General features: G+C 54.3%; 58 protein-coding genes, 3 pseudogenes and 1 riboswitch (1 of these 62 only partly in view). Of the genes and pseudogenes, 7 read left to right on the top strand and 54 right to left on the bottom strand.

Annotated elements, in window-relative coordinates; all coding sequences use genetic code 11:
- The 10 genes from JOE29_RS17310 to JOE29_RS17265 form a co-directional block, all read right to left on the bottom strand.
- Positions 1-602 carry the 5' portion of a DUF3275 family protein gene (locus tag JOE29_RS17310; protein ID WP_058444024.1) on the bottom strand. The gene continues 10 nt to the left of window position 1, outside the view, so the window shows 602 of its 612 coding nt (coding positions 1-602); its start codon is at positions 600-602; the stop codon falls past the left edge of the window.
- Between the two features lie 96 nt (positions 603-698).
- Positions 699-1,031, bottom strand: a complete 333-nt coding sequence (locus JOE29_RS17305) for a hypothetical protein (RefSeq protein WP_054994224.1) — start codon at positions 1,029-1,031, stop codon at positions 699-701.
- Positions 1,032-1,507: 476 nt separating this feature from the next.
- On the bottom strand, positions 1,508-1,663 hold the full coding sequence (locus JOE29_RS17300; RefSeq protein WP_005895444.1) for a hypothetical protein: 156 nt from the start codon (positions 1,661-1,663) through the stop codon (positions 1,508-1,510).
- 69 nt (positions 1,664-1,732) lie between these two features.
- Positions 1,733-2,305, bottom strand: a complete 573-nt coding sequence (locus tag JOE29_RS17295; RefSeq protein ID WP_004409789.1) for an STY4534 family ICE replication protein — start codon at positions 2,303-2,305, stop codon at positions 1,733-1,735.
- Positions 2,306-2,401: 96 nt separating this feature from the next.
- On the bottom strand, positions 2,402-2,632 hold the full coding sequence (locus JOE29_RS17290) for a hypothetical protein (RefSeq protein ID WP_003425076.1): 231 nt from the start codon (positions 2,630-2,632) through the stop codon (positions 2,402-2,404).
- Between the two features lie 304 nt (positions 2,633-2,936).
- A complete protein-coding gene (locus tag JOE29_RS17285) occupies positions 2,937-3,302 on the bottom strand; it encodes a hypothetical protein (protein WP_074294742.1) in 366 nt (121 codons plus the stop codon).
- 184 nt (positions 3,303-3,486) lie between these two features.
- Positions 3,487-4,035 (bottom strand): regulator, encoded by a 549-nt coding sequence (locus JOE29_RS17280; RefSeq protein ID WP_074996487.1) that lies wholly within the window; start codon positions 4,033-4,035, stop codon positions 3,487-3,489.
- 348 nt (positions 4,036-4,383) lie between these two features.
- A complete protein-coding gene (locus JOE29_RS17275) occupies positions 4,384-4,650 on the bottom strand; it encodes a hypothetical protein (protein ID WP_017699420.1) in 267 nt (88 codons plus the stop codon).
- A gap of 819 nt (positions 4,651-5,469) precedes the next feature.
- The gene (locus JOE29_RS17270; protein ID WP_058444028.1) at positions 5,470-7,491 is read right to left on the bottom strand and encodes a DNA topoisomerase III; all 2,022 of its coding nucleotides are present in this window, start codon (positions 7,489-7,491) and stop codon (positions 5,470-5,472) included.
- A gap of 132 nt (positions 7,492-7,623) precedes the next feature.
- A complete protein-coding gene (locus JOE29_RS17265; RefSeq protein ID WP_058444030.1) occupies positions 7,624-8,109 on the bottom strand; it encodes a hypothetical protein in 486 nt (161 codons plus the stop codon).
- A gap of 280 nt (positions 8,110-8,389) precedes the next feature.
- Between JOE29_RS17265 and JOE29_RS17260 the strand changes: the two genes are divergently transcribed.
- Positions 8,390-9,352, top strand: a complete 963-nt coding sequence (locus JOE29_RS17260) for a tyrosine-type recombinase/integrase (RefSeq protein WP_003425065.1) — start codon at positions 8,390-8,392, stop codon at positions 9,350-9,352.
- A 714-nt stretch (positions 9,353-10,066) separates the two neighbouring features.
- Here the strand turns inward: JOE29_RS17260 and JOE29_RS17255 are convergent.
- The 3 genes from JOE29_RS17255 to JOE29_RS17245 all read right to left on the bottom strand — a co-directional run bounded on the left by JOE29_RS17255 (position 10,067) and on the right by JOE29_RS17245 (position 12,823).
- The gene (locus tag JOE29_RS17255; protein ID WP_003317528.1) at positions 10,067-10,447 is read right to left on the bottom strand and encodes a hypothetical protein; all 381 of its coding nucleotides are present in this window, start codon (positions 10,445-10,447) and stop codon (positions 10,067-10,069) included.
- 329 nt (positions 10,448-10,776) lie between these two features.
- Complete coding sequence (locus tag JOE29_RS17250) at positions 10,777-11,769, bottom strand: YncE family protein (RefSeq protein ID WP_003317529.1); 993 nt, start codon at positions 11,767-11,769, stop codon at positions 10,777-10,779.
- 157 nt (positions 11,770-11,926) lie between these two features.
- Positions 11,927-12,823 (bottom strand): LysR family transcriptional regulator, encoded by an 897-nt coding sequence (locus JOE29_RS17245; protein ID WP_003317531.1) that lies wholly within the window; start codon positions 12,821-12,823, stop codon positions 11,927-11,929.
- Positions 12,824-12,940: 117 nt separating this feature from the next.
- Between JOE29_RS17245 and JOE29_RS17240 the strand changes: the two genes are divergently transcribed.
- Positions 12,941-14,110, top strand: coding sequence for a TDT family transporter (locus tag JOE29_RS17240; protein ID WP_010428856.1), 1,170 nt, complete (start codon positions 12,941-12,943; stop codon positions 14,108-14,110).
- An 8-nt stretch (positions 14,111-14,118) separates the two neighbouring features.
- Here JOE29_RS17240 and JOE29_RS17235 read toward each other — a convergent pair whose 3' ends face one another.
- From JOE29_RS17235 to JOE29_RS17190, 10 genes and pseudogenes are all read right to left on the bottom strand, one after another.
- Positions 14,119-14,721 (bottom strand): uracil-DNA glycosylase, encoded by a 603-nt coding sequence (locus tag JOE29_RS17235; RefSeq protein ID WP_003317532.1) that lies wholly within the window; start codon positions 14,719-14,721, stop codon positions 14,119-14,121.
- Positions 14,721-15,266 (bottom strand): inorganic diphosphatase, encoded by a 546-nt coding sequence (gene ppa / locus JOE29_RS17230; protein ID WP_003317533.1) that lies wholly within the window; start codon positions 15,264-15,266, stop codon positions 14,721-14,723. The genes JOE29_RS17235 and ppa overlap by 1 nt, the downstream gene beginning before the upstream one ends.
- A gap of 115 nt (positions 15,267-15,381) precedes the next feature.
- Positions 15,382-16,665, bottom strand: coding sequence for a phosphopyruvate hydratase (gene eno / locus JOE29_RS17225; RefSeq protein ID WP_003317534.1), 1,284 nt, complete (start codon positions 16,663-16,665; stop codon positions 15,382-15,384).
- Between the two features lie 73 nt (positions 16,666-16,738).
- Entirely contained in the window at positions 16,739-17,080 is a 342-nt protein-coding gene (locus tag JOE29_RS17220; RefSeq protein ID WP_003317535.1) for a hypothetical protein, read from the bottom strand.
- A 94-nt stretch (positions 17,081-17,174) separates the two neighbouring features.
- Entirely contained in the window at positions 17,175-17,441 is a 267-nt protein-coding gene (locus JOE29_RS17215) for a hypothetical protein (RefSeq protein WP_003317536.1), read from the bottom strand.
- Between the two features lie 42 nt (positions 17,442-17,483).
- A complete protein-coding gene (locus tag JOE29_RS17210; RefSeq protein ID WP_003425060.1) occupies positions 17,484-17,807 on the bottom strand; it encodes a DUF190 domain-containing protein in 324 nt (107 codons plus the stop codon).
- A gap of 80 nt (positions 17,808-17,887) precedes the next feature.
- Positions 17,888-18,253, bottom strand: a complete 366-nt coding sequence (locus tag JOE29_RS17205; RefSeq protein WP_003317538.1) for a hypothetical protein — start codon at positions 18,251-18,253, stop codon at positions 17,888-17,890.
- Complete coding sequence (locus JOE29_RS17200) at positions 18,250-19,596, bottom strand: voltage-gated chloride channel family protein (RefSeq protein ID WP_011267047.1); 1,347 nt, start codon at positions 19,594-19,596, stop codon at positions 18,250-18,252. The genes JOE29_RS17205 and JOE29_RS17200 overlap by 4 nt, the downstream gene beginning before the upstream one ends.
- Positions 19,597-19,676: 80 nt before the next feature.
- A riboswitch (Fluoride riboswitch) is annotated at positions 19,677-19,749 on the bottom strand.
- Positions 19,750-19,844: 95 nt separating this feature from the next.
- Positions 19,845-20,168 carry a DUF190 domain-containing protein gene (locus JOE29_RS17195; RefSeq protein WP_003425054.1) on the bottom strand — a complete coding sequence of 108 codons (324 nt, stop codon included), beginning with the start codon at positions 20,166-20,168 and terminating at the stop codon, positions 19,845-19,847.
- Positions 20,169-20,283: 115 nt separating this feature from the next.
- A pseudogene (locus tag JOE29_RS17190) lies at positions 20,284-20,922 on the bottom strand (arsenic resistance protein); the annotation flags it as partial.
- 663 nt (positions 20,923-21,585) lie between these two features.
- Here JOE29_RS17190 and JOE29_RS25500 point away from each other — a divergent pair.
- Positions 21,586-21,794, top strand: a pseudogene (locus JOE29_RS25500) (hybrid sensor histidine kinase/response regulator); the annotation flags it as partial.
- 87 nt (positions 21,795-21,881) lie between these two features.
- Here JOE29_RS25500 and JOE29_RS17180 read toward each other — a convergent pair.
- On the bottom strand, positions 21,882-22,106 hold the full coding sequence (locus tag JOE29_RS17180) for a DUF6555 family protein (protein WP_003425025.1): 225 nt from the start codon (positions 22,104-22,106) through the stop codon (positions 21,882-21,884).
- Between the two features lie 222 nt (positions 22,107-22,328).
- Here JOE29_RS17180 and JOE29_RS17175 point away from each other — a divergent pair.
- Positions 22,329-22,664 (top strand): annotated as a pseudogene (locus tag JOE29_RS17175) (DUF1264 domain-containing protein); the annotation flags it as partial.
- 125 nt (positions 22,665-22,789) lie between these two features.
- Here JOE29_RS17175 and JOE29_RS17170 read toward each other — a convergent pair.
- Positions 22,790-24,409, bottom strand: coding sequence for a methyl-accepting chemotaxis protein (locus JOE29_RS17170; protein ID WP_003425021.1), 1,620 nt, complete (start codon positions 24,407-24,409; stop codon positions 22,790-22,792).
- 192 nt (positions 24,410-24,601) lie between these two features.
- Between JOE29_RS17170 and JOE29_RS17165 the strand changes: the two genes are divergently transcribed.
- Complete coding sequence (locus JOE29_RS17165) at positions 24,602-25,162, top strand: GNAT family N-acetyltransferase (RefSeq protein ID WP_003425019.1); 561 nt, start codon at positions 24,602-24,604, stop codon at positions 25,160-25,162.
- Entirely contained in the window at positions 25,147-26,106 is a 960-nt protein-coding gene (locus tag JOE29_RS17160) for a tyrosine-type recombinase/integrase (RefSeq protein WP_003425017.1), read from the top strand. Before JOE29_RS17165 ends, JOE29_RS17160 begins: the two co-directional genes overlap by 16 nt.
- Positions 26,107-26,664: 558 nt before the next feature.
- Here the strand turns inward: JOE29_RS17160 and JOE29_RS17155 are convergent.
- The 18 genes from JOE29_RS17155 to JOE29_RS17070 all read right to left on the bottom strand — a co-directional run bounded on the left by JOE29_RS17155 (position 26,665) and on the right by JOE29_RS17070 (position 45,785).
- A complete protein-coding gene (locus JOE29_RS17155) occupies positions 26,665-27,105 on the bottom strand; it encodes a type IV pilus biogenesis protein PilM (protein WP_003425016.1) in 441 nt (146 codons plus the stop codon).
- Between the two features lie 31 nt (positions 27,106-27,136).
- Complete coding sequence (gene pilV / locus JOE29_RS17150) at positions 27,137-28,543, bottom strand: shufflon system plasmid conjugative transfer pilus tip adhesin PilV (protein WP_003425014.1); 1,407 nt, start codon at positions 28,541-28,543, stop codon at positions 27,137-27,139.
- The gene (locus JOE29_RS17145) at positions 28,540-29,472 is read right to left on the bottom strand and encodes an ATPase, T2SS/T4P/T4SS family (protein ID WP_003425013.1); all 933 of its coding nucleotides are present in this window, start codon (positions 29,470-29,472) and stop codon (positions 28,540-28,542) included. The genes pilV and JOE29_RS17145 overlap by 4 nt, the downstream gene beginning before the upstream one ends.
- A gap of 2 nt (positions 29,473-29,474) precedes the next feature.
- Complete coding sequence (locus JOE29_RS17140; RefSeq protein ID WP_003317566.1) at positions 29,475-29,999, bottom strand: type 4 pilus major pilin; 525 nt, start codon at positions 29,997-29,999, stop codon at positions 29,475-29,477.
- 38 nt (positions 30,000-30,037) lie between these two features.
- Positions 30,038-31,129, bottom strand: a complete 1,092-nt coding sequence (locus JOE29_RS17135; RefSeq protein ID WP_003425010.1) for a type II secretion system F family protein — start codon at positions 31,127-31,129, stop codon at positions 30,038-30,040.
- Positions 31,119-32,750, bottom strand: a complete 1,632-nt coding sequence (locus JOE29_RS17130) for an ATPase, T2SS/T4P/T4SS family (protein WP_003425008.1) — start codon at positions 32,748-32,750, stop codon at positions 31,119-31,121. The genes JOE29_RS17135 and JOE29_RS17130 overlap by 11 nt, the downstream gene beginning before the upstream one ends.
- A complete protein-coding gene (gene pilP / locus JOE29_RS17125; protein WP_003425006.1) occupies positions 32,747-33,349 on the bottom strand; it encodes a type IV pilus biogenesis protein PilP in 603 nt (200 codons plus the stop codon). Before pilP ends, JOE29_RS17130 begins: the two co-directional genes overlap by 4 nt.
- Entirely contained in the window at positions 33,339-34,697 is a 1,359-nt protein-coding gene (gene pilO2, locus JOE29_RS17120; protein WP_003425003.1) for a type 4b pilus protein PilO2, read from the bottom strand. Before pilO2 ends, pilP begins: the two co-directional genes overlap by 11 nt.
- Position 34,698: 1 nt before the next feature.
- The gene (locus JOE29_RS17115; protein ID WP_016567500.1) at positions 34,699-36,435 is read right to left on the bottom strand and encodes a PilN family type IVB pilus formation outer membrane protein; all 1,737 of its coding nucleotides are present in this window, start codon (positions 36,433-36,435) and stop codon (positions 34,699-34,701) included.
- Positions 36,432-37,565 carry a TcpQ domain-containing protein gene (locus JOE29_RS17110; RefSeq protein ID WP_004409808.1) on the bottom strand — a complete coding sequence of 378 codons (1,134 nt, stop codon included), beginning with the start codon at positions 37,563-37,565 and terminating at the stop codon, positions 36,432-36,434. Before JOE29_RS17110 ends, JOE29_RS17115 begins: the two co-directional genes overlap by 4 nt.
- A 151-nt stretch (positions 37,566-37,716) precedes the next feature.
- Entirely contained in the window at positions 37,717-39,183 is a 1,467-nt protein-coding gene (locus JOE29_RS17105; protein ID WP_058444035.1) for an SEC-C domain-containing protein, read from the bottom strand.
- Positions 39,184-39,293: 110 nt separating this feature from the next.
- Positions 39,294-41,246 carry a DEAD/DEAH box helicase gene (locus JOE29_RS17100; RefSeq protein ID WP_099266530.1) on the bottom strand — a complete coding sequence of 651 codons (1,953 nt, stop codon included), beginning with the start codon at positions 41,244-41,246 and terminating at the stop codon, positions 39,294-39,296.
- Between the two features lie 2 nt (positions 41,247-41,248).
- Positions 41,249-43,135 carry a hypothetical protein gene (locus JOE29_RS17095; RefSeq protein ID WP_058444039.1) on the bottom strand — a complete coding sequence of 629 codons (1,887 nt, stop codon included), beginning with the start codon at positions 43,133-43,135 and terminating at the stop codon, positions 41,249-41,251.
- 104 nt (positions 43,136-43,239) lie between these two features.
- Complete coding sequence (locus JOE29_RS17090; protein ID WP_080231810.1) at positions 43,240-43,440, bottom strand: CrpP family ICE-associated protein; 201 nt, start codon at positions 43,438-43,440, stop codon at positions 43,240-43,242.
- Between the two features lie 62 nt (positions 43,441-43,502).
- Entirely contained in the window at positions 43,503-43,748 is a 246-nt protein-coding gene (locus JOE29_RS17085) for a hypothetical protein (protein WP_016567505.1), read from the bottom strand.
- Positions 43,749-43,952: 204 nt separating this feature from the next.
- Positions 43,953-44,423, bottom strand: a complete 471-nt coding sequence (locus JOE29_RS17080; protein ID WP_003317579.1) for a single-stranded DNA-binding protein — start codon at positions 44,421-44,423, stop codon at positions 43,953-43,955.
- Between the two features lie 13 nt (positions 44,424-44,436).
- Complete coding sequence (locus JOE29_RS17075; RefSeq protein ID WP_003317580.1) at positions 44,437-45,009, bottom strand: DUF3158 family protein; 573 nt, start codon at positions 45,007-45,009, stop codon at positions 44,437-44,439.
- Positions 45,006-45,785: a PFL_4669 family integrating conjugative element protein gene (locus JOE29_RS17070; protein ID WP_003424989.1), complete on the bottom strand. Its 780-nt coding sequence runs from the start codon at positions 45,783-45,785 to the stop codon at positions 45,006-45,008. The genes JOE29_RS17075 and JOE29_RS17070 overlap by 4 nt, the downstream gene beginning before the upstream one ends.
- A gap of 142 nt (positions 45,786-45,927) precedes the next feature.
- Between JOE29_RS17070 and JOE29_RS17065 the strand changes: the two genes are divergently transcribed.
- Positions 45,928-46,323, top strand: a complete 396-nt coding sequence (locus tag JOE29_RS17065; protein ID WP_210078029.1) for a mucin 17-like protein — start codon at positions 45,928-45,930, stop codon at positions 46,321-46,323.
- A 5-nt stretch (positions 46,324-46,328) separates the two neighbouring features.
- Here JOE29_RS17065 and JOE29_RS17060 read toward each other — a convergent pair whose 3' ends face one another.
- From JOE29_RS17060 to JOE29_RS17015, 11 genes are read right to left on the bottom strand one after another with little or no spacing between them, the layout of a single operon-like run.
- Positions 46,329-47,693 (bottom strand): STY4528 family pathogenicity island replication protein, encoded by a 1,365-nt coding sequence (locus tag JOE29_RS17060; RefSeq protein ID WP_161937021.1) that lies wholly within the window; start codon positions 47,691-47,693, stop codon positions 46,329-46,331.
- A gap of 5 nt (positions 47,694-47,698) precedes the next feature.
- A complete protein-coding gene (locus tag JOE29_RS17055; RefSeq protein WP_003317582.1) occupies positions 47,699-48,436 on the bottom strand; it encodes a DUF2857 domain-containing protein in 738 nt (245 codons plus the stop codon).
- Between the two features lie 36 nt (positions 48,437-48,472).
- Positions 48,473-50,224 carry a ParB family protein gene (locus JOE29_RS17050; protein ID WP_003317583.1) on the bottom strand — a complete coding sequence of 584 codons (1,752 nt, stop codon included), beginning with the start codon at positions 50,222-50,224 and terminating at the stop codon, positions 48,473-48,475.
- 2 nt (positions 50,225-50,226) lie between these two features.
- Entirely contained in the window at positions 50,227-50,544 is a 318-nt protein-coding gene (locus JOE29_RS17045; protein ID WP_003317584.1) for an Arc family DNA-binding protein, read from the bottom strand.
- Complete coding sequence (locus JOE29_RS25495; protein ID WP_024661822.1) at positions 50,480-50,725, bottom strand: hypothetical protein; 246 nt, start codon at positions 50,723-50,725, stop codon at positions 50,480-50,482. The genes JOE29_RS17045 and JOE29_RS25495 overlap by 65 nt, the downstream gene beginning before the upstream one ends.
- Positions 50,722-51,129, bottom strand: coding sequence for a hypothetical protein (locus tag JOE29_RS17040; protein WP_003424983.1), 408 nt, complete (start codon positions 51,127-51,129; stop codon positions 50,722-50,724). The genes JOE29_RS25495 and JOE29_RS17040 overlap by 4 nt, the downstream gene beginning before the upstream one ends.
- 1 nt (position 51,130) lies before the next feature.
- Entirely contained in the window at positions 51,131-51,472 is a 342-nt protein-coding gene (locus tag JOE29_RS17035; protein WP_003424982.1) for a hypothetical protein, read from the bottom strand.
- Positions 51,469-52,815 carry a replicative DNA helicase gene (gene dnaB, locus JOE29_RS17030; protein WP_024666891.1) on the bottom strand — a complete coding sequence of 449 codons (1,347 nt, stop codon included), beginning with the start codon at positions 52,813-52,815 and terminating at the stop codon, positions 51,469-51,471. Before dnaB ends, JOE29_RS17035 begins: the two co-directional genes overlap by 4 nt.
- Positions 52,815-53,516 (bottom strand): DUF2786 domain-containing protein, encoded by a 702-nt coding sequence (locus JOE29_RS17025; RefSeq protein ID WP_004409822.1) that lies wholly within the window; start codon positions 53,514-53,516, stop codon positions 52,815-52,817. The genes dnaB and JOE29_RS17025 overlap by 1 nt, the downstream gene beginning before the upstream one ends.
- Entirely contained in the window at positions 53,513-54,268 is a 756-nt protein-coding gene (locus tag JOE29_RS17020; protein WP_017699424.1) for a hypothetical protein, read from the bottom strand. Before JOE29_RS17020 ends, JOE29_RS17025 begins: the two co-directional genes overlap by 4 nt.
- A 1-nt stretch (position 54,269) precedes the next feature.
- Positions 54,270-55,130: a ParA family protein gene (locus JOE29_RS17015; protein ID WP_005895559.1), complete on the bottom strand. Its 861-nt coding sequence runs from the start codon at positions 55,128-55,130 to the stop codon at positions 54,270-54,272.
- Positions 55,131-55,813 lie beyond the last annotated feature (683 nt).

Below are 55,813 nucleotides of genomic sequence, written 5' to 3'. Positions count from 1 at the left end.
CTGAGATTCCAAATCTGCAGCTTGAAGTCAAGCTCATACCCGAGCTCGCCAAGGCGAACACATTGTTGCCGCAGACGCTTACGGTCTACAGTTGTGTCCAGCTTGACTGAAGGTCCAATCTGCCAGATCGTGCCGAACAGCTCTGCATCAGCCTCATGTGCGGTGACCTGTTTCTCAGGCTCGGATCTCGTCATCCCGAACGGTGCGTCACTTCCAGCAGAAACTGATCTTCTCGGAGTTGTTTGAATAGTCGGGCGAGGTTTGGTTGACGACGAGCCTCCCGAGGCTTCTTCGTCGAGTGGGTCAGTTTCGTTGTTGGACAGCCTCTCAGCCTCGTCTGCGCTCAGGTTGGCCACATCGTCCAAAGACATGCTGTCCAGCCTGGCGCGGACTTCGACCACCAATCTGCCGCCGTTTGTGTAGTAGGAGGGACGAATTTCGGTGATAACAAAATCACCTCGATATTTGCCCTCGTGGTACTGGTCCAGCAGCGCGTCCTTGATAACGAACTCACCGATGGACGTCGAAAGTCGCCCAACGTTGAAAGCGCCGTTGCGACCGCTGATGGTGCGTATGGCCAAATAGCCGGGCAGGTTGATCATGACTACTCCGGATTATCGGGCAGGCCACTAATATGGGAGCCCGAAAAAAAAGCCCGAATATTCGGGCTTGTTCGTGGTTGCAGGTTGCTAACTGGGTCAGCAAAGATAGAGCGGCTTTTCATCCCTCAGCGAAATACACAGGTACGAATTACCGTGTGCATCAATGCGATGGAGTTTTAGCTCCAGCCATTCACGCCCTGAGCGGTCACCGTTAGGTGGGAAACGATAGATACCGAAGTCTATCTGGGTTTCATCGGGTTGCAGGTGGAGTTCGCGATACGCTTCGAGTACGACGTCGCCTAGGCGAGTGCCGACTTCTGCAATATGTGATGGGGCTTCCAGGTGAACAGATTCATTCCATGCGGAAGGCGTCAGCACAACTGGCAATTTCAGCAAAGTGGATGGCAAGTGGTTTATGGCGGTGGACATAGTAGTTCTCCAGGTGCGGGTAACCACCTGGCCCGACCGGGTGGTGAATTACCCGGTCAGGTTGGTTTTCGTTCTTGAGAACGTTTGGTTAGAGTCTTTCTGTTACAGCGGATGGGCTATCAGGATATATATCTATCCCGCACCATTCCCGAAGAGTCCAGTAAGACCTGAGGAGTGCAGCATCTTCAATATACGAGCTGTGGTCCGGTGTGAAATTCTCAACGTGGTCCAATAGGGCCAAGTCTTCGAGCTTGTCCAGGACATCCTCCCAATACAAACTGGAAAAGCGATCCGGCGGCGTATCTTTGTTCAAAACCTGTTGATAGATACTATCTTGAGTGTGTGCTTTTGAGATCAGCAAAGCGAGCTCAAGTCGCAAGGTAAGTCTATTAGTATTACTGTCCATAGGAGCTCCAATATAAGGGCCCCGGTCCCTTAAGGGTGGGGGCCTTAAGGGTAAAGTAGAAGGTTTAGTGTCAAGAAGTGATCACCATACCTGCCATTGCAAGAAAAGTGGCGACCAGTCCTCCTGCGCCGATCTGTGTCAGTAGTTGAGCGGAGAGCTGTTGTCCAAATTCCAGAAAAAATATGCTTAGCACTGTAAGCACGAGTGTAGCGATAGCGAATTTCATGAAGTCGTTACCTACTTTGTGGAGAAAAGAAAAGGCGCCTGCAGGGCGCCTTGAGGTTGTAAAAATCTATCAAGCGGCTTGTTTCTCTCCTCGTCCTGCGCGAGCTGGTTTTGCTCGTGTTGGCTTAGGGGGAGTAGCAGCTGGAGTAGCCACGTCAGTTGGTTCGCTGGAGGCAGACGCCTCGGATTGAACGACTGGGGTAGCTTCGGACTCTGAACTTTCAGAAGAGGCAGGTGCTTCTTCTTTCTGCGGAGCCTGATAGACGTATTCACCTTCAACTTTGATCCAGGCAAGGTACAAGAGACGGCCTTTGAGGCTGACACCTGCTTGGCCCTGCTTAGCACCACTGCTGTAAGTAAAAACATCAGCCCAGATATCGCCGATCCGGAAAGAGACAAGAACCTTCTTCTCGGCAGCAACAGCTTCCTGGCAACGGCGAATCAGCTTGTCAGCTTCAGCACCAACCACGTTGCAGTCGATGTAGGCGTACTCAGGTTTCTCAGATGTGCCTTTGAGGGCAGCTACTGTCACAGCCATGAAAGGAGCGCCCTTACGAGGCTTCACTTCACGAATGCGGTTGAGATAGCCAATGCCGACGGTGTGCAGGTCGAAGTATTTGGTTTCGTTGGTAGAATTGCTCATGATGTATCTCCAGTTTTGAGTGTTCAAAGCGGAGATACACTTCGCCCAGGGGGAAGGTATTCCCCGCATGGGTGGTAAAGCGAAATTTTACGACAATCAATGCATGAATCTGAACGCAGTAAGCATAACGCCTACAGCAGCAGTCAGCATGACGGCCATACGAATGGTGAGTTTCAGTTCGAGTCTAGACTCGAGAGTGTCGATGTCGGCTTTTGTCGCGAGTTGCGTTTGCATATCCGACTCCAGAGCATCGACGACTGCAGCGGCGCGGTCTTCCGGAACATCGATTGAAATCAATGCTTGGTACAGCGCAATACTGCTTTTCATGAAGGTCTCCTGCTGGGCACGAGACCAACCCTACGGGAAAGGTCCCGATGGGGTGAGAGAATCATTGTGCATCCATCAACCAGATAAACTGGTCAACCGTTCGCGCTTCCGAATGCTTTGCGAACTGGGGGTTGGATTAATGCGAAAAACGCATCGTAGTCATGAAATCCAGACTACCTCGGGCATGTTGCTGACAACGTCAGCAGTACATGGCTTTAGAATCCTTTAAGGGCGATTAGTTTGTCAACCCTCCAAATGAAAAAAGCCCCTCAATACATGAGGGGCTTGCCAAGGGTGGGGAGTATTAGGCAATGAGCTGGTCCAAAGGACCCATGACAGGGGCCTTGACTGGTGGTTCAGCATCCTGCTTTTGGGATGTTTCAAGCGCCTTCGATGCGCGAGATTTCCGGGGTTTCTTTACGGGTTTGGCTTGAATTTCTTGCATGTGGTGATCATACCAGCCAGCAAGATCGACGTGTTTGCATCGAGCCAATGCCGGCAGGCGGTATTGTTCCCACTGTTCGTTGGACATCACAGGTTCAGGCATTGTCCTGACTTGCTGTGGTGCGACTTGCACTGGTTCAGGATTAGGCTTATGAGTGACTGCACGGATGCATTCACGCAATGCTGTACCAACCATAACGCCAAAACGAAAGCTTGCTGTACTCATGATGTTTCTCCAGGGAAAATTACGGAGAACACCGCCCGAGAGGGGAGTGATTCCCCGCTGGGTGAGTGACGCGTTTAATGTGCATCCATCGGCGTTTGAAACACCGATCGTTCGCGCCTCCGGAAGCTTTGCGAACTTTAGGTTGGATCAATGCGTAGAACGCATCGTAGTCGTGAGATCCAGACTACCTTCGACGAATAGTTGATAACTTCAACGCCTTAATCCACAAAGCTTTGAGGAAGTTACGGATAGGTCTTCTTGCGTATAACATTTCTTGTTGACGCCATTGTTCATTCATAAGCTCCCATTCCTCATCACTCATCGCGAGGGCTGGATCACTTATTTCAAAGACTTCAGCATCAGTAAGGTCACAATCTTCAGGTCCATAGTGCTCATAAACCTCTGGCCCAGTGAACTCAAAACAACCGCATGGGCAGGTGTCTTCAGTAAGGCCGTGACTGCAGATTCCATGGCTTCGATTAGCTTCCCTTGCCGCCTTGATTTCTGACGGGGAAAGATAATCATAGTCCAAGCGTGCATAGCTAAACGCATCTGCTGCTTCAAGCGCCAGTTCGTCATCGCCGAAAGTCTCAATCATCTGAGAGCAGAAATGCTCAAAGACCATTGTTTCGTATGTCGGAAATTGACGGCATGCCTCGCCATAAAGCATATCAACGCGTTTCGTGATTTCAGCATTCTGAGATGCTGAGTGCATAGCCGTGCGATTCGACATGGTCAGTCTCCGTTCAAATAGTAGAAAACGGAGACACTTGTCCCTAGGGGAAAGTATTCCCCGAGGGCAGGTGAGTTGTGTGACATGACTCAGCCAAGCCGAGTGCAGCGTTGCGGGCGATGTGAAATATGCATCCATCGGTAACCAATACCGATCGTACGCGCCTCCGGAAGCTTTGCGAACTTTGGGCGGGATCAATGCGTGGGACGCATCGTAGTCGTGAGATCCTGACTACCCGGGCATGTTGCTGACAACGTCAGCGGTACATGTCTTGAGAATGTGAATTCTTTGAAGGCTTGTCAAGCACGAGCTGTCGGGTTTGGCCACGACCAGCGTGAGATGCTTGTTTCAGAGCTCTCTACGACAGTATCTTCCTTCTGCTTGACTTGGTTCGCAGGCAGCAACCACGGCATTTGTCGCATCAATCACGGACTGCAGTCGACGTGTGATCATCGGGATCTCATCATGCTCCAAGGCTCCCCCAACTCTCAGAATCGCAGCGAGTTCTAAGGCTGCCTGAGCCGCTTGGTTCTCAACTGTTTCTGGTCTTACTGGAGACTGCTTAGACGCAAGTTTAGTGATCATCCAGTCAAGCACTCCCTTCAGCACACTCATGTTAATTCCTAATATTGATGAACGCAAAATACAGCGTTCCTTACTGACTCAGCCCCGCAAAAGCGAGGCGTAATTAGAGCTTGTTTTATTCACGCGAAAGAACAACCTGTTGGATGAATTTCACGCGAACAGACGCTTTATCTGGCTGGAGAAACAATGTTGTTCTAACGCTGACTCACTGGGAATCGTGCTGAGAGCTATCTCATTGAAGACGCTAGCTCTCAGCCGATGTGTACTTTGCAACAACTTGTAAAGTTTGCCACCTGTGAGCGCTAGCTCAGCGAGGATCCCTGGGCATTGATCGCACGCATTGCTACATCGACATCACCCGGCCCGTTGTCGTGGCTTGGGCCAGTTATCAAAAGGCACGCATTCGCGCACAAAGGGAACCCGTTTTTTCACCGGTGGGCGCCGGCAGCGAAAAGTGGCTACCTCGGAAGGTAACCTGGTCATCCAGCGTTGCGAGATGACCAGGTTACCTGCCGAGAGAGTCGGAAGCGTTTTTAAAAAAAAGTGGACCGCAACACCAGTGCGGCCCTGAGACGACTATGCATCGAACCTTCTGTGAACTCTGTGTGCCTATGAACCCGCTTTCACGAGTTAGACGGCTGCGTGTCTGCTACTGAACAGGGAGACACAGGGAGAATTCACAACAAGATCTGTACGCCCCTCCCGATGCTTTGCGTACTTTGGGGGAGGAGAATGAAGGCAAGGCCGACTTCTCCAGGGTGTCACTGATGACCGTCAGTGACCAGCGGGGTGGAACTGGTAATAGCCCCATTGTGGCACATCATTTGTAACCCCGCTATCACCAGCCTCTCAGCTGCTCTTGACATTAGCGGCTCGGGGCTTGGCTGACTTGCCAGGTGATTTTTTCTTCCCTGTACCAATGTTCACCGTACCTTTGCATTCGGGGTAGCGGGAACACGCCCAGAAAACGCCTGAGGATCCTTTACGCTGCGAGGTTTTCGCACTGCACAAAGGGCACTTGGGACCTTCGGGCACTTTGATCGACAAGGTGGTGCCTTTGTATTGTTCGACGAGCCTGGTGATCCAGCTCGATTGTCTGGCGATAAAATCATCGAGCGTCAGCGTGCCTTGCTCGATCATCGTAAGCGCTTGCTCCCATATCGCAGTTGTGCCGGGATCGGCCACAGCAGGAGGGACCGCATCAATTAGCGAGAATGCTGCTTCAGTTGCTCGCAGCGCGCTACCTTTCTTGATGAGTGACCCTCGGTCTATCAAGCCCTGAATCGTGCCTGCGCGAGTTGCTTCAGTACCAATCCCGGTGGTTTCCTTGAGCTTTTGAGCCAGTCGTGGATCCTTCACCAGCTTGGCAATGGTTTTCATCGCTTTGATCAATGTACCTTCGGTGTAAGCCTTGGGCGGCTCGGTTTTCAGCGATTTGAGATGCAGGTCCTGAACGTCACACCGAGTGCCAATTTGCAGCACTGGCAGGATCTGAGAGCGGCCGCCACTGTCATCAGCCTCTTCTTCGGACGATGCAGAAAAAAGAACCTTCCAGCCTGGGACCACGATTCGCTTGCCCACTGCTTGCAGTAGAACTGCATGGCATTCGAAGGTGGCCACGGTCCGGTCGTACTCATGGGTAGGCAGGAACTGCGCAAGGAAGTGGGCGCGGATCAATTCATAGACCTTGCGTTCCTTCTCAGACATTGCTGAAAGGTTTGCAGGTTCAAGCGTGGGGATTATCCCGTGGTGGGGACCAGTGATTTTTTTGTCATTCCATGCCCGGGAACGTTGTTCCGGGTCGATCAGTTGCAGCGTCTTGCCGATGGATGGATCAGTTCGGTTCAGAGCATCGAGGACCATCGGCACTTCATCGAACATGCTCTCCGGCAGATACCCGCAATCGGTCCTTGGGTAGGTCGTCGCCTTGTGAGTTTCGTAAAGTGACTGTGCTACGTCCAGCGTCTCTTGCACACCCATCCCAAACTTTGCAGAGCACACCTCCTGCAGGGTGCTCAGATCGAACGGGAGCGGAGCTGGATCCTTGCCACGCTTTGTATCAACAGAAACAGTTGTTGCAGCCTGACTATTTTTCAGCGCGGCCAGTGCTGCAGCTGCAGCGGCTTGATCAAGGCAACGGCCTTCCTCATCTACCACGTACTCGTCTGCGACCCATTTCGCCAGGAACGATTGTCCTGCCGTCCAGAGCTGAACCTCGACACTCCAGAACGGTTTGGGTATGAAGTTTGAGATCTCCCGGTCGCGGTCGACCACCAGGCGAAGGGTCGGCGTTTGAACACGGCCCACCGAGAGCACACCGTTGTACCCTGCTTGTCGGCCAAGCAAGGTGAATAGCCGCGAAAAATTCATACCGATGAGCCAGTCCGCTCTGGACCGAGCGAGCGCCGAGAGATACAACGGGTAGGTTTCAGAGCCTTGTTTGACGGTGTTGAGCGCCTGGCGGATGGATGCTTCATTGAGCGCAGACAGCCATAGCCTTTGAATCGGTCCGCGGTACCCACAATACTCGATCAGTTCGCGCGCGATCATCTCCCCCTCGCGGTCAGCGTCTGTCGCAATGACGAGCTCGGTAGCCTGCTTGAGAAGCTGCTTGACGATCTTGAACTGACTGGAGGTTTTCGGCTTTACGAGCACTTTCCATTCAGCAGGCAGGATTGGAAGTGTGTCCAGGCTCCAGTTTTTCAGGTGATCGCCATAGGCATCCGGTGGAGCCGTTTCCAGCAAGTGCCCAATTCCCCAGGTCACGGCCACACCATTGCCCTTGATGCAGCCGTCACCTCGAGTCTTGGCCCCGAGTACGGCGGCGATGTCTTTACCCTGGCTGGGCTTCTCGCACAGATACAAACGCATAATGACTCCGATGAGGGCTTGTACTCAAAGGAGAAACATTGCCTGCTTGAGAAGGAACGCGCCTTAGAAAACCCTACATTGATGCAACTGGGTTATCGAAACCGCCTTTTGTGGGCAGTAGGAGGCCATCATTTAGCCGATTATGCTAATTTGAACCTGCTCCAGTTCAACTCTATAAAATTTTGACACCGCCAGCTTCGCTTCGCTCAACGACATGGAGCTTCTCAACACTCCTTCAAAATATGGACGCGGTGGAGCTTGAGTACCTTCTAATAATAGATCTTTCAATCTTTTGACGAATGTAGGTGTTAGGTCTTGGCCGCTGGCATAGTCCTTCATCAAAATTTCGAAATCGGGTTTGTGTAAACAGGCGTTGATACCCAGCTGCAAAGTCCATTTGCTCTTCACGCTTTTAGTTTCAACCGTGCGTACCCATCCTGTGACACCGTAAAGTTCAGCGCCACCATGTTCATCACGAACTACAACATATTCAATCCTCCGTACATCATCGCCTTGAATCTTCTCAGGTAGTCTCAAAGTCCAATCCGCTTTCGAAAACAATCCATCTGGATTCTCTCCTTCTTCTACAAATTCAATTACCTGAACTCTAGCTGACATTTCGGCAGTCCCTTTTATGATGAAAAATGATCGTAGCAGTTATGTGTGGGTTAGCAATTCGAGATTCAGCGGCTGGCAGGTAATGACTGGGTTTGTCCATTGGCAGCAGCCATTCGTTGGAAAAAAAGCATCTCGGGCCATTTTCGATAAAGGGGTGATAAAATAGGTTATCACCACTTATTGCCGTTTATCGGTTTTAGCAACGGCGGACTGATATAGCGATGATTTTGTGACCGAAAGCTTTGAGAGCGATTGCAGGATAGCCAATGATGAGAACGATATGCAGGAACTGACGAAAAACCATACGAATGATCAGCGTCGGCTCACGGCGGTCGAATTTCAGACGCTGGCCAAGGTTCCAGCCGCGGTCGAGTGGTTTGCCAACCTGGACAACCCTCGAACACGACGTGCTTACCAAAACGACCTGGAAGACTTCTGTAGTTTTATCGGCTTGGCTTCGGCCGATGAATTTCGGGTCGTGACCCGATCGCATGTTTTAGCCTGGCGAGCCCACCTCGAGCATCGCGGTTTGGCCGGAGCCACGATCCGGCGCAAATTGGCCGCGCTGGCCAGCCTCTTTGATCACCTCCTGGAGAACAATGCGATCGCCGGCGGCAATCCAGTGCATGGGGTAAAACGTCCCAGGATAGAAAGCAATGAAGGCAAGACGCCGGCGTTGGGTGACCACCAGGCGAAGGCGCTGCTCGAGGCGCCGGATGAAACAACACTTAAAGGGCAGCGCGACCGGGCGCTATTGGCTGTTCTTCTCTATCACGGACTGCGCCGTGAAGAAGCGGCGCTGCTGCAGGTGAGCGACATTCAGGAGCGCCGCGGTATTCAGCATCTGAAGGTTCACGGCAAGGGCGGCAAGGTGCGATACCTCCCGTTGCACCCGATCGCAGCCGGGCGTATTCATCAGTACCTGGAAAACTCAGAGCATCATCTGGCCGAACGGAAGGTGCCACTGTTCATGCCGCTGCGAGGTAAATTGACCGGCGCCGGTATCACGGCAAACGGCATCTATGCCGTCGTCACGGCCTACGCGAAAAAGGCCGGGATTGAGGTCGACGGCCTTGGGGTTCATGGACTCCGAGCAACGGCAGCCACCAACGCCTTGGAGCATGAAGCCGATATCGCCAAGGTCCAGGCCTGGCTGGGTCATGCCAACATCAGCACGACCAAGATCTACGATCGGCGGGAGAACCGGCCGGAGGATTCACCCACCTATAAAGTGAAGTATTAATTGAAGTGATCGAGGCCTAAGCGGCAGCTCACCCACGCGCACTGCCAAGGATGTGGTGCAACGCTGCCCATGGATGATGACCTTCCACATCGCTGGCTGGACAGGTGTCGGCATGTAGAAAGGGGCTTTCGCAGTCTTCCAGCGCTTGGCTTTCCATGCAGCCAGTGCATACAGCACGTCCGGCAACGATCGACCATCGACCGTTCCGTTCCTCAACACCTCGTTCAGTCTCCACTGTTTCGACTCCTCAGCGTACGTTTGTTAGATGCTGAAGGTAGCGCTGTGCGGGCCGATTTGATACGCCCAAAACCATACCCTTGTTTGAGTTGTAAGCCATGCGCACCAACCAACAAAGCGACGCCTGTTGGTCGGCTTATTAACGGCAGCTTTCGGCCATAAGCAGACCTTCGCCCGCATATTTACGATGCCCTACCGTTCTAATTGGCGTTGCCTCAGAATATCGGTCCACTAGCGGCTGGATGGAACCACCATGCGCATCGTCACAGACTCCCGGCCAAACGAAATCCTCAGGCTGGCGTTACGGGAATACGTCCAAGGTGTACCGTACCTCGGCCCCATTTTTCGTTGAAATGATCCATCAAAGATTTATGAGGCGCGGCGGCTGTATGTTGGCGAAAATATCAGGTGTGTATTCTTCTGGTTTGCGCCACTGACAAAGCCAGTGGCGTAAGCCAGCCTATTAATTATTTGACGTTACGGCTTGGCAACGTGCCAGACTTGGTTGACGCCGTCACCGGTTGTATCCCCTGGCTTGGTATCTTTGACCCAGCTGTAAAGTGGCATGCCTTTGTATGCCCATTGTTTTGTGCCATCGTCTCGAGTGATGACAGAGTAATCATGACCCGCTTTCGCGTCTGCGGATACCGGTAGAGGTGGCCAGTTTGAAGCGCATGGCCCATTGCAGACCGACTTGCCCGAGGTGTCCTTACCGAAGGTATAAAGAGTCATACCTTTTGCGTCTACGAGTACTTTTCCCTTGTCCGTTTCAGCAAGCTTGACTGGCGCATCGGCGAGCGCCAAACCCGACATGCAGCTGGCGGCAACAGCGACGGTGAGAATCATCTTTTTGAACATATGTATTTCCTTTGGTCATTTTTAATTTTTAGAAGACCCACCTGCCTCTGAAACGGCAAGCGATCAGACAATAGACGAGCCACAAACAGGTTAATTCGACTCCATAGAAAAAACGTCCCGATATCATTTTTTGCTGGAATGCTGGGCTCTCCCCCCCCCCGGACCCTGTGCCTTCCTCAATTGAGCAAAGCGACGCTCACGGTCAAGCATCATTGGCTCATCTCAATGAGCGACGGCGATCCATCATCCAGGACTCATCATTTTCACTCATTATTATTCACTTGGTCGTGGAGTATCAGCAGGCCCCCATGAAGGCCTGCGCTGTTCAATCAGTCGGCCTTGAGCGTCGACACCACCTTGTTGCTGGCGAGATCGACTGTGGAGATACTCAAGTCCTCATTGAGGACATACGCCTTCGACTTGTCTTTGGTGAAGACAATGGCCTGGCGGGGTGCCTTCAAACCGGTCACAGTGGTGGTCACTTTCAGCGTTTTGGTGTCGATCACTGAAAGGCTGTTGTCACCGAGGTTACCCGAGTAGACGTGCAGCCCGTCTGGAGTGAGGGCTGCGCCGTAGGGGTCTTTGCCAACAATGACGGTGGTTGTGATGGCGCGTTTTTGAGTGTCGACAACTGCGATGCTGTTACTGCCGCTGTTAGCCGCGTACAGCGTATTGCCGTCCGCCGATATGGAGATGGCGCGCAACTTGTTGAAGCCAGTGATCTCACCTTCAATCGTATTGGTCTTGCTGTCGACCAAGGTAATTTTGTCCCCAAGAAAGTTGGTGACATAGACGGTTTTGCCGTCAGGACTTACTCGGATGCCCTGGCGCGGTTGGGAGAAGCCAGGTACCACAGCTACTGGCCGCTGGTGATCAAGGTCAATGACCGACAGCGTGCTGGCCGCTTCATTGTTGACGTAGAGCAGGCTTCCGTCCTTGCTGAGTGTGGTACCAAAAGCACCTGCGCCCAACGGAATATCTGCGATCACTTTTAAAGTCTTGGTGTCAATCTTGCGCACGACCCCCAAACTGCTGTCGGAGAGGTAGAACACATCGCCAGTTGGCGAAAACACAATATTTCGCGGCGTGACGTAGCCGGTGAGAACCTGGCGAACCTTACCGGTTTTCAAATCATAAACCACTACATCTGGACGCTGACTGTAAGAGACCACCGCCGTCGTTTCATCAGGGCTGACGGCCAGCGAGTTGTTGTGAATATCGCCGTCAAACGTCCAGCGATCTTGCGCGGCCCACGCGCTCATCGATGCGGCCAACGCAACACCCAACGTCAGGGCTGTGACGGTTTTCTTTATCACATTCATCAGAATTTCCTCATAGGGTAAGCAAGGCACCCAGTCGCGCCTTGGCATATACAACTCGTTCATCGCTGCAGGGCAATGAGTTGACTTTATGCGTCGTTGATAAATTCCGCAAACAACTTGTTTTGGTAGCTCTTACCTGTTTTATAAATAGGTCTAGCTACTCCTGGCTCACGAATTGACTGCATTTTTCCCAGAATCGCTCAAGCCCAGGCGAGATGTATTTGTCCCGGTGACGGATCAGAAAAAAACGTCGGGTCAGTGCAGGCAACGCGTGCGGCAGTTCAACCAAGACTTCAGAGGCCAGTAGATCCCGAACGACCCAGCGGGACAGGCAACTGATGCCGATGCCTTGTGCGAGGGTATGCTTGATGGCCTCTGAACTGCCGATCTGGCGCGTTTCGGCGAGATCGTGCAAATGACGCAGCAGCAATTGTTCGACTTCTTCACGGGTACCAGAACCTGGCTCGCGCAGTAGCCATTCAGCGGTACGAAGATCATCAAGTGTGACCTGCTGCTTTAGTGCCAAGGGGTGCCGTTGGCCTGCGGCAATAAGCAACTCATCAATTAGCCAAGGCTCGGCACTGAGTTCGGGCAGGTGGCAAGGCCCCTCGATCAGGCCCATATCAATCTCGAAATCAGCGACTCTTCTTGCGATAGCCATGCTGTTGGCCATGTCGACATCGACCCTCAAATGTGGTGTTGATTGACGTAGCTCACCGAGAATCAATGGCAGAACATAATTGCCTATCGTGGTACTGCATCCTACCCGCAAGCGTGTCTTCAGCCCGGCATGGCCGGGTAAGAAACTGGCCTCTATCTGTTGTGCATTCTCAAGCATCCTTCTGGCTTGAGGCAGTAAGGCATGGCCGTTATCGTTCAGCACTAAACGCTTGCCTACACGGTCGAACAGCCTGGTATCCAAGGCGCTTTCCAACTCGTTCAGTGCGGCGCTGGTTGCAGATTGGGACAGTGACACCGAAATGGCGGCGCTGGTGGTGCTACCGTGCTGCGCGACGGCGCAGAAAATTTGTAGCTGGCGTAGGCTTAGCTTCATGTAATCTACCTTCTTTATAGGTCATATAAACCTATACTATCCGTTTTTACCGCTATTCCCATCAAGCTATACTTCAACCATGTCATATCGAAGGCACACTGAAGCGGGAGCGCGAAAATGAGTGAGACACGACTCGCAGCTATAATGGGCGGCAGCCATCCACTGGCGGCTTTGTCCAATCCACGAGAAGCGATCCGGCAGTTCACACCCAACTGGTTCGCCGCCACGATGGGCACCGGGATTCTGGCGCTGGCTCTGGGCCAACTGCCCTTTGTTGCGCAGTGGCCCAAAGCGTTAGGGGAAGCCTTGTGGTTTTTTAATATCGTGCTGTTTTGCCTGTTTACGCTGATGTACGCGAGCCGTTGGGTATTGTTCTTCGATGAGGCCAAACAGATCTTCGGCCACTCCACTGTATCGATGTTTTTTGGAACTATCCCCATGGGATTGGCGACCATCATCAACGGTTTTCTCCTTTATGGTTTGCCACGCTGGGGGGGTGGGGTAGTCGCTTTAGCCGAAGTGTTGTGGTGGATCGATGTCACCATGGCATTGGCCTGCGGGGTGCTGATCCCGTATATGATGTTTACTCGCCAGCAGCACAGCATTGATCAGATGACAGCGGTATGGCTGCTGCCAGTAGTTGCGGCTGAGGTGGCTGCCGCCAGTGGCGGTCTATTGGCTCCGCACCTCGCTGATGCGAGCGCACAGTTCACCATGCTCATCACCAGCTACGTGCTGTGGGCCTACTCGGTGCCCGTCGCCTTGAGCATACTGGTGATCCTGTTACTGCGCATGGCTCTGCACAAACTACCTCATGAAAGCATGGCAGCATCGAGCTGGCTGTCTTTAGGGCCGATCGGTACCGGGGCTTTGGGGATGTTGCTGCTGGGCAACGATGCTCCAGCAATCTTTGCTGCCCATGGAATGGCAAGCATCGGCGGCGTAGCCGAGGGCATTGGCTTGATCGGTGGTGTGCTGTTCTGGGGGCTGGGATTGTGGTGGATGGTATTGGCGCTGCTAATTACCGGGCGCTACTTCAGGGAGGGCATTCCCTTCAACCTCGGCTGGTGGGGCTTCACCTTTCCGCTGGGAGTGTACGCCGTAACAACCCTCAAATTGGGCTCTATGCTGCACCTCACGTTCTTTAGCTTCTTTGGCGTGGTGCTGGTGTTGATGCTGACTGTCATGTGGATGATCGTCGCGGCTAAAACCCTGGCTGGTGCCTATCGCGGCAACTTGTTCGTCTCGCCGTGTATCCACTCGCTGAGCAAGGCGAGCAAAACCTGAGCCTTTGGCTACTTGATCGACTGTTTGGCGTGACGCAGTGTGGACAAAATGCGCTGCCTAACATTCGGGTGAGTGCAAACGGAAAGGGGGCTTGGGTGTGGCATTTCCAGCAATGAAAAATTAGGGAAGGCGAGCCGAACACGCGGTATGGCTTTCTGGGCAACACGTCCGGCAAACACGATAGTGACGAGATCAGGGAAAAGCGTCAGTAGCGTGATCAGCATCTCGATACCTTCCTCAATTTGCGCTCTGCGGAGCGGACCCTTGGGCTTATCGAGATCTGGTAACCAAGGGTACAAATTCCAAAGGACGGTTTTGTGACGTGCCAGTCCAACCTGCTCAATGAAACCTTTCAGGTTGCGTTGTGCAGGCCCCGGATTGTCTCTTGAGACATACCGTGGAAGACTGACCGTTCGAGCGGGCGATTCCAACAAGATCAATACCCTTGCGAAGACGCCGCCATCCAGTGGATCGAAATACGGTAATGTTCTTTCGCCCGTGGACTGGGCCATTACCCAGCGCGTCAATTCAGCAGTTTTCGGCAGCAGCAAAAAGTCTTCTCTTACCTTAAGAGAAATTTCCTGCTCTGCGCTTTTCTGATTGAGTAACACTACTTGGAAGCCTCCTTCTTCAGGTTATAGGCCGCTACCGATTTACGAATATCTTCCCGCGCTTCGTCTGCGCTCCCCCAGCGGCCCATTTTCACCCACTTACCCGGCTCTAACGCTTTGTAGTTTTCGAAGAAGTGCTGAATCTGTGCGAGGAGTAACGCAGGGAGGTCAGAGCATTCCTTTACATTGCTGTACATAGAGCTGAGTTTTTCATGAGGCACTGCGATTACCTTGGCATCCGCACCAGCTTCGTCCGTCATGTACATCACACCTACTGGGCGACTGCGGATGACAACGCCAGGTGATACCGGGTAAGGGCAAATCACGAGGACGTCCAAAGGATCGCCGTCATCGCTCAAGGTATTTGGAATGAACCCGTAGTTAGCCGGGTAGAACATCGGCGTGCTGAGGAAGCGATCAACGAAGATCTGTCCACTTGGCTTGTCCACCTCGTACTTGATCGGCGAGTGGTTTGCAGGAATCTCGATAACGGTGAAGAAGTCATCGGGGATCGCGTTACCAGCTGGAATATCCGTGTAGCTCATGCTCATATCTCCAAGCGTCTAGGAAAGGCCAATGCCACTGACGTTTTTGCCAACAGCTATACGTGGTTCGTTTTTTTACGGTAACCAGTCCAACAGGTTTACCGGCGATAGGCCGTCAGCGCACGAATGCATCATGTCCTGCATAAAACGCACGGCTGCCAAGATCCTCTTCTATTCGCAGAAACTGATTGTATTTCTCGACCCGCTCCCCCCGGCATGGAGCTCCTGTCTTGAGATGGCCAGTCCCCATCGCGACAGTCAGATCAGCGATGGAGCTGTCCACCGTCTCCCCGCTACGATGAGAAACCATCGCCCCCCAATTTGCCCCATAGGCCATTTCGATGGCGGCTTTGGTCTCAGTCAGCGTTCCGATTTGATTAGGTTTGATCAATACGGCATTGGCGACGTTTTCTGTGATGCCTCGCTGAATCCGTTCGACATTGGTGACAAATAGGTCATCTCCAACCAACTCGATCCGGTCACCCAGAGCTGCATTCAATAGCTTCCAGCCTGACCAATCGTCTTCCGCGAGTCCATCTTCCAGTACCGCAATCGGATACTTGTCGACCCAGGAGGAATAGAGATTAATCAGCTCTTGAGCATCGACCTTACGACCCTCAGAGCGCAGATGGTAAAGGCCGTTTTCATAGAAGCCGCTGGATGCTGGATCGATAGCGATCTCGATCTGAGATCCAGGGGTGTAACCAGCCCTCTCGATTGCCTTGATGATCAGCTCAATGGCGTCTGAGTTTTTCTTGAGTGCCGGCGCAAAGCCGCCCTCATCTCCGACCGCTGTTGAATAGCCGGCGTCCTTAAGCACCGCTTTCAGCTCGTGGTACACCTCGGAGCCCCATCGCAAGGCTTCCTTGAAACTGCCAGCCCCTGTAGGTGCAATCATGAATTCCTGAAAGTCAGGGCCTTGCCAGTTGGCGTGAACACCGCCATTGAGAATATTGAACATCGGGACGGGCATTCTTGCTGCTTGCTCGCCGCCCAGATATTGGAACAAGGGCAAGTTCAGCGCAGAAGCCGCCGCTCTGGCAACGGCGAGGCTCACGCCCAAGATCGCGTTTCCTCCAAGCCTGGATTTATCAGAGGTTCCATCCAGCTTAATCATCAAATGATCAATTTGTTCCTGGTCAATCGCATTCATGCCCCTCAGAGACTCAAGTATTTCGGTATTCACATTGCTAACGGCCTTTAACACTCCCTTGCCGGAGTACCGCTGTGTATCTTTGTCACGCAACTCAACTGCTTCGTGAGCGCCTGTAGAGGCACCGGACGGTACTGAAGCCCGGCCCATGGCGCCGCACTCCAAGGTGACGTCGACTTCAACGGTAGGGTTACCGCGTGAATCGAGAATTTCACGTGCATGAATGGCCTGGATTTGCGTTTTCATTGATCTTCTCCAAGTAACGATTCGGGAGCGTCATTAACCATTTGAATCCGTTGAGAGGCCTCTATGTCGGACGTCAGCTCTCCATGAGTATCCTGAACAGCTGCACTGCCGACACCGCAATTGCGGGAACCAAGAAGCCTCCAATAATTAGTTCAGGAATCTCTCCCACCAAGGGCATGAACTGCCCTCTTTTTGCCATCTGGAAAAGCTCCATCATTTGGTTTGAAGCAACCATTACAGAGCAGCAATACGCCGTCTGGGCTTGTAGCCTGACGCGCCTTTGATTTAGCAGATGAAAGGTCAGCAAGGACACTCCAACGCTTACGATGAAAAGCGCGGCGAACTCATAGACGGATCCTGTGAAAAACCTGCCCATCACAAGCCCGAATACGATGCTCAGCGTCACTGCGCTCATGTGGTCTCCCAATTCTCTAAAATGATTTTGATGAGCCGACGTCGGTGAGCTCCATTTCGCGATCTCATCTTTGGATTGCCAACCGCCATCGCGCTCAATGTTGCTGTGCTCTCAGCTCGTAGCCCGGTACGCAGGTCTGGGCTACGTCGGCCTTGCAGGACTTTTCACTGGGCATACGCATCGTGACTAATGCGCCTTCGAGCGGGGTGACGACGTACCACCCCTCGCTCGAAATCTTTTGATTGTCTGCGATGCCCGCCAGAAAAAGCGACCAAAAAACCAGTCCTACGAGGAGCTGCCTGTTGTCATGAGCCCAGTTAGCGGGGGCTGGCTGTGGACGTAGGTTATAAACTCGGTACATGGCGTTTATCCTTTTTATCGGTTGTCCAACAAGGTGCGTTTTTTAGTTTTTCGCCTGGCCCACTCGACCGTATTCGATGGGCAATTTGATATAGCTCAGTGAAAACGACTCCTTGGCCAATGCCTCCAGCAACCTGTCGCACCCAATTTCATCAGTGGATATAGTCACCGTGACGGGATGGTCGGCACCGCCGAGGAAATGCGCCGTATGCAAATGCCCCAAATGATCTAGCCCCTCTGTACCGCTCACCAACGTCGCACCCAACGCGCCCTCTCGCTTGGCGAACTCGACCAACCACTCTCCCAGTGGAAGGTGCTGGTAGTTGGTACTCTGTTCGGTGAAAAACGTCAGTTGAAAGCCGTTCATAGCTACATCCTCTAATGTCGCGAGTGACCGACGCTTCGGTCGGCCTTACCTCTTCATTTCCGAGCTGTTTTCAAACTGAATTACGACGCGTCAGTGAGCGGTAACTCACATAAGAGAAGAACTGCTCGCACCTTGCGTAACTCGTCAGCGTGGTCGCGCAGGTATGCGCGCAGCTTGTCCTCTGTATCTAGCAATTCCAGACACTGGGGATGACGCATATCGCCAAGCTCCGGGTGATGATGGGAGATGCGATGGCCTGGCAAATAACCTGCAGAAATCGTCTTGAGCATGACCTGCTCAATTCTTGCTTTTTGAGCAACTTTAAGGAGGTGCTGGGCTAGTGCAGGTGCGCTTAGGTGGTGCCAGAAGCTGGTCACGCGAGCCCGGCTAGCGCCAGGAAAATAGAGTTGCAAAGCTGTCAGGCGATCTTGGTGATGTTCAATCATTTCTCTTCCCCCGCAAGAGTCACTTTCCGCTCGCTGGCGGATTCACTTTGAGCATGAAATTGCTTGATATCAGAGAGCCGGATTTCCTCCGGAAGAGGACGGTGATGCTTGCTGTGGCCGACGCGCTGGGCGTGATAGATCCCGGTGTGTCCGGATACGAGGTAACTTGCGATACAGGCAATGGCTGCAAGCGGAGCAATTTCGGGCCCGAAGAGCTCCATGGCCATAACGATGGTTGCCAGTGGCGTATTAGCTGCACCGGCAAAGACGGCGACAAAGCCGATACCAGCCAGCATGCCGAAGGGAAGGTGCAAGAGGGGAGCCAGCGCATTCCCCAAGGTGGCACCGATGTAAAACAGCGGTGTGACTTCGCCGCCCTTGAATCCAGTCCCCAGGGAGACAACGGTGAACACCATCTTTCCAAGCCAGTCCCAAGGGGCCATTGGCATTTGAAAGGATTGGACGATGCTCGGAATGCCTAGCCCGATGTACTTATCAACGTCGATGTAATGGTTACTACCGAGCGCCCACACTGCGACTGCGATCAGCAGGCCGCCGGCGAAGGGTCTTAATGGTGAATAGGTGATAAGCCGCTTAACGAAGGCTCCGAGCTTGTGGGTCGCAGTCGCGAATAGCAGGCCGGTAAGGCCAAAGACAATCCCAGCTGCCACCACAGCCATGACGCTCCACAGCTGCACCGGAACCACTTCGCCAATGACGTAATGCGTGTGAACCACGCCCCAGGCTTGCCCCACCTGGTCAGCAACGATTGCCGCAACCACGCAAGGGAAAAGCGCGTCGTAACGCATACGTCCAATGGCCAATACTTCAAGTCCGAATAAAGCCCCGGCAAGAGGGGTGCCGAAGACGGACGCAAAGCCAGCACTGATACCGGCCATGAGAATCACCCGACGGTCTTCGCGGCGCAGACGGAAGACATGCGTCAGTTGATCGGCAAGGGCACCGCCCATTTGCACCGCCGTCCCCTCACGTCCCACAGATGCACCAAAAAGGTGGGAAACCACGGTTCCGATCAGCACCATCGGCACCATGCGCAAAGGCACGATCTTCTTAGGATCATGGATCTCATCGATGATCAGGTTGTTTCCGGCATCAACGGGTTTGCCTATCAAGTGATATGCAAGTCCCACAGCAAAGCCGGCCACTGGCAGGAGCCAGATTACCCAGGGATGGGTTTCTCGCCACTGGGTGGCATGATCCAAAGAAAGCAGGAATAACGCAGAAGCAGAGCCTGCCAAAAGAGCTACAAGACCAGCAAGCGCAAGCCATTTCGCTATATAGGGCAGTAAGTCGAGTTGTTCAGGTCGTCGAAATTTAGACATTTGGCCAGCCACAAAAAATAAGTGGGCCTGACCAAAGAAGGGATTCTAAGCGCGAACGCCTACAGACCTGGTTTGATCAGGTTTCTGTAGGCATCATCAGCTGCTACGGGCGCAGCGGTTTGTTAATGGAGGAATGCCATCTCCAATGCGCCGATCTTAGCTAGGTCTGTCCAAAATGTAAAATCGTGTTTCGGAGTACGAGGCAAGCGAAGGCGTCTTCGAGTCACCGCTTACGAAAGAGGGCCAAACTAGGTGACCTCTGTTCCGACGAAGCCCAGCTCAACTGGGGTTTTTATGTAAAACAACGAGATATCTTCAAGCTCCAATCGCTTGAATAACTGTTCAGATTCGTCCTCGGTAATGGCCATACGAATTTCGGTAGGCTGATCCGCTAGTTCAAAAAAATGCGAGGAATGCAGCCGGCCGGTATGCCCAAAGCCTTCGATACCTGTGGACAGAGTCGCACCCCGCAGTCCCATTTCTTTCGCCAAATCAACGACCCAGTCGCCGAGCATCTTTCCCTGATAGCGACGATTCTGTTGAGTAAAGAAGGTCACCAGAAAAGCTTTCATGTTCCTCTCCTCAGCGCGTGTTGATTATTTGATAGGACAGAAGCCCGGCAGCCGTCATTACCAGCGAGCCCACGACGTGTAGTGAAACTGAGCCTAGCGCCCAGGGCAGCCTACCCATCACGACCAATACAGCCGCCATAGCCGGTACAGGCATCCAGGCCCATGCGTTGTTCCAGCTTTCAACGATGCGTGATCTCTTTGCCCCGGCAGCTGTTGCTACCGCTAAGACCAAAGGCAAAGCGATCAGCATCACAAAGGCCTCAACAAATGGGCCTATAGAAATGACCACTGTTGAGTCGTTACCCAGCATGAAGGTCAGGTACACCGGCAGCAGTACAAGCTGCATCAAAAGAAGCAATGGGGTGGCCGCCAGAGTGAGTTTGGAGTCGCCTTTACCGATATGGGTAAAAACCACCACATAGTCGATACAAGGCGTCAGCAAGACCAACAGGGCACCCACCAAAATCGCCGGGTGATTGGTTATCCCCATCGTCAATGCCCAAACCAGCAAGGGGATGGCCACGAAGTTGGCTGTGAGCAGCGCCGCCATGAAACGCTTATTTGCGAGGCCATTACGGAGATCCAAGAACGGGATCTGTAGAAACATGGCGTACATCAGCACTGCGATGGTGGGTGTCACCGTCGACCCTAATGCTTCAGACGCATTGGGGGCGAGCAGGCCTCCGAGGGCCGCGACAATGACCGCGACGAAGTAAATGGGAATCTGGTTAGTCTCTAGCTGTTCTCTGTCCACAAAATGCCCTTCAAGCGCGTGAAATTATTTTCTGAAGACAGGTTAATATCTGTAGCTGCTACAGGTTCAAGAAAATGCTTGGGGAGTTTGCATGTCAGGAATCGGGGCGCTGTCGAAATCAACGGGTTGCCACATTGAAACGATTCGCTACTACGAGAAAATAGGCCTTTTACCTCCCGCCCTGCGGTCGACTGGGCGTCATCGAATCTATACTGAAAAGCATCGATCAAGACTCGTCTTCATCCGGCAGAATCGTGAATTGGGTTTCCCGCTCGAAGATATCCGAGAACTCATCGCGCTCGCAGCAGATGCTGATCGTCCGTGCGCTGACGCGCTTTCGGTGGTCAAGAAGCACCTAGCGGAAGTAGAGTCGAAGGTAGCAAAGCTTCAGCAAATCCGGGTAGAGCTGCTCTCAATGGCAGGTATGTGTGAGTCAACATGCTTAGGTTCGAACACTCCAGACTGCACGATTGTTGAGTCACTTTTTGAACCTGCTGCTGGGGTTCGCTCTGGTTGCTGCTCCTAGACGAGTCAAGAGCATAGGGGGAGCAAGCTGCCATCGAAACCGAATAGCGCGATAGCCTCGACAGGGTGTTTCGAGCGTCCGTCTACACCAAACGGGCTGGTACAAGATGTGTTCGGCAGACGCTTACGACCTGATCAATTCCTGGTGGAATGAAAGGCGTGACGCTGGCCCGGGAAGCCAAGCGCTTTTACCCCACTCCAAAGGTGTCGCTGAAAACTGGTTATTCCGAAAACTCGCTAGAGCCTACGGATGCGGGGGGATTTTGATGTTATCCAAATCTTACGTGCCCATCGATCTGGCTAAGAAGGTGAGGCAAGTGCTGGAGGGGCCCAACGGGGTCAGATGACTATTCGTTCTTGTTCAGTGCAGCCGTCAAAGCCCGCCAGCTTGCTCTAATGGTGCATTGATACACCATGCGAGACTGAGCTGACTACTAAGCGTGCGACCACTGCACCTGGACAATACCGTGCCGCTTGGCGAGTGGCTTGCTAACGATCTGGACCCTGTCTCGGCGATATTTCGGGATCTGCGCTACCCCCGAATCCACTGCAGCCCAGTGCCAGGCCTCAGCATTGCTCATGATTTCCGCGCTGACGTAAAAGCTCTTGTCGGCACCATTGTGCACGTACTCGATTCGATAATGAGCGGAGTGTGGCATGGGCAATTCCTTTCCCGGAATGTGACGAAGTTCCCTTATTCGGAAAATCCCCAAGTTCCTAAGTTCCGTCTCTTTGAATCACCTCACCAGCTCCGGCAATGGCGGCATAGTGTTTAGTCCACACTGAGGCCTAAAGGCAAGTGGCGAATCCCCGATCTGTTATCAACCAATCTTCAGGCCATGAAGCTCAATTGCTGTGGAGTCACTCAGATTGCTGACCGGGTGGAGCGACTGGCTCATACCCATGGCAAGACGTGGCACACCTGGCACACCGATCAAGACAAAACACTTCCCCTAGGTGTTCCACAACTGATGATGGGGTTCACAGCTGACGGCCAGGCTGATCCCGCAATGCAGCAACAACGCAACCAACGCTTGGGAATCGTCAAGTCGGCAATCAAAGCTCAACGAGCCGATATTCAGATCCCCAAAGCAGATCCAGGTGCGGATGGATGGCAGCATGGGAAGACAATTCAGATCAACGATCCTACGGGACATCTTCACGGGCCCGCAACGTCACCCACCCCACAAAACACAAACAGCCGATCAACCCAATAGCCAATAGACTGTGCAATCCCTGCAGGCTCACGCTCAGGGAGGACGGTATATCGCCAAGGCACAGTCGACAGTCTAGGTCCGATATCCAAGGACATCGGACGAGTCCGCTGACGTACGTGAATACCTTAAACCTTGAAACGATTGACCAGCTGATTCAGACTAACCGCAAGCTTCGACATCTCGTTGCAAGCGCTTGCAGTCTGGCTTGCACCTGCAGAACTTTGGGAGGCCAGCTCGCGAATGCTAACCAGATTGCGATCGACTTCCCGGGCGACGTGCGCCTGTTCTTCCGAAGCGGTGGCGATGAGAATGTTACGCTCGTTGATGCCCGTAATAGCTGTCGCGATCTGGTCAAGCGAACTGCTGGCATCGCCTGCGACGCTTAGGGATTCTGCAGCCAGTTCTCTGCTGGTGGCCATCGCCTTCACGGCCTGGTCAGAATCGTTCTGAATGGCCTGAATCATCTGCTCAATTTCTTGCGTAGACACTTGCGTGCGGTGAGCGAGGGCTCGAACTTCGTCAGCAACGACTGCGAAGCCTCGGCCTTGTTCACCCGCCCTAGCGGCCTCGATCGCGGCATTGAGCGCAAGCAGATTGGTCTGCTCAGCAATGGCTCTGATCACCTCAACCACTTTGGAAATGTTCTGTGCACGATTGGACAAGCCAGTGATCTGCTCGCTGGTGTCGCGCACGTTGCTCGACAGCTTTTCGATGGACTTAAGCGTCTGCGATACACGCTCCAAACCAACCTCCGTATAGCCCTGACCTTTCCTGGACTCTTCGGAAGCTGATTCGGCATTGCGTGCTACCTCGTCCACTGCAGCGCTCATCTCGGTGACAGCAGTTGCAGCCTGATTTACTTCATCATTCTGCGACACCAGGCCAAGGCTGGATTGCTCAGTCACCGCGGTCATTTCTTCCGAGGCGGCAGCCAGTTGGGATGAGGAGTCAGCGATCTGCATGATCGTGCTTCGAAGGTTCTGCTGCATCGTGGCCAACGCGCTCAAAAGCCTGCCTGCCTCGTCGGTACCGCTTACCTCAACCTCCTTCGTCAGATCGCTTGAGGCAATGCGTTCGGCGACGCTAAGGGCGCTCCCGATGGGCGACGTAATCGTTTTGGTTAGAAGAGTTGCCAAACAAAGAGTCAGGAGCGCGACGAAGATAATCAGGCCGATGACGATGTAAAGACCTGAATCATAAACTTGCGTCGCTTGAACACCGGCAAGCGCAGCGCCTTTGTTATTGAATTGTGTTAATTCCTCGACCTGAGTTTCCATTTGGTTCGTGAGGGGACGTATACCGGTAGCGACGAGTTTGACAATCGAAGCGGTGTCGCCTGCCTTCAACAAAGGTTCCAGCAGATCCAGTTGGCTTGCGTAATCGTCGTAGGACTTTTTCACGGCCAAGAACAACTGTCGCTCCTGGTCACTCGCAATGAGGGTCTCATAGTTATAGACCGCATCCTTCATGGCTTTCCGGTAGGCAGGAAATTTGACGATGGTCTGCTGAACGGTTTGAGGATCGGCAACGGCCCGCTGGGTCTCCAACCGGACGCGAAGGACGGTGGAGTTCATCATCGCGGTTTGCCGAATACTGGGTAGCCAATTCAGTTCGACATCCTTTTCCGTATCGCGAAGCTTGCCCATCTGCAGTATGGCGATGACGCCCAAGACCACGACCAGCAAAATGATGGCCGAAAAAAACAAGGTGGCGCGTGGAGCGAGGTTTATATTTCTGAGCCGCATAGGACTTCCCACTGCAAGATGGCCAGAGGCCTGGTCTTGAAGCTATCGGCTAGAAATCGTGAAGGATTATGGCTGTTCGTCAGCTCGTTGACACCACGTCCCCCGGCGGCGCATGCGTACCATTGTCGGTTATGGCCGTTACTTACCAATGTAAGAAATACGTTATCACGCTAATTCAGGAGGGCTGACCGTATGTCTATCATTGAGCCAGTTCGGCATTATTTTCATAGACGCGAAGCTGAAATGATGATTCAGGTGGCGCACAAGTTGAGTTTGTTGGTTCAGGAGCAAGCAGCGCCACGAGGCAACTTCGTTTTCCCTGGGATGGACTATTTGGCCAGGCTGGAGGTCGAGGGCAAGCGAGTGGGCCACATTGATTACTGCATCAACCCGCTGCAGGACCGGCTCTACATCGACAAGATCGAAATCGACGCAGATTATCGACGACGCGGGTTCGCCTTAAGCGCGCTCTGGCAACTCTGGCAAAAGCACCACCTGCCCATAGTGCCCCTGTATCAATTTGGCACATCAGATGGATTCTGGCACAAGGCGCGGATACGTTTTGCGGCGGTGGGAGCCGTAATCGGAGATGAGATTCGTAGCATGGAAATGATCGCCGAAATGGATCGCTGGCAGCACCTAGTGCCTGAGCCGATCCATGAGCGCTTGCAGCGTGAGCTCATGGCATCGGATGAGTGGCCTGCTATTAAGGCTAAATGGGACGCGGAGTACGGTCCATGCCGGGAGAATTGATCTCAATTGAGGATGGCGGACGTCGGCTTACGGCGGCGGAGTTCCAGCAACTGACGGCTGTACCCTCAGCCGTGGAGTGGTTTGCCAATATCGATAATCCACGTACCCGCCGGGCGTATCAGATCGACCTACAAGACTTCTGCAGTTTCGTCGGCTTGGCCGGGGCCGAAGAGTTTCGGGCCGTGACGCGCGCACATGTCCTGGCCTGGCGCGCTCGGTTGGAGCAGCGTGGTCTGGCCGGAGCAACGATCCGGCGTAAACTCGCCGCGCTTGCCAGCCTGTTTGATCATCTGCTCGAGAACAATGCAGTGGCAGGGGGCAATCCGGTCCACGGCGTCAAGCGGCCCCGGATCGAAAGCAACGAAGGGAAGACGCCCGCGCTCGCGGACCACCAGGCCAAGGCGCTTCTCGATGCGCCGCCGGCTGACAGCCTCAAGGGACTACGAGATCGTGCTGTGCTGGCCGTGCTGCTGTACCACGGCCTGCGCCGGGAGGAGGGCGCGCAGTTGAAAACCAGCGACTTGCAGGAGCGACGGGGCATTAAGCACCTGCGGGTGAACGGCAAAGGCGGCAAGCTGCGCTGGCTACCGCTGCACCCCGTGGCCGCCGAACGTATCTACGCATATATGGAAAAGGATCTTGAGCGAGGAGCAGGGAATGGGTCGCTGTTTAGGTCACTACGAGGTCGCGCCTCTGGTACCGGGCTGAGCGCCGATGGCATTTATAAGATCGTGTGTCATTGGGCGATGTCTGCCGGCATCAAGGTTGATGGTCTGGGCGTCCATGGTTTGCGGGCCACGGCGGCGACAAACGCGCTTGAGCATGACGCGGACATTGCCAAGGTGCAGATCTGGCTGGGGCACTCAAACATCAGCACGACGCGTTTGTATGATCGGCGCGGCCAGCGACCGGAAGACTCTCCGACGTTTAAAGTCAAATACTGAGAACCGCGGATTGTGGGCCACCCTTCAACCACTACCACTCGTCGGAGAATTAAGGTTGGTAATTACTGCTCACTCCAAATCTCGAAATTTGACGGAAAGGCTCGTAGAGGTCTCCCGGATGCTTCCAGATACCTCAAAACACCATTTCTACGAAAATCGCGTAGTCATAAAAACCCCCGCGCGAGGCGGGGGCAGAGTGCATCACTGTCTTTATCAGGTGGCAATGCAATTTTCTTGCGTTTAACATCGGTGCAACACATGACGCATACAACGGGACCTAGGAAATCTCAGAGTATTGCTGGTAACCCTCTGCGTCAACTCCTCTAGGGGGTTTACTCGCTGTCGTGTGGATATGTCAGGAGCCTAATCCTGATCCCATTCACTCTGCGAGGACATCGCCATGCTGCGATTCATACCTGAAGAGTTGATTAGAGCGCTGCAGACCGTTTACTGGTCTATTCGTCTGATTCGACTAATTCAACAAGTCTAAGCAACACCAGCAGGGGCATGCGCCCCTGCTGCCTTTCTGTTCGCATCTGTGACGATCCGTCAATTGACTCATTGGTACGCCACGGCTGCGCCGTTGGGTACTGTCGCCGGCAGTGCGACCCCCACGTTACCAGATGACGGGGTGACAAGGCTGCCAGACGACGCCGTTCCGATGGCCAGCGACCCCCCAGTCAAATTGATCATCTCTGAAACAAGACCGGGAGGAGGGGATCCGACGAACGCGTAACTTCGTCCAGCATCGATCACTCCCTCCACCCCAGGGTAACGCGCGTACCAGGTGGGCAGTGCCAACTGGTTATCGGCCACCGTTCCTGATGCAGCTTTGTGAGCGTAGGCATACTCGGCCAAGGCATTTCTGTAGACGAGGACGTTATGAGCAATCAAGGAGATTTCTACGGTCTGGGAGCTCTGTTCTGCCTGGTGTGACTTCTCATAAACCATTCCGAGCACTGCTGTAATCACCACCATTGCAAGCCAGTAAATGTTCACTCTACGTCCTCGATGACAGTTATGAGCCTGGTCAGAACTGACAACAGAAAATGGTGGCGTAATCGTTCTGGCCGACCACGATTCCTGGGGTGCTGCTGAATCGTTGGCCTGAGCCGGCCGTGTCCCAACCAACTTTTGTGTAGCCGACTGGGCAAGCGTAGGTAGTGACGTCGTTTGCGTCGTAGCCGGGGATGGTTTTTGCCGTGCAGGTAGGGGCACTGGAACCGTTCACCACCCAGACCTGGTTATCACAAGAAAGGGATCGACCCGTACTGGTTCGACCAACCATACCGTTTGCAGCACAGGCAGTGCCGGCAGTTGCAACGCCATTCAGCTGCAGGTATTCACCGACGGTCGCGCGACCTTCCGAAGTCACTGTCCCACCCCGGATGTTCCCGGCTGTGTAGAGGTTCTTGTCGCCGTAGACCCGAACCCAGTCCGAGTCACTCATGTACCAGCCACCACCCCATTTTTCGCTGTACCAGCCGGTGTCGCCCTGAGTGCGAAACCAACCGCCTGTGACAGTCTCGCCTGATATGCGGGCAGCCGCCCCCGTGAGGTTGGCCGAGGCATTCACCGACTGCGCGTATACATCACCTGCAGCGATGACGTTGCTCTGGGCTGTGACGCTCCCCGACGCACTCACATTCCCCTGGGCTGTGACAGATCCCGAGGCACTCACATTGCCAACGGCGTTCACTGACCCAGCAGTGTCGACATTACCTCCAACCGTCACTGTTCCAGAGGCGTTCAATGCAGCCACATCGTTGACATTGTTTCCTCCCATACTGAGCGCCGTGTTCATGCGATTGAGTTCAGGCTTTCCTGGGATGGCGTTGCGGTACAGGTAGTCGTTGGAGAGCGTGCCATCCTGGAGAAACAAGGCACTCGCAGTGTGGCCAACGCCTGGGTTGATCCCATAGTTGCTCAGCGCAAGTTGCCAGCCGCCTCGTACTCCTTGGATAACGCCGGTGTTGTTGAACGGGATGAAGCCACCCGGCGCACCCATATTTTCCGCAATCGTCCGGGTACCGATCTCATCGATAGCCTGGCCACCGGTAGTGATCACGATGGATTCGAGCTGGTTGACGTTGACCCTTCGAGCAAGCACCACGAAGCTTTGACCGAATGCATTTGTGTCACTGAAGCTGGCTGGCAGATAGTTGGTGTTGCGTAGCATCTGAGGGGTAATCGTCGCAGGCGTGGTTGTGCCCGCCGATCCATAGACCGTTGCGAAATTGTCCTTCAAGTATTTAGAAGCGGCCTCTGCGATCTGCTGCTGTTGCTGAGCTGCGATTTGATAGTTCTGCGCATCCATCCTGTCGGCCATCAGCGAGACGCCTATGGCCGACGCAATGGCGAAAATGATCAGGCCGAAGAGCAGCTCGATCACCACAAAACCATTCTTTCTGGTCTGGCCATGCTTGAGAACATTCATCCCCAGAGGCTCCTGTTCGATTGTTGATCCACATCCTGGCTAAGCATCGCGATCTGATTCGAACGGATCTTCTCGCGAATACCAGGGCCGTCAGGTCCAGTCAGTGAAAGGCTCTGGATCTTCAGATGTCGCATTTCGCCTTCACCTTCGAGGGCAAGCGCAGCTACAGCTACCAAACCCTGTGACAGAATTGATCGGACGTTGCTGATGGCCGGCTCCGCAAGAGTCGCTACTCGCTCGATCGCCTGCGGTACTGTTCCCGCGTGAACTGTGGTGATGATGAACAGGCCATTGATTGCCGCTCGCACTGCCTGAACTGCCGTGGGGGTGTCTCTGATCTCACCGATAAGCATCATGTCCGCGCCAGAGCGGAGGCCTCTCATCAAAGCCTCCTCATACCCGCCATTGCGTCTCGAAACCTGCATCTGGATGCAACGACCAGGTCCGTGACGACCGTTCAAATCTGTCTCAGCTGGATCCTCTGCAGCCAACGCGATCCCACCGCACGCATTTAGCCTGGCGATGATCAGCGAAGCTGCGCTTGACGTCTTACCGGTGCAAATCTCGCCGCAAAAAATCACCAGGCCGCGCACCTGCTTCGTAAGCAGCGATTCGACAAGGTCTTCAGGAAAACCCAATTGGTCGAACTGCCGGACCTGCGCATTTGATCTGCGCAGTACGAACACGGCCTGGCCAAAGGCATCGGGTATCTGAGTGACGCGAAGCACCGTTCCTTCTTTGATCAACGAGAACTCAGGATCCTGATGCACTTCAAAATGCTTTGCGCATTCCTCCCGTAATAGCAGGGCGCTTTCTTTCCAGTTTTCCGGAGCCTCGACACGTCCGCTCTGGCCATCCAGGCCTTTTACGTCCGTAAAATCCGGCCCCAAGTAGAGGTCACTAAAAGGCGTGTCGATAATTGGGTTCATGCTCAGTAGGCCGTCCAAGCCAACGTGTTGCTATCAGTAGAGCAGCCACTGGTGGCAGCAGCTGAACTCACCTCGCCGTTCACAGCTGTGCCGCCATTGATAGAGGTGGTGACCTTCTGCCCGCGTCCAATCTTCGTGGCCAGTGTCACACAGGCATCTTGGGGCAAACCGGCCTCGGTCACGGTGAATGTCATCCCGTTGGCAACCACAGTGACCTGGCCACTCCAGGCGTTGTAGAGCTTGCCGCTGGAGAACGACATATTGGGCAGGCCACGTATCGAGCTGAGCTGGGCGATCAGATCGGTCCCTGACGCTCCGTAACCGGTACTGCCTTTGAGCTTGCGAGTGTTCGCGATCAATTGACCGACGTTACCCTGTTCGTTGTTGACGTCCGAACTGCCCATCGCGCCCCAACCGTTGTAAAGGGCGTAGCCCATCCCGATCAGGATAACGATGAGAACGAAGAGCAATTCAATCGAGATATAACCGATCTGGTTCGCCCGAGCGGAGTGAGTGGTGTTTTGCATGTGTGTGGTCCTGGGTATGTGGGTAACGGGTGTAGTGCTCAGTGCGTCATGCCTTGTGTGGCATTGCCGGTCATGCTGTAGGCCCCGACCATGACCAGAATCATCAACAGGCCGATCAGAACCATGGATACGAGGGACAGTGTCTTTGCGTAACGCTCGACCTGTTTCAGTGATATCTCCAACCAGCGAAGGCTGTAGCGGTGCACTGCAGCCGAGAAGCTCTGCGTAGTGGAGAGAACAATCAGAAATTGAATCGCTTCGTGGTCTGGGAATTCATGCCCGGAAAGATCTAAAGCCTCCCCAAAGTTTTTACCCATCCGAACCCCGTAGTGGGCGGCTTCCAGGCGTTCACGCAGCCACGGATTTGCCCCACGCTTTAACGTGTCCAACGCTCCGAGCGGATCGATGTTTGCTCGCAGCATGACCGCGATATTGAGGAGGAACGTTGAGCCGTGGAGCGCTTTGTAGATTGACCAGGGAGGCAATATCTCCAGCCTTGTCCGCCAAGGGCCACGGAAGTAAGGCAGAGTGACGACACTGGTGACAACCAGGACTACCACAAGGCACAAAGTCAGAAGTCCCCAGTTAGTCACAAAGGTGGCGATCATGTGCAGAACCATGGGTGCGCCGGACCAGGCTTCTGGGTTGGATGAGCGGCTCATGGCCGGCACCACCCGGGTGGCGATTACGTTCAGCAAGTAGGCCATCAGGCTCCAGACAAAAACCGGGTACGAGGCCGTTGAGACCACCAGCTTCATCACTTTTTGCCGAGCTTCGATGATCCGCACGCAGTCGCTGAATGCCTGGATCAAGTTCCCTGACTTCTCGCCGGCGCTGATTACGGCGTGCTCCTGATAAGGCACCCAGTTAAGGCAGGCCTGGGCTAGCGTCTTGCCGCCGTCCACAGCCTTGCCTATGCCATAGCTGGCAAGGGCAATCGGATGTCGAGCACGGCGGCCACCGTCACTGTAGATCGATCCGATACGATCAAGAGCCAGGTCGAGAGGCACCCCGTTCTCCAGCAGGGCGGTCATGCTCTCGTAAAGCCGGATACGCTCATTGCCTCCGAACTGGTTTCTGTAAAAGCCTTCTACAAGCCCTGACCAGGCGTCCATCGCCTTACTCAGCATGGGCTTCAACCTCAGGTGGCTCGGCATCCAGCATGTAGCTGTCAAAATCCACTGGCCCGACTACGGCCTCTGCCATGCGCGGATCGATCAGCCCCGCATTGATCTTGATGAGCGTGTGGGCAACCTTCGTGATACCACCCATGTGCTTGACCCAATACTGGCGCGCTGCGCTTGGTCCGTTCTTGCGGATCTCCTCCATGAACCGGTGGGTCGGGAGAAGAATCTCTGCGACAGCGACCCTGCCGTTGACCCCGTCACGGCATAGAGAGCAACCTGGCCCAGCCAAATAAACCTGATCGAGCACGGTCATCTTTTCAAGCCTCTCGACCAGCTGCGGATCCAGGGTACTGATCTGGCTGCGCGCAGGCACGCGACACTTCTTGCACAGCGTTGGCAAGAGTGACTGGTTGATAAGACCGACAATGAGTGTTGGGTCGGTGACCAGGCTTGTATCTGCACCCATGTCGATCAGGCGAGGAATTGCTGCTACAGCGTTGTTGGTGTGCAGAGTCGATAAAACGAGGTGGCCGGTCATCCCCCCGCGCAGTGCCCCCTGAGCTGATTCAAGGTCGCGAATCTCCCCGTACATCAGTATGTCGGGGTCGAGTCGCACGGAGTTTGTAATGGATTCTCCCCATGTCTCATTGCTGCCAAGAGGGGACTGATTTGCACGCATCGGATACTCGGGCGGGTCCTCAACGGTCAGGATATGTTTCGTGCCTTTGCACTCTTCAGCCAGAAGGTTGATCTGCACCTGGAGCGACTTCGATTTCCCTGATCCAGTTGGACCGGTCAATATGATCACGCCGTAAGGAAGGCTTCGCAGCCGCTTGAACAGCAAATTCTGTTCTGGCAGAAACCCCAGATCGTCGACTGACTGTTTCTCCTGATCGTCATAGATCAGTCGCAGCACCATCAAAGGCCCTTCGACCAGAGGGCGTGTAGCTACACGGGCTCCGGACAGTCCCAATTGATCGAGGAAGGTGCGAGCCATGCGCGCATCTTGTTTCAATTCCGGTTGATAGTAGCCCTCAGATTTGACGTCGCACATTGAGTTGAAGAGTGAAGAACAGAGCTCGTTACCTACGGCGCTCTGGATCTGCCCGTATTCCCGCAAGAGACCGTCCTCACGGAACTTGATGTAGGTGATTTCGTGGCCAACGATGAAGTGAACGTCGGAAGCACGGCGTCCATGGGCCGCGCCGATGATGCGAATCACCTCTTGTTGGCGCTGGGTACTGTCGATAGATCCGGCGAAAGCTTTGCCCGCATTCTGGTACAGAGACTTGATATCGCTGAGCGTGCTGCTGATGGTCTGAAACGGCACGCCAGCTCTGTCCAGGCGGTCCATAAATGCCATCACATAAGGGTCGTGCATGTGCTGAGACGAGACGAGCAGTTCAGCTTCATCAGCCTCTGGGGCAGGTGCCAACAAGGCAACCAGCTGACGCAACTCGCTGGTAATGTCCCCCCACCGCTGTCCCTCAGCAGTAAGGACTGTTCCGACCACGTCAGATTGCATGGCGATGGTTATCGGTTGCACGACTGCGGTTGGCCGGGTGACCTGGCGTGCCAACGGATCAGCCTTGATGTCTGGCTCAATTCGTACCGCGCCGCTCATCGCTGTAACTCCTGCGACATGCTGGACAGCGGACTCGTAACCGAGGGCTGGCCGGGAGCTATAGGCTTGAGTGTCTGCAGTGACATTTGGGGTGCGTCGACCGAACCAATCGGCGCCCGGGTCGAGAACCCTAGTGGATATCGGCGTCCGTCATGGCCCAGTACAACGCTGTCGAGAGACACGCTGATTACCTTGAACCCTCCTGGCAACTCGGCATTGCCAACTGATGCATCGACCTCGAAACCACTTCCGTACAGCAACGTTGCATACAGAGCGTTATTCGTCCTGAACACGGTCTTGACCACTGGCAACTGCGGTGTGCTGTTGCTGGCCGGGGCGGGCGTCGTGTAAGCGTTCTGCGTAACCTGAACCGGCGCGGACGTGGTCGTTTTGGCCCCGTTTACGATGTCTTCCTTGGCACGAGCTCGCGCCGCCTGTGCCGTGAAGAGCAAGGTTTCACTCTGCACCTGGGACAACTCGCCAATGTTGATCCGACTGAGGTCGTTGGGGGATGGATCCGCCGCGACGGCCATGTTGCCGGCAGCCACGCACGACAACAGTAGGGTCAGCAGAGTTGAGGCGCGAGTGTTAATGCACATAGAGGTCACCTATGACGTTCCAGGTTAATTTGCCGTCTTGAAAGTCGGTTTTGATTTCACGCAGGCGCATTCCAGTGCTTTGCACGCCTTGAAGAACAGTCGCTGGCGGCAACAGGCTCGTGTAGCGGATTTCGAAGTGTCGGTAATCCGGGGGAGGTGGTGGTGGAGGCGCGGGTTGGCCAGGCAAAGCTGGTGGCTGGACAACCGTCACAGGTACTTCCGTGATCTTGGGCTGCAGGTCTTGGGCTTGCAGCCATGAAGTGATGCTGTCCAAAGCTTGCGTTGCCGGGTTCAGAGCGTCATCACCCGCCAGCGGCAGCTCGAACGTGAGCTTCACTGCGGCCATGTTGCCTTCGTCGTAAAACGCTGGCGTATCAGCAAAGTAGCCCGCCGTAGCTGCGCTGAAAGCCATCGTGGTGCTGTTGCCGGTGCGGTTGTAGTTGGCCGACATCAGCGTTCCGTCGCATTTAGCGGAAACGAATAACCACCCTTCGATTGCCGGTGGTAACTGGTCAATTGCGCCGTTACAGCCTTCAAGAAATACTGGGACAGAAGGCTGTTTCACCCACGGATGTACAAGCGCCTCGATCACAACTGGTGCGTTTGTTCGCTGGTTCAGGGCATCCAATTCAGCTTGCCTTGCCGCCTCTGCCGCTTCCTGCGCCTGGCGAGCAAGTTGCAGCTTATGTTCGTTCCACTGGTGCCACCCAATCAGGCCGGCCACGACCAAGGCACCAATCACCGCGGCTTTCATCAACTCCTGTCTGGACAGGCCGAATGCCAGCGGTGTCAGCTTGTATTCGCGCTTGAGGTTTGATGGCTGCAACAATGTTTCAGGGTCAAATTGTTCGCCACCGCGACCAAACTCCGGCGGGAGAAAGATCTTGTCGAAGCTCATGGAGCGGCTCAGCTGCTGAGCCACTTTCTTTTTTATTTCCTCACTGCTACCTACCAGGTCAGCGCCCGGGATGACCGCGCCTCGGTACACTGCGACCAAGGCGTATCTGTCCTCGGTATTTTCGATCTTCCAGGCAGCAAGCCACGATGCGCCCAGCTGCCCAGCGAGTGCGGCTGCAAGCGAGTACATGCCTTTGACTGCACCGTCATTCTGCGAAACGAATCCAGCCTGAATCACAGACTCGGTATGCCTGATAGCAACGATGTCCATTTGTTGGGTGCGACCGAACTGGCGTGCTTCTTTCATGTAGCCGGTAAGGCTGCCCAACGGGTGCCACAGCAGGCCTGTCACGAAAGATCGACCGTGATAAGTCAGAATCTGAACTTTGCCGTCACTGGGCATTTGAGCGCGCGGCGCGCGTTTTCGTAACAGGGAGAGCAGGTTCGCCATGTCAGTTGGTCACAATCGGGGTGATCAACACCACCAGAACGCTTTTTGACGAGGTGCGTTTACGCCCACCTCCAAGACCGAAGAATCCCGGTGAGCCTGTGCCGATCTTGTCCGTGTTGTCGCTGAGCTCCTCAAAGCCCGACAGGATCAATGTCTGGCCGCTGCGTAGCTTCACCTTAGGTGACAGACTTTTCGCATCGTAGTTGGGGATCTGAACGCTGGAGCCGTTGCTAGTGAATGGCTCGAAGGTAGGTTTGGAGCTCATATTGATCGACACCATGAGCAGCATCTCATCGTCGTCCATCAGGCGCGGTTGCAGCGTCATGTTGAAACCGGAGGTGATCGTGCCAGGAGTAATTGCTGTGCTGGAGCCTACTGATGCCGTGGTGTTGGTCTGAACCGATGGAATGTAGCCTTGAACGTTGCCGATCTGCAGCGGAGCAGGCTGCAGGTTCAATGTGGTTACAGACGGTGAGCGAACATTCGAGATCCGGGCCTGTTCTGCGATTGCCTGGATGATCGCGTTGGAACCTGCCCAGGCGGAGTTGGCTGTATCGACAATGCCGACAGAGCCAGAGATTGCGCTGGAGCTGATGCCTGGCACAGTATTCGAGAGAGACAGGCCCCACTTTGTGCTCAGCGAGTTGTAGACGGCCGCCCAGTTCAAAGCCAACTGATCGGTGTCGGTCAGAGTCGCCTCAAACACCTTCACATTGAACAGTACCTGTTGGGTGATCGCGTGGTTGGTCTTGGCCAGATAGGTCTCAACGTTTGCAAGCACGTCGGGCCGGTCTGTCACGGTCAACGTCCCTGTCGAGGGCGACAGATACATACGGCCAGGCGGCGACGTACTCAGCATGGCTCTCACGTTGCTCTGGATGTCAGTCAGGATCGATGTGTTGAGCGTGACGGTCGTGCTCTGGTTGCTGCCCGAGTCACCCGAAACGCCTGAAGAACTGCTGCCTGACGACGATCCGCTCGACGAACCGCTTCCCGAGCCTGAGGAGGTGGTCATACCGGATCTGACGGTGCTTTTGATTTCCTGCACGTCTCCAAATGCGTAGACGTCGAACACCTTGGTATCGAAATAGCTGACCTGCACTGACCGTGATGTGGGATTGAATCGATAGGTGAGTCCCAACCGCGCGGTGACCTCATCCAGCAGACCCGAGGCTTTCCCTGAGTAGCGCAACCCACTGACGAGGTTCGGTGTCAGCATGGATGCGAAGTCAGAACTTCTCCCCTGAGAGGGCTGCGCCAGGTTGGAGCTGCCTGTAATGCCAGCAGGCAGCAACCCAGCGAGACTGTCAGGGTTTGGGGCCGTGCTGATTGGAGGCGCATTGTTGCCCGGAGCGGGTGCATTAGCGTTCAGCAGACCTGGATTGAGGGCATCGGGCGAGACCAGTACAGGGATCTCGCACTGTCTGGAAATGTACTGGGCAATTTCAGCAATTCCGACACTGCCAGCAGGCCGATATGCGACCTCACAGTCATACTTGGAGGGGATGCCTCGTCTCGCAACAACTGGCTGCGTTGAAACCCAGGGTTTGTCGCTGAATATCACTGTGTCCCGACGTTCCTGTTGCTGCTTGTTACGCTGTATAGCCGCGTAACGGCCGGCAGAATCGGCGGTAGCCTCTGCCCGTGCAGCGGCTTCATCCACCCGTTGGACTGAGCAGGCTGATGCCGATAGAACAGCGAGACTCAGAGCGGTCTGACGCATGAAGGGCATGCTCATTTTTTCCTCTCCGATACGTGCAGAACCTGCTGACCATTGCCCTCATTACCGTCCACCACAAAGGACCGTTTGGCGTTGTCGTACAGTGGGAATATCTGCCTGACCGCCGAACTGAAGGAGCCTGTGAAACTCAGCGGTGCTTCGATGGGGTAGTCCAGGTCCTCCGGTACCCAGATAACCTGCCAGCCGGCCCGCTTGGCCCAGTCTTCAACCGATTGACGCAAGGTACTGCCCACAGGTGCATTCCACGTTTGCTGTGGCGCAGCGGTTGCTACGGGTTTCGCTGCTGGTTCAGGCTTCATAGGAGCCTGGCTGGTCGAAACGATGCTCTTGGTGACGGTGGTCTGAGATGTGGCCTTCGCCGGAGCCGCGCTCACAGGAGTCGGCTTTTGCTGTGTAGGGGTGCCTTCCTTGGCTGGGGTGCTGATGGATGCAGCTGGTTGCGCTTTTGCCTGCGTGACGACCGTGGTTTGCGGTTGCCCTGCAGGCGATGTGTCCTTGCTGAATGGGGTTCCGGTTGCCGGGGCAGTTACAACAGTAACGGCAGAGGAGGTGCTGGCTACCGAGGTTGATCCAGTGCTGGCCGGTTGCGCAGGTTGAGCCAGTGCCACGGGCTTAGACGTCTCTGGCAGTTGGTAACCTGGCCGCAGTACAAAACACACACCGCGCGTTACTTCGTTGACCTTGACCTGCCATGCCGGACCGGCCAGTACCTGCAGCGTGTTGCGCAGGCTCATTGGGCCGAGCTTGTACTGGGCAGCCGGAAGAGGACGTGTGAACAAGATGTTTACGTGACCGGTGCTCGGTGGGCACAACGTGTAGCCTGAGCGGCTGACCACATACTGCATCGCGTCCTGGACGGACGGATGCATGTTGGCGGGAATGCTGACATCGATGATCTGGGCCATCAGATCGCGTTGCTCCGCTTCCGGAGCGGTATTCACCAGGGCGTAGCGACCATAGCGGACCATTGGCTCCTGACCGGACTTTGCGCCACTTGAGTACAGGTCTGGCGAGAGCAGCTCAGGATTCTGGCTGCTGTCGAAAGCAGGTCCAACCGGTTTGTCCGCTACAGACGTGCATCCGGCGAACAGCGCGAGTATGGAAAGTGTGGAAAGCTGCCTGATCATGTGTGCCTTGACCCCATTTCTTGATGGTGGCCAAGGTGCCAGCGCTCAGGTTGCAAAGCACTGCTAAACCCTTAACGGATCGATTCAGGTTATCCATGGTAGAGATGCATGAGGACGGAAGCGGTCCTCAATTACGCGACAACTCCACAGCTCAATGCATGCCGGTAACCATGCAGCACTTTTTGTATTTTTTCTTCGATCCACACGGACACGGGTCATTACGTCCGAGATCCGCGCCAGAGTTGGATGTTTGGATCACTCTTTCTGAAACGTGATCGAGGATGTGTAAGGTCTTCATTGCATGCTGAGCCATCTTTCGGCCCTCGCTTGTGAGGGGAACACTCGCATCAACGGCGATGATTGTCTCAGATGCAACTTGGCTGCCTTTTGTGTCAGCTCCGAAAATCAATATTTCCTTCGCCTTCTGATATTTGTACATCGCCACGCTTGCGTACAATTGCATGCAATCCCTCCGTGCCTCACGGTATTCCTGATATGACGCAAAGCTGTCATCCCAAGGGAAGAACAGGAATATGTACAAACGGTCTGGCTTGGCAGTGGACGGTGCTGTTCGCGCAGAGCGCATGCCTTTGGGCACCTGGTTGAACTTCTCGAACAAGGAAGATGCTAGAAAGCTGCTTGAATACAGGTTCTCAGAAGCCAGGATTTGAAGAGCATCTGAATGCCCAAGCAAAGGAACATCCTTGGCCTCTCCCACACATGCATCAGTAATGGCATCAGCGAACCGAGCAATGATCTGGTTCCAGAGCTTTGCGTTTTTCTTGTGGGCATGGCGGAGCGCGTATGCAACAGTCTGCCTGTAATATTTCCATTCCCCTTCTGGGATCCTGAAGCAGTGGCCTTCATAGCCAGCTGTTACCCTGAGATCGCCGAAGCCGTGTTCACTTTCTTCTTGCAAATACGACGCGAGCGTCTCCTCCTCCCCAGCGCTGGATAAGAAGGCTCCTCTTCTGATAACCCGTTCCTTTGTGTCTAGGAAGTGGATGAAATCTTCCGGTGTACAGAGCTCCTCAAACAGGAGCTTCAGACCGCTTTCATCGAGTACGTGGACGAATGTTTTTCGTGGATCGACATCCCCTACTAGAAACGGCTTCTCCAGCAAATAATCTTCAGCTGCCTCGTAGCTATACACAAGTGTTCCTCTACTACCGGCCCCTTGTGAATCATAGTACCGCTGGGCGTGCTGACCAATCCCGCCAGTGACCGCTACCAGATGGATCTTCAACCCTGGTTTAGTCAAATCGAACGGGAACGGATCCTCCAGCTTACTGTTGAGAAAGAGCTTGTCGGGATGGTTTCTGACCAAACTCTCAGCCCCATGCAGCTGCTTTGCAGACTCCTTGACTGCAGCCCGGTACCAGCGGCTCCAGGCCAACTGGATATCATTGTGCTCCTGAAAGTTGACATGGCCTTTGTCCGAGAAAATGACGAGAGTGTTGTTGAAATAGATCGTCAGGTCGGCGAACTCCTTACCCTTGCCTGTTGAGCGGAACAGGCTCGGATAACACCAGAGACTGAAGAACGTGTTTGACACGATGGCAGACAGGACCCTCTCACTCTCGTTGACACTGGGTTCTTTCAGAATTGGTTTCAGCACTCAGATCGTCCTTTTTCTTTGGCGCGCTTTGAAGGGGCATGGCATGTATCGACTCCATGCGGCTTGGCTAAGCAACATAGCTCGAAGTCATGGCCTCCTGCCACAGCCGGTTAAAGAATCTCGGCAAGGGCTTTTTTGCTCGACTCCTCCGCTTCCGGATCGATCAGATCGCTGGCCAGGGCGCGCTTGTCCATGAGCATCTGCCACAGCTGCTGGTCGATGGTGTCCTCAGCTAGAGGGATTTTGACGACAACCATGCGCAACTGCCCGTTGCGATAGGCTCGATCCTCAGCTTGGTCCTGCAGCCCCGGTGTCCATGGAAGCCCCAGAAAAAAGACATAGTTCGCAGCAGTCAGGTTGTAACCTGTTCCGGCGGCCGATCTGGTCCCGATGAACACCCTGCAGTCCGGGTCCTGCTGGAAAGCATCAATCGCCTTCTGGCGCTTCTTGGGCGAGTCACTTCCCACCAACGTCACGCACCCGACGCCCAACTTGAGGCAGTGCTCGCGCAACGTGGCGACGGATTCCTGATACTCGCAGAAGAGGATCACCTTGTCGTCGACGTCCAGCTCGGCCATCAGATCCGCAAGGATCCGTACCTTCACGCGCTCGAGCAGCTGACGCAGTGCGCCCAGCCTTGCGAATCGGTGCTGGTCGCTGCGCATGATCTGATTGTACTCGTCACGTTCTGTCTGGCTGAGTATCACCGGCACAGTCTGCCGCTGCTTCCCCTTCAGGTTGGGCAGCACATCCTTGCGGCGACGAAGCATCCAGTCGGATATCTCATCTCTAAGCGTCTTGCGAAACTCAGGACTGCCGGCGAATCGCTCGCAGAACTCATTGAGGGGCAGTTGTCCGATTGGATGGCCTGAAAGCCTGAGGAGTGTGTGCAGCTCGGCTTCGCGATTGAGCACAGGCGTGCCCGTCAACAAGTAGCGGTTTTGTACCTGAGCCGCGATGTCGAAGCCGTGGCGTGTCCATGCAGCAGTGGGTTCCTTGAGTCGGTGAGCCTCGTCAATGACCATCACCGCGAAACGATTCGCGTGCATGACAAAATCACCCAGCCTCTCGTAGTTCACGATGATCCAGCCAGCGTTCGCATCAAAAGTTTGCATTGCGATTTGAGCCTGAGGAAACACCATCAGGATCTCACGCTGCCAGTTGATGATCAGGCTGTTGAGCACAATCACCAGAACCGGTTTACCTTGCGCGCGTATACCAGCGGCGATCACAGCCTGGCGAGTTTTACCCAGTCCCATGTCGTCGGCCAAAAGCGCGCTCGTGCGCTGCAGCAGGTGCTTGATTCCTGCTGGCTGATGATCCATCAGCGAGAATCCTTCCAGCGCCTTATCGATATCGGCACTGGTCAACTCGGTGTTTCTGATGGATGGGACAGATGCCAGGTAGATACCTGAATCTGAAACTTCCTCTTCGCTTTTGGTCGACTCCGGAGAGTGGCCACCCAGACTGATACTGGTGACCTCATTCACCGCCTTGACCGACCCGTCAGCGAGCAACTCCTGCAGCGTGTCCAGAATTTCGAACTGATCTTCGTCCAATCCCAGTTCCAGAATCAGGTTACTGCGAACCAATTCTGGTGTGCCCTGCACTCGCCAGGCTTTGCCCGCCGAGAGGAACACCCCACGCATGCGCTTGGCGATCGCTACAGCACCAGGATGAAAATCTCCCGACAGGATCACACCGCCTTCCGCCAGCGGCGCGAGCCTGAACTTCATCCCCCAGGTGAATGCGTCACGGTGCACGTCGGACTGGGCAGAGGTAATCCTGTCTCTGAATGCTTGCCAGCTTTCGATGTGTTTGCCATCTGCGAGCTCTGCCAGCTCCCGATAGAGCACATCGAGGTCATCGAGTAGCTTGTCTTTGGGCACACGCCAAAACTGGTTCAGTGGGTGATCAGACCTGCGTATGAAAAAGCCCCTCCGGCGAAGCAAAAGCTTGTTTGCACCCTGTAGGTAACTCAGGGACAGCCCGAAGTCGTAGCCATCGAAAATGGCTTTGCGAAGCAATACCGGACGCTTGTTCATCAATTGGGCCGATGCCATCTTCAGAGCCCCTTGTCCAACAAACTGTTAGCCCAGCCCACGATCTCTTCCCCAAAGCGGATGTTGAACATCGATTTTTCATCAGCGTAACGCGCCATCTTCATCGCCATATTTGGCCATTCCAGGAGCACGGGCATACGACCGCTTCTGACTGCGGCCATGAATAACTCAAAAGCGTTCATCACTGCCGAGTGAGCATCTGGGGTTTTGTTTTCGTGTTCTCTAATCTGAGCGATATGCAAATGCTGAGGTGTAAAATCGCCAGTCACTCGCTCATTGCGGCCTGTTCTGAGTGTGAGCTCGACCGATGCCAGCGGCAGCCCTTCAGATCGGATGGATAAGAGTCGGCAGTTGCCCGAATATGCACGGAAGTCGTATGTGTCGATGCAGTGACCCAGAGAGCGATGCTCCTGGTCTAAGTCTGCTGGGCAGCGTAATTCGACGATCTGCAAACCGGTCGTACTGCAGGTGATTGGATCACTGCCCAGCAGCAGCCCCGGCCACCTTGTGAAACAGTCAGATGGCTCAGGCGGGAAATCCCGCTCCAGCCCCGCTCTGATGTCTGCGAGTGCGCCATGGAACGCATCGACTACATTGGATATTTGGCGGAAGTTTAAACCGCTTAAGAACGCGTACAGCCGGCGCTTGGTGTTACGAGCCTCGCAACTTCCAGCGCGGTCTAGATTGTCGAACAGCTCTCTGAAATCAACAAGTTTGGTCGCTATGCCTGACCAGGCGGGGTCCGCCCAGTCAGTAGGGCAGCCCGCCAAAAGATTGTTCATATCACGCAATGGTCGGAGTAATTCCCATGGAATCGCTGATCTGAACGAATAGAAAAAACGCCATTCTGCTTTGGTTCTCGGGCGACGATTGCCTAGCAGAGAGCCCGCGATCAAATGCTCCCAGCCTGCCTCAAGGCCCTCAGAATTCAAACGACTGAGCGCGCTGCCGGTGTCGTAGACCCGCTGCTGGCCAAGGAAACGGATCGAGGACGTCGGTACCGAGAACAGCCATGCCAGAACCCTGTTAAGCGGCAAGCCAGTGTCGGCTGCCTTTCCCACGAACCCGGCCCCGTCCATGATGGTTTCACCCTCCCAGGAGCAGCAAAACCCCTGAAGTTCGAACCATGGGCATTCCACCAGCAGTCCACCTGCGATCATGGGCCACGGCATTCCAACCCCAACGATCAACACCGGCACCAACACCGGTTGTGCTTTCAAGGCCTGTAGTCGACGTGTGCGATCGCCTTGAGCGAGCCAGTTGTAAAGTTTGGCAGAAGGGCACTGCACAGAACGCACTGCATGCAACAGCTCCTGGTCGAGGTTCTGACAAAACCTCTTCAGTGCCGCGCCGATACAGGTGATGTAAAAGCGGCCGCGTGGCGCGTAGAAACGTTTGTTCCGGCCCTCTGAACTAAGCGCGCCCATATTGTATTTCACCAGCGGTCTTATACTAAGTTCCGCTTCACCCCGCGCCAGGTCCCGTGCTGGTTTGCAGAATGAGGTCAGAAGTGCATCCGCGCTGTCATGATTAATCAACTGATGAGCCAGCTTCAAAGCTTGGCTCGGACTTGGTGCGTGCCCGGGGACTTTTCTCTTCTCATCAAATCGCACAGCTGAAATCAGCTGGCCATCGAAATATTGCAGCTGCCTGCCGAGCCGCGCCACAGTTGGACGTGCAACCGAGTCATCGTTATGGAGAGCAACGCACCAGCATCGAGTTGATGAGGTGTGAGTCAGGTAGTGCAGTATGAACTCGTCACGTCCTTCCGCCGGTACGTCGAAATGATCAGCCCAAGTGTTGGCAACAGCCCGGTGCCGCTCTGGGAATTTCGCAATGTCGAGAAGAGTTTTGACGAAAGTTGTTTCGCAAATAGGCTCGGCAGTCATGAATCAATGAGCTCAAAGTGACTTGAGGCAGCACTGTCCTAGACCTGATGTGCGCTCGCCATGCGTAACCGTAAATGTGGGGGGAGTGGGTTAATCGCCCTGAGTCAAAACTTGAAGCTTTGCTGTTGCTCCTGGGCAAACCCCTTTAGCCACGATGCGCGCATGGCTGGATGCCGGTAGGGGCATTCGTGTAAGGGGACGCCTTTACGCGCCGCGTCAGCACCCGCGAGCATTACGGCATGATGAGGGTTGTTGAAACGACGCCGATCGGAAGTCTCATGCGTCGCTGCAGGGGCTGCTCTCACAACTGAGGATTCCCGTGGAGTAGATCGGATACATCCAAGGCTTCACGAACGAGGCGAATTTTTCAATCTTCAAGGTATTCAGCTGCCGCCAGCTCCCTAGCTTCCCGCCGGGCTTCTTGGACATCCAGGTCGTTCATACGTGCTTCAAACAGCTCATTGAGCGTGATTTCATCCTCTAGTGATGTTCCGGTCAACTCCCCACCATTCCTGATAACCGCCTCATTCAATTCAGTAGTCAGGGCGGTCCTTGATGCGGTGTCGTCCGGCATGCGGATGACATAGGTAACGAAGTTGTTGATGTCACTCATTGGATTCGACCTGTAAGAGAATAGTCGTGAAGTTAGCTTCCCGATTCGTAGATTCATTTCACCAGTAGATCCACGAGAAGGGCGTTTTTTGCTCCAGCGGTTGAGCAATTCAGAATTACCCGCCTGCTGATGGAGAACAACGTAGATCAGTGTCGTTTCCACCAGCAGCATCACGCAGAGGGCGCGATTTTTCAGAGGGTTTGGCTACACAGGAATGTCGTCGTCAAAATCCAGAGCAGGATCACTCTGGGTTGATCCCTGGTAGCTCTGACTTGAACCCTGATCGCTCTGCTGCTGGTTGGTCACCCTAGATGGGGCCAATTGGACCATTTCCACCCTGTGCGGAAGAATGGCCACCCGCGATGCCTGCACCTTTAACGCAGAGAACTCTTTTTCGTCCTTGGTCCAGTTATCAATGATCGCTCGACCTTGGATCATGACCCGCATGCCTTTTTGGAATAAGTTGGCATAGTGTTCTGCATCGCGGTGCCAATATTCTACGTTGGCCCAGAAACCGCCTCTGTCCTCAAAGCCTGATCCATCGGCTTTCGGAATTGAATTGTCAAAGTAAACGTTCAGCTTTAGCAAGCGGCGCGGATCTTTGTTGCCGTTGGGGAATTCCTTGAATTCTGGAGCAGAGCCAAGGTTACCTTCCCAGTCTACTGATGTGCCCATGTTAGGACTCCTTCTACGTGTGCGGTGAAATGCCGCTGGATTGTGAGATCTGTTGCAGCCGTCCTGAGTAAACGGCATCTGCCTGGGCCATCTTTTCGGCACATTCGGCGGCCTGCCGGCCGATGGTATGGACCAGACTTATTTGCATATTCAAAGCGACGCGTTGCTGTTCCATGGAGTGCAGATCCTGGAGCAGTGATTCGGGTGTTCTGGGGTCGGCCAGCAAGCTGGACCAAACATTGACGCCCATCTGCCGCGTTCCCATTTCCTGCCAGCGGAGAAAAACTGTGCCAGCGCTTGTTCTTTGCCGGACCATCCGAACAGGCAGAAGAGTGAAGGGATGTCTGTTGGCCTGGGCAAGCACTTGATCCTCGGCCAGCGCGTTCAGATCACCTTCAAGGGACCGGCATAACTCTGCCAACTGGAGCATCCCCCCCTTACCTTTAAAAGGTTTTAAAAGGCCTTTTAGGAAGGGCGCATGTTGCAGTGCTACGAAGGCATCCTGTTGCAGGGGTTGGAAGGCACCCTGTTGCAGGCTCTGGCGCTCTTGATTCTGGTGCGCGGGGTTGGCCGTCACGTTAGTCACTCTGCGGACTCAGGTTCAGGCTTGTCAGGGTGCGGCTGGCCCAGCGTGATGGTCTCCTCGAAGCCGTCGTCATCACCGTCTTCACTGACCGCGGCATTTGATGCCGAAGAGGGGGACGGCGCGAAGCTTGATTTGCGAGTTCCTTCCAAAATGTCTTGGGGGATTTCACCAAACGATGCGTACATCTCACGAGCCTGCTCGGAACGTGCGTTCTTGGCCGCAAAATCATCTCGGCTTGCTCCCGAGAACTTCCAGCGCTGACTCAAACCGAAAAGACGACGCAGGATTGCAGCCCCCTCATCGAGCCACTGGCCTTTGGCGTTGTTGTCTATAAGGCCGACGTGGCTGGCCAGAAGAATGCGCCGCACGAGCTCGTCGTAGGCAGTGAGCAAAAAGACCGCTTTGAACGCCAGCGGCGTGGACAGGAACAGCGGCAGTGTCACCGGCTGCACGGATAGGTTTTGACCTATTGAAAGCATCGGCGGCAGTGAGGCCATAACTTCGTCCAGCCTGGCGTCGATATCTTTCATTTCCTGTTCAGAGGCTTCGATCTTTTCTTCTATAAGGATCAGAAACCAGTCTGAATAAGGATCGTCCTGTTCACAGCCACGCTTGATGCGATTGAGGATGTTGGCAAAGCCGCTCAGGCCGATCATGCCAGGCTTGCCTTCGGTGCGTTGACGCCCAAACCAGAGGCGCGAAGCATGGTGGGTGTGCAGGGTCAGGTTGACGCTGCTTCGCAATGAACCGAGGTTGAGCTGAAAGTTGTCAGCCATGCTGAGCGCTTCCTTTATAAGAAATGATTGATAGGGCGAGGCAAGACTGCCTGCGCGTATAACTCAGGGTCAGTAACAAACCGTTTCTTGATCGGAATGGTTTTTTGGCGGAGACCCTGATTTTCGTGGGCTTGCGTGTGGAATGACTCAGAGCGGTGCTGGAAGTGATTCCCGGGGAATCACCCTGATCGGCGCTGAAAGTGATGCCAGTGGCATCACCCAGACTGGAGCTGGAAGTGATTCCCGGGGAATCACCGTGGTCGGTGCTCAAAGTGATTCCAGTGGAATCACCCTGATCGGCGCTGAAAGTGATGCCAGTGGCATCACCCAGACTGGAGCTGGAAGTGATTCCCGGGGAATCACCGTGGTCGGTGCTCAAAGTGATTCCAGTGGAATCACCCTGATCGGCGCTGAAAGTGATGCCAGTGGCATCACCCAGACTGGAGCTGGAAGTGATTCCCGGGAAATCACTGTGGTCGGTGCTCAAAGTGATTCCAGTGGAATCACAGTGCTTGCATTGATTGCAGCATTCAGCTGATCTGTTCAACCCTGTGATCTCGGTCGAATTATCCGCTTGATGTCCATCATTGAGCTGCGCCCGGCAGCCAGTGAAGACTCGTCACGATCTTGCGGCGAGACTTTTTTGACGGGAGGCGGGGGAGTTGGCTTTGGTTGATCAGGCGCGTTGCTGAGATGTTTCGGCTGGGGGGAGTGCGCCTGTGGATTTTGAGCTGACGCTCTAGGAGCCTGCCACTGGGCATTGAATTCCCCACTCAGGGCTTTCTGCATGCAGCTCAATAGATAACCGAATGGGTTCTTCACGGAACCGCTATTGCAACGATGGCGCCATTGATCAAGTAACGGTTCTCGCAGTGTCGGCTCGACGCTCTGCAATGCGGTCATCGCCCTGAAGCGTTGATCCTCTGTAAACCTTTCAAACCCTGGAGGTAGATCGACTGGAGCGCTCACAGCCTCGCGCGGTACAGAGCTTTTACATACAGATGTATTTGTATTCGTATACGTACTATATGAGTTCGGAATCCGAACTGTGCCGTATGACGCTGATTTTAGACTGAGTTCGGATTCCGAACTCGGTCTATCGAGATTCGCTTTCTCGCTGATTTTACTGAGTTCGGAATCCGAACTCAGTGCTGAGGGCCGGCTTTCTTGCTGAGTTCGGATTCCGAACTCAGGCTGGTTTTCTTCGCGATCCACGGCATTCGGTGCATCATGCCAACCCTGACTACGCCATCTACCCTCAATGACATCAAGTCGCGTGGGCAGCACACCTGTCGATTGATTAGGGTCGGCTGCGAATTCTTTGAATGCCAAATCTGCCACGGTCCTGACAGCTTTATTTGCATGCTCGAGGGAATGGCCTACAAGCAACAGGTAGTCGCGATCAAGCTCCATAGCCTCAACACACCCGACCGGTTCGTCATGCAGGATGTAGACGTTTCCCTGCATTCGACCGCTCAGAGAGTCTCTTACTCGGCGTCCAAGACTAAGCCAGCGCGTCAAGCGAAGCACTGTCAGAGCCTTCGCTACAGTCTCTCTGGATGCGAATTTTCCTGGGACGGAGCCAAGGTAGGGACGAAGTTGTTCATAAGTCGGAAAGGCTGTGATGCCATCTGCGTTAATAAGCAATCTGAAGACTTGCCAAGCATTGCGCTCAAGCGGTGAAAGTCGATCATCAAGCAGGAGGCTTCGCGGCACCGTCTCATGTGGATTTCCACTGAAAACGATACCGTCGAGTGTCTCCTCAGTATCTGAGCCAGCAACCGACTTTCTATTATCTGAGCCAGAGCTCTGCTGTTGGGCCAGCTTTAATTGCTGGAGCAGCAGATGATTTTGTAGAGCCCCGGCAGCGGCATTAATGGCTCCCCCCAGAGAAGGGCGCCGGTTCATCCTTATCACATCCGGTCGCCTTCTACCTTGCCCACGGGCTTGTTCGCCTGGCTTTGACCCGGCCGGCTCCGATTAGCGTTTGCTTTCGACTGTTGCCGAGACTCCCCCAGCATTACGAGGCTTGCCGATTTACGCTTCTTGCCAGTCGGGTATAGGTCCTGAGCCAGCCATCCTTGAATCTTGTTCCAGACGAGGCCCAGGGTGATCTGATCCGGAGGCACGATGTGGGGCTCTTCAGGAGGGACGTTTACCTCCTCCGTCAGCATCATCGCGATATCAAGTAATGCGACACCATCCGTATGATCCACGTTGTACTCTTCCATCAACTGCACAAACCTATGCCACAGAGGTGCGTCATCGGGAATGTCTCTGAATCGCCCAGGGCGTCCAGGAACACCTACCAGTACCCGTTGCAAGGAAACTTCTTGGGGGGACATGCCGAAGAACTCCTGCAGCATTGGGGTCGTCGCCCCCAAACGAAGCGCGCGCTGCACGATTCGGTTTTCCTGATCAGTGCGCTCCTTGTTCGCCAGCAGACGCTTCACCATGTCCGGATCAACTGCCACGCGGCACCAGATAACTGCAGAGTTCAGCAACACACTTTGTGATGAGGGATGCTGGAGCAGTGCCAGAATTTCTGGGTCCAGTCCCATATCAAGGCAACGCCTCACTTCACCGTTGCGCAAGTGATGCAGAATTTGCGCGACCATGGCTTCGTTGAGGGGGTTATGTTTTTTCGACATGACCAAACTCCTGTCTCACAACGTCGGAAAAAAACCTCATGGGGTCTGAACCACGCTGACGCTTCCCATCTCCAGCTCCACCAGCCGTCGGCCGAGGCGAATGAGTCGGAAAAGCTTCACGATGCAGGTATCGTCCAAGCGTCCCTGGAGAATTGCTTCACGGTCTTCGTATCTCGGGCTACCTAACAGCAACTGGGCCAGCGCTGCGGTGAACTGAAACTCGGACACATCCAGTGGTTGCTCTGGGGACTCTTTGATCAAGGCAATTGCGTATACGCCACTAATCGACTGGAGAAGGGTCAGTACGTTATTGGCCAGATCGCTGAGGTCTACATCCTCAGGAGGGTCTTGGCAGAGGAAGCCCAAACCACCTGGTACATCAATCACGCTGTCAGGATTGATGCCTGACAGGTGGGCGATTTCCCGGGCGAGCTGAGCGATTACCGGCCGCAATTCATCCGGCTGATCGAGGATACGTTCGATGTACCAGACGTCAGAGATAGGATGTAACCCACCCGCTTGGACGGGTATCGAAATCAGTGCATTTGTCTTGAAGTCGGGCAGATTTTCCCCATCGAGGGCTGCCAACTGCCGCTTTACATCCTGCACACGTTCAGTGGTGGATATCGGGCTAACGATATGCCCGGCAACCCTTGCTGCGCGCTCCTCCTCTGTGAGTTCAGGAGCCTGAGGCGGCTTGTCAGCTTCGTTTTTTGAGGACTTCGGTGAGACGTCCTGTTTGCCCTTGGTTTTGTCAGCCTCAGATGGGGGAGCCTGAATGCCTGGTTCCTGTTGCTGATCGATACCCGGAACGTCACCCTCAGGCGGAAGACCGTCAGGTCGAGGCTGTTGAGCTGGCGTCAAACTCACTGGCGTGTCGATCACAGATGAACGCCGTGCTTGGTTCTGATTTTCACTCAGTGTGAGCAGGAGCTGCTCGTAAGATAGCCCCGTTCCCGACTGCATGTGACTGATCAGCTCATCCTGAACCCGCTCGTATACAAACTCGCTTGCATCTCCATCGAACAGCGAAAGTACGTCCTGGAACAAACCTTCGAAGTCAGGGATGTGTTCTTTCCCCTCTGTATGCGTGAGCCAGGTCTGGCCAGCAGCCTTGCGTAGCGAAAGGAGACGCTCGATCTGAGGTTTTCCTAACCCTGAATAAAGCGCACTGGGTATTACTGGAAGAAGGCAGCGAACCGTATCCTGCATCTTGCTGATATGTGACTGGGAAACCGGATAGCCGTCGGCACTTAGCCTTCGAACCAGCTCCCTTTGAGATATGGACTCACCGGCTTCTTTCTCATAAATGGCGCGGGCACTTTCTATGCCCACAGCCCTTTCTATGAACATTAGAGAACCGCGAAGATCGTTCTCCGAAAGGTGACCTGTGAGAGCGATAATCTCCCCACGTGCTGAGTCCCAGGGCCGAAACAGAACATTGTGTCGATAGAAACGGTCTTCGCCGGTTTCGCTGTATAGCTCCCGGAGAATCTGCAGGCGTGTGTTGCCACCGTTGTTGATTGTGAATTTAATTTCGCCAGGTCGACGCGTAACTGTAGGGCGATGATCCAGGCCGCGCTGCCTGATGGAATCTTTGATCTCTTTGTACTTCGCATTGGTCACGGTGCGCGGGTTTTGCTCGAAAGCTTTCATCTCGTCCAGGGTGAGAACCATGGGCGTATCTACAATCGGATCCGGCAGCTGATCGACCGCGGGGCCAGATCGACTGAATGAGCCTTGTAACAACTTGCCCGAGATGTCATCTGCAGTCAGTTTGCTTGCCATGATTATTGGCCCGCCTCAGGAAGTTGGATGACGTTGCTGGTGGGTGTTCCGCCTTTGAGCAGCACATCGATCACAGCCGTAAGCCTCGCAATCTCCTGCTCGTGACGAAGCGTCGCTTCAATACGGCTTATGATTTCTGAGTTCATTGAGCGATGGTTTGCTTTTGCAGCCCCACGGACCCGGCCCCTCATTCCGGTAGGTAGGCGGATGACGAACTTCTCGTCTTTGTCGTCCTCACGAATATTCACAGCTTCGTTATTCAGCATGGCGATCTCCAATCTGGCTTTGGTTTTGTGCGCGGCGCAATTGAGCGCGAGCATTGAGGCCGGCCCTGTGGTCGCTGGGTGTGAAAGAAGTGAAGATGGGTGAACACCCACCTTTGGTGAACTTGATATGCCCACCATGAGTGCGATGCACTGCCCATCCCTGTGAGATGGCGAAGTCAGCCAAGTCCTGCAGAGACTTTTTCCTGCCTCGAAGAGACGTAGATGTATTGCTCATGACCGCGCCCTCGCTTTTGTAAAAGCAGCAGAGCGGAAGGGGATCTGATAGCGACGAGCTATGGCTTCACAACGCTTCCGCGTTTGATTGAGCGTCGCAGCGGCGGACGCCAGTGATGCCCCTGCTGTGCAGTGGGCTTTCAGCAGTCGCGCCAGCTCTGTGTCGGTCAGATCGTTTGTTTTTTTCCGCCCACGAGCGCTGGTATCCGCCTTCAACTGTGCGGTTTTTTCAGAGTTGATAATGAATGAGCTGTCATTCGAGCGCTGGCTCGCTTCAACCTGGTTGATAGCGCCCCCACGACTTAAGTAATCAGCCATCGCCTTCTCGATATCGCTCCGGAGGCGCTCTTTTTCCCGGTCCGACTGGACCGGCAGATCTTCTTCAGTAGTGTGATATAGCTGCATGTCACTGGCCTCCCAATCCGCCGAGCTTGTCACCCGACTGGATCTCTAGGATTTCAACCTCGTGGTCGACAAAGGTGTCAGTGAGTTTTTTCATGAAGGCTTTTCTGGAAGTACCTGGGCTCATGCGGAACACGACGGTGTACTCCTTGCTGTCTGGTGCCTTACTGGAGGCCACAACGCTCCACTGTGGGTGCACCAGCTCCAGTTCTACGACTTCACCGCTATGGCACGAAGGGCACTCGGGCGCACGTTTTCCTGCTGGCATGACCGCGGTGAAAGGGTGGTGGTGGCCGCACGTGCGGCACTCATGAGTTATGCAAAGAGGTTTATTGCGCGCGCTCATGATCGAGCTCCTTGCCATGCGGCGGCCGAGAGGTTTTCGAAACGGGTGTGTTGGGGGATGAAGGCCGTTCGGACGGTGCCGAGCGCGCCGTTTCGGTGCTTGCTGAGAATGAGTTCGGCGACCCCTTTTTGCTCGCTGTCGGGGTTGTAAACCTCGTCCCGATATACGAACAGAATCAGGTCAGCGTCTTGCTCAAGCGCGCCCGACTCACGGAGGTCTGCATTGATAGGTCGCTTGTTCGGACGCCGCTCAAGTTCTCTGTTGAGCTGAGAGAGCGCCACGACAGGACAGTCGAACTCTTTGGCCAAAGCCTTGAGTGACCGAGATATCTCACTGATTTCATTGGTCCGATTTTCTTTACCTGGACATTTCATCATTTGCAGATAATCGATCAATATCAGGACTGGCTTTCCGAAACGCCGTGCGCCTCTGCGAGCCCGCGCACGAATTGCCGAGGGAGTGAGGTCAGCTTGATCATCAATTACAAGGCGATCGCCATACGAGTTGATCTTTTGCACTGCCATCGCGAGCTTCGGCCAGTCCTCATCCTCCAACTGCCCGCGTATCAACTTCTCCAGGTTCAGGTGCCCCAGGATCGAGATGAGCCTGTAAATGATCGCCTCTGCCGGCATCTCGAGGCTGTAGACCTGAACAGTGGCCTGAGTATCTTTTTGAAGCGCAGCGTCTACCAAGTTGAGCGCCAGGCTGGTTTTGCCCATGGAGGGTCTGGCCGCAATAATGATCAGATCGGCTGGTTGTAGTCCGCCCGTCAATTCATCAAGATCGGAAAGCCCTGTGGGCAATCCAACGACCGACTCCCCAGCGTTGAAGCGAAGATCGATCTTGTCGACCACCTGCATAAGCATCTGGTTGACGTCCACAAAGTCGGAAGTCTGCCGTCCTTGCCCCAAAGCAAAAAGTTGCTGCTCGATGACGTCCTGAACCTCAGACGCATTCGCTTGAGGATCTGAAGCCTCCCGGGTACATGCATAGCCGTGTGAAATAATCCGGCGTAGATGAGCTCGGTTACTCACTGTTTCTGCATAAGCCTTGATGTTGGCCACAGAAGGCGTGTTTTTGGCGAGCTCACTGAGATAAGCCAAGCCCCCAGCAGCATCTATTGCTGTAATGGAGTCGGAAACCGTGACCACGTCAAATGGCCTATTCGATTCAGCCAGCCCAGCAATGCTCTGGAATATCAGACGGTGCTCGGCCCGGTAGAAATCATCGGCTTTAATACGGTCTGCGATCAGGTCCCAGGACTCGTTATCAAGCATCAGTCCGCCAAGCACAGCTTGTTCGGCTTCCACGGAGTGGGGAGGTGACATATGAGAAATGTCCATCAAGCCCTCCCGATTCTTGCCGGGGACTGGGAGTGCTGATCGACGCCTCTGTGCAACGCTGCTCTAGAACCTTGCGTCCAGCCCTGATGTTGAGATTTCAGGTCGTGGCCCTTAACAGAGGTGGGCTCAAGCTCTTTTTCGACTACGGTGGGGTGGTGCAGGCTGAGGTAAGCGCTTATCGCTTGCTGAGCTTCAGCATTTTGTCGACCGGCGAATTTGTAAACGTTGGTGGCCACCGCATTGATCCATGCTTCGGCAAAAATCCGTCCACGCCGTCTTTTGGTGGTTGGATTGCAGCGTTTGAGCTGCGAAACGTGCTGACGACGCGCCGAAACAAGCTGCAGATGAAGCGCGGAATAGGCATAGCACGCCAGATCGGGCGATACACCTAACCCGACGAACTTGAAATGCCAGTCTCCAGGCCGTGAGGGGAAAGCAAAACAATCGCAGTCGAAAGCGCTCGCGCACGTGCCTGCCAGGCTGTGCAGCCAACTCGCTGGCGCTCGCTTTGTGCCGGCAGATACTGACGCCTCACGTGCGAGGTGGGCGTCCACCTCAAGCTCTTCGAGCTGGTACTGCTCCATAAGCTTGCGGCCTTGCCGCAGGGCTGTCTCAGCCTCATTAGGAGAGGCACCCGCAGAACGTGCCAGTGCGAAGCATTTGATGACTTTGTCGATTATCCGTTGGCGGTCAATGCTCATGGCCGTACCTCCGGTACTGCCTCAACTGCCAGAGCCTCTTTCCAGAGTCTGAGGGTTTCATGTTCTTCAGCTGTGAGCGCGGCTTTAGCATTCGCATCACGGACTTTTGACTGCAGAGCGGCTAGCCGATCCTCGACCTCAGATCCATCGTCGTAAGAGATGTCATTAGTCAATGCCTCAACGAGCCGGATACGAAGCGAGCCTAGGCAACTGAGTCGGTAAGCGGTCAGGCTTCCCCAACCTATCAGTCTGCTGAACGGCGTCAGTAAGGTGCTTCGGATCTCGCTATTAAGCTCGACTGCGGAGTAGAAACTGTCATATGCGCCGATGCGGTTGAATAACAGCGCCGTTTTCAGGAGCTCAAGTTTCTGGTCCAGGCTCTCAGTGGGTAGGGGATATGTGGCCGCAATCAGTAGTTTCGCTCTTGCGTTCCGAGCCTCCTGCCGACGTTTAACCGCTTTCTCGTCGCGTACACGTTTTTCCTTGGCATGCTCGACATGAGAGTTCACTGATTCAAGGAGCTGCGCGGCCTGTGAGAGCAGTTCACGCTGTTCCACGCTCAAGTAATCACCCAGTCGACTAATCAAGCCGCGGCCCATCTTATGGCCGGAGCTTAAATTGCGGAGCTCACGTGACGTGTTCGTAAGCTTGGTCTGAGCGGCGCGCAGTTGTGATGAGTCGTACTGCTCGTTGAGCTTCTGCATCAACTGAGGAGTAATGCCGGAAGCTTCCGTGAGATTTGTCTTTGCCATCTCATTGACCCCCTTTTACCAGGGCCTCTACAGCGGATTCAGTCATCGCCTCGAAACGGTCGGTCCACTGCGGAAAAAGCTCAACCACAAGCTCTCGAATGACCTGTAGCGCGCTCGGCGCGCGTCGATTGGAAGGTTTTTTGTATTCGAGCCGATGTGCCGACATGCCTGCTGTAGATCCCTCGCGGAAAATTACTGAAGCAGGAACTGTGCTGTTGAGGACATCGACTTCCATGTTGTCTGCGAAGGTCTTTCTGATGGCGTCATGAATCCCGCGAGCGTCAACGGTCTGGTCGAGGCAGTTGACTACAACCTTGATTGGAGGGACGTGCAGTCCAAGCCTCGAGTAAGGACGCAGTCCTTCAAGCATTTGCAACGTCCCACGGTTAAACTCGCGGGCGCTGAGCATGTTCGGTGGCAACGGGGATACAGCAAGATCTGACGCTAAAACCACCATCTCCAACATGACGCTTCGTGCGCCCTGGGTATCAATGAGAATCAGGTCGAATTGACCCTCGAAAGCTTTCAGCAGAGAAGCCAATCGCAGACGACCATCCGCAGCCTGAAGCAGGAGGCTAATCAACTGGTTGTTGGGGTCGTTCGACAAGATCAAGGACAGGTTCGGGATGCTTGTCCTCGATATGATTCGCTCTGGATCAGTCAGGTTATGTGCGATGAGGTCGAATATGCCGCCGCTGACTTCCTGTGCCATTGGGTAATAGGAGGACAGTGAAGGCTGGACAGGGTCCATGTCGAGGAGGAGGACCCTCAAGCCGGCGTCGGCGCAGAAGCCGCCGATGTTGGCAGCCAAAGTGGTTTTACCGACACCACCTTTGGTGGACAAAAGCGAGGTTATATACATGATTTAAAGCCTCTAATGGGGACATTAGAGACTGCGGTTTGGGATACTGAACGATCTCAAGCGGGGTCCTGCCTCAGCGTTACGACCAATTGGCTTTTAACCAATTGGTCGTAGGTTCGAATCCCACACGACCCACCATTTCGAAAATCTGGAAGGCCCATGAAAATGCGGATTTCCAGGTTTTTTTTTGCGTTGCGGATTGTCATGCTCGGATAGCTACTCTGGGCTTCCGTCATGGGGTTGATGCAGCGATCTGTGAAGCAGTTGGCAGGTCTTTCGAAGAAGACCGTTCAAATGTCGCGTACCCAGATACGCAGTCACTTATCGCGATACATGCGCCGGCAAGCGGTGATGTCAACTGCCATTTCTGATCCGTCCGATATCAAACTCAATGCCCGAGCTTTGGTGTCGTGGGCGCTGATAGTCTTGCCAAAGCCAACGGCGAGCGTGCCAAACGACAGCAGCGTTCATTACGTCTTTTTAAAATGAGTGCGCCAGCGATGGCAATAATGCAAACGGTTTGTTTGATAACAAAGTTAATTGTCGCTGCCTCTCTGTGTAACTCATTATTATCATGAGCTGTGGCTTTCAGCATTGAGATGCATGTGCCGAGACGAATTTTATTCGTCCGTTCGTCGACATGCCTCAAAAAAATTATAGAAAATGAAAAGTGTGACGACATA

It is taken from the genome of Pseudomonas sp. PvP009 (genome assembly GCF_017832995.1).
GTDB classification, from domain to species: domain Bacteria; phylum Pseudomonadota; class Gammaproteobacteria; order Pseudomonadales; family Pseudomonadaceae; genus Aquipseudomonas; species Aquipseudomonas syringae.
Note: the sequence above shows the minus strand (reverse complement) of the source record. Positions and strands in the feature narration are given on the sequence as shown.

Excerpts from the sequence above, each read along its gene's own strand:
- JOE29_RS17305 (WP_054994224.1), bottom strand. The coding sequence starts at position 1,031 with ATGTCCACCGCCATAAACCACTTGCCATCCACTTTGCTGAAATTGCCA.
- JOE29_RS17015 (WP_005895559.1), bottom strand. The coding sequence starts at position 55,130 with ATGTATATAACCTCGCTTTTGTCCACCAAAGGTGGTGTCGGTAAAACC.
- JOE29_RS17285 (WP_074294742.1), bottom strand. The coding sequence starts at position 3,302 with ATGAGTACAGCAAGCTTTCGTTTTGGCGTTATGGTTGGTACAGCATTG.
- pilO2 (WP_003425003.1), bottom strand. The coding sequence starts at position 34,697 with ATGGCGAACCTGCTCTCCCTGTTACGAAAACGCGCGCCGCGCGCTCAA.
- JOE29_RS17050 (WP_003317583.1), bottom strand. The coding sequence starts at position 50,224 with ATGGCAAGCAAACTGACTGCAGATGACATCTCGGGCAAGTTGTTACAA.
- eno (WP_003317534.1), bottom strand. The coding sequence starts at position 16,665 with ATGAAAACGCAAATCCAGGCCATTCATGCACGTGAAATTCTCGATTCA.
- pilV (WP_003425014.1), bottom strand. The coding sequence starts at position 28,543 with ATGAATGTTCTCAAGCATGGCCAGACCAGAAAGAATGGTTTTGTGGTG.
- JOE29_RS17110 (WP_004409808.1), bottom strand. The coding sequence starts at position 37,565 with ATGATCAGGCAGCTTTCCACACTTTCCATACTCGCGCTGTTCGCCGGA.
- JOE29_RS17140 (WP_003317566.1), bottom strand. The coding sequence starts at position 29,999 with ATGCAAAACACCACTCACTCCGCTCGGGCGAACCAGATCGGTTATATC.
- JOE29_RS17095 (WP_058444039.1), bottom strand. The coding sequence starts at position 43,135 with ATGACTGCCGAGCCTATTTGCGAAACAACTTTCGTCAAAACTCTTCTC.
- JOE29_RS17045 (WP_003317584.1), bottom strand. The coding sequence starts at position 50,544 with ATGCTCGCGCTCAATTGCGCCGCGCACAAAACCAAAGCCAGATTGGAG.
- JOE29_RS17100 (WP_099266530.1), bottom strand. The coding sequence starts at position 41,246 with ATGGCATCGGCCCAATTGATGAACAAGCGTCCGGTATTGCTTCGCAAA.
- JOE29_RS17135 (WP_003425010.1), bottom strand. The coding sequence starts at position 31,129 with ATGCTGAGTAAGGCGATGGACGCCTGGTCAGGGCTTGTAGAAGGCTTT.
- JOE29_RS17290 (WP_003425076.1), bottom strand. The coding sequence starts at position 2,632 with ATGAAAAGCAGTATTGCGCTGTACCAAGCATTGATTTCAATCGATGTT.
- JOE29_RS17035 (WP_003424982.1), bottom strand. The coding sequence starts at position 51,472 with ATGAGCGCGCGCAATAAACCTCTTTGCATAACTCATGAGTGCCGCACG.
- JOE29_RS17250 (WP_003317529.1), bottom strand. The coding sequence starts at position 11,769 with ATGAATGTGATAAAGAAAACCGTCACAGCCCTGACGTTGGGTGTTGCG.
- JOE29_RS17275 (WP_017699420.1), bottom strand. The coding sequence starts at position 4,650 with ATGAGTGTGCTGAAGGGAGTGCTTGACTGGATGATCACTAAACTTGCG.
- JOE29_RS17060 (WP_161937021.1), bottom strand. The coding sequence starts at position 47,693 with ATGAACCGGCGCCCTTCTCTGGGGGGAGCCATTAATGCCGCTGCCGGG.
- JOE29_RS17300 (WP_005895444.1), bottom strand. The coding sequence starts at position 1,663 with ATGAAATTCGCTATCGCTACACTCGTGCTTACAGTGCTAAGCATATTT.
- pilP (WP_003425006.1), bottom strand. The coding sequence starts at position 33,349 with ATGTGCATTAACACTCGCGCCTCAACTCTGCTGACCCTACTGTTGTCG.
- JOE29_RS17040 (WP_003424983.1), bottom strand. The coding sequence starts at position 51,129 with ATGCAGCTATATCACACTACTGAAGAAGATCTGCCGGTCCAGTCGGAC.
- JOE29_RS17255 (WP_003317528.1), bottom strand. The coding sequence starts at position 10,447 with ATGTTCAAAAAGATGATTCTCACCGTCGCTGTTGCCGCCAGCTGCATG.
- JOE29_RS17220 (WP_003317535.1), bottom strand. The coding sequence starts at position 17,080 with ATGAGCGCAGTGACGCTGAGCATCGTATTCGGGCTTGTGATGGGCAGG.
- JOE29_RS17295 (WP_004409789.1), bottom strand. The coding sequence starts at position 2,305 with ATGAGCAATTCTACCAACGAAACCAAATACTTCGACCTGCACACCGTC.
- JOE29_RS17195 (WP_003425054.1), bottom strand. The coding sequence starts at position 20,168 with ATGAAAGCTTTTCTGGTGACCTTCTTTACTCAACAGAATCGTCGCTAT.
- JOE29_RS17200 (WP_011267047.1), bottom strand. The coding sequence starts at position 19,596 with ATGTCTAAATTTCGACGACCTGAACAACTCGACTTACTGCCCTATATA.
- JOE29_RS17115 (WP_016567500.1), bottom strand. The coding sequence starts at position 36,435 with ATGAGCATGCCCTTCATGCGTCAGACCGCTCTGAGTCTCGCTGTTCTA.
- JOE29_RS17080 (WP_003317579.1), bottom strand. The coding sequence starts at position 44,423 with ATGGGCACATCAGTAGACTGGGAAGGTAACCTTGGCTCTGCTCCAGAA.
- JOE29_RS17165 (WP_003425019.1), top strand. The coding sequence starts at position 24,602 with ATGTCTATCATTGAGCCAGTTCGGCATTATTTTCATAGACGCGAAGCT.
- JOE29_RS17025 (WP_004409822.1), bottom strand. The coding sequence starts at position 53,516 with ATGAGCATTGACCGCCAACGGATAATCGACAAAGTCATCAAATGCTTC.
- JOE29_RS17280 (WP_074996487.1), bottom strand. The coding sequence starts at position 4,035 with ATGTCGAATCGCACGGCTATGCACTCAGCATCTCAGAATGCTGAAATC.
- JOE29_RS17160 (WP_003425017.1), top strand. The coding sequence starts at position 25,147 with ATGCCGGGAGAATTGATCTCAATTGAGGATGGCGGACGTCGGCTTACG.
- JOE29_RS17130 (WP_003425008.1), bottom strand. The coding sequence starts at position 32,750 with ATGAGCGGCGCGGTACGAATTGAGCCAGACATCAAGGCTGATCCGTTG.
- JOE29_RS17085 (WP_016567505.1), bottom strand. The coding sequence starts at position 43,748 with ATGAGTGACATCAACAACTTCGTTACCTATGTCATCCGCATGCCGGAC.
- JOE29_RS17270 (WP_058444028.1), bottom strand. The coding sequence starts at position 7,491 with ATGCGTTTGTATCTGTGCGAGAAGCCCAGCCAGGGTAAAGACATCGCC.
- JOE29_RS17245 (WP_003317531.1), bottom strand. The coding sequence starts at position 12,823 with ATGAAGCTAAGCCTACGCCAGCTACAAATTTTCTGCGCCGTCGCGCAG.
- JOE29_RS17240 (WP_010428856.1), top strand. The coding sequence starts at position 12,941 with ATGAGTGAGACACGACTCGCAGCTATAATGGGCGGCAGCCATCCACTG.
- JOE29_RS17180 (WP_003425025.1), bottom strand. The coding sequence starts at position 22,106 with ATGCCACACTCCGCTCATTATCGAATCGAGTACGTGCACAATGGTGCC.
- JOE29_RS17170 (WP_003425021.1), bottom strand. The coding sequence starts at position 24,409 with ATGCGGCTCAGAAATATAAACCTCGCTCCACGCGCCACCTTGTTTTTT.
- JOE29_RS17070 (WP_003424989.1), bottom strand. The coding sequence starts at position 45,785 with ATGGCTGACAACTTTCAGCTCAACCTCGGTTCATTGCGAAGCAGCGTC.
- JOE29_RS17020 (WP_017699424.1), bottom strand. The coding sequence starts at position 54,268 with ATGGCAAAGACAAATCTCACGGAAGCTTCCGGCATTACTCCTCAGTTG.
- dnaB (WP_024666891.1), bottom strand. The coding sequence starts at position 52,815 with ATGGACATTTCTCATATGTCACCTCCCCACTCCGTGGAAGCCGAACAA.
- JOE29_RS17215 (WP_003317536.1), bottom strand. The coding sequence starts at position 17,441 with ATGTACCGAGTTTATAACCTACGTCCACAGCCAGCCCCCGCTAACTGG.
- JOE29_RS17055 (WP_003317582.1), bottom strand. The coding sequence starts at position 48,436 with ATGTCGAAAAAACATAACCCCCTCAACGAAGCCATGGTCGCGCAAATT.
- JOE29_RS17145 (WP_003425013.1), bottom strand. The coding sequence starts at position 29,472 with ATGAACCCAATTATCGACACGCCTTTTAGTGACCTCTACTTGGGGCCG.
- JOE29_RS25495 (WP_024661822.1), bottom strand. The coding sequence starts at position 50,725 with ATGAGCAATACATCTACGTCTCTTCGAGGCAGGAAAAAGTCTCTGCAG.
- JOE29_RS17205 (WP_003317538.1), bottom strand. The coding sequence starts at position 18,253 with ATGATTGAACATCACCAAGATCGCCTGACAGCTTTGCAACTCTATTTT.
- JOE29_RS17065 (WP_210078029.1), top strand. The coding sequence starts at position 45,928 with ATGACTCAGAGCGGTGCTGGAAGTGATTCCCGGGGAATCACCCTGATC.
- JOE29_RS17210 (WP_003425060.1), bottom strand. The coding sequence starts at position 17,807 with ATGAACGGCTTTCAACTGACGTTTTTCACCGAACAGAGTACCAACTAC.
- JOE29_RS17265 (WP_058444030.1), bottom strand. The coding sequence starts at position 8,109 with ATGTCAGCTAGAGTTCAGGTAATTGAATTTGTAGAAGAAGGAGAGAAT.
- ppa (WP_003317533.1), bottom strand. The coding sequence starts at position 15,266 with ATGAGCTACACGGATATTCCAGCTGGTAACGCGATCCCCGATGACTTC.
- JOE29_RS17260 (WP_003425065.1), top strand. The coding sequence starts at position 8,390 with ATGCAGGAACTGACGAAAAACCATACGAATGATCAGCGTCGGCTCACG.